Genomic DNA, 56332 nt, shown 5'->3' on the forward strand with positions numbered 1-56332 from the left:
TCGCTGTTTCAGCAATTCGTCGGCATCAACGTCATTTTCTACTACTCGACCACGCTCTGGCGCGCGGTCGGCTTTTCCGAGTCGGACGCCATGTTGACCAGCGTCATCACGAGTATCACGAACATTGTCGTGACGCTGGTCGCGATCTCCTTGATCGACAAGATCGGGCGCAAGCCGCTGCTGGTGATCGGCGCGACCGGCATGATCGTTACGCTCGGCACGCTGGCCTGGTGTTTCAGCACCGCCACCGGCTCCGGGGAGAGCCTCACGCTCGCGCCGACCACCGGCAAGATAGCGCTGGTCGCCGCCAACCTCTATGTGGTCTCGTTCGGGGTGAGCTGGGGGCCGGTGGTGTGGGTTCTGCTGGGCGAGATGTTCAACAACCGGATCCGCGCGACCGCCCTGGCGGTCGCCGCGGCCGCGCAATGGGTCGCCAACTGGCTCGTCTCCACCACGTTCCCCGTGCTCGCCGACCTCGGCCTCAGCTTCGCGTACGGCCTGTACACGATCTTCGCCGCCCTCGCGCTGATCTTCGTGCTCCGCGCGGTGCGCGAGACGAAGGGGCGCGAGCTGGAAGACATGTAAAGCCATCGAAAAGGGTGAACGGGAGCTTTCGCCAGATAGCGCCATTTCCCCGCCGGGCCACCCCGCCCCGACCTACGGTGACGAGGGAAGGAGGCGGTCATGGTCAACGAAGAAGAACCGCCGGACGATCTCCACACCGTGACGCGGGCGCACCTGGTCGGAATGCCCGCGGAGGCGACCGGTGGCCGGCTCGACTACGCCGGCATCGCCGAGCCCGACGACCTGGACGGGCTGGTGGCCGACGAGCCGGTCGTGGTGGACGCGCCCGTGCGGCAGGTGCGGGAGACGGTGTCCCAGGCGGAGAAGCGACGCAACCAGCCGCGACACTAGAACGATCCGCAGGGTTGGCGACACTTCGGAACGGCCAGGACATGAAGAAGGGGCGGACCGCTGACGCGGCCCGCCCCTTCCCCGTAGAGCGGTGGACTTAGAAGTCCATCTCCCCGCCGCCCGGCGCACCCGCCGGGGCCGGGTTCTTCTCCGGCTTGTCCGCCACCACAGCTTCGGTGGTCAGGAACAGGGCCGCGATCGACGCAGCGTTCTGCAGCGCCGAACGGGTCACCTTGGCCGGGTCGATGATGCCGGCCTTGAGCAGGTCGACGTACTCACCGTTGGCGGCGTTGAGGCCGTGGCCCGCCTCCAGGTTGCGCACCTTCTCCACCACGACGCCACCCTCGAGGCCGGCGTTGACGGCGATCTGACGCAGCGGGGCGTCCAGCGCGAACCGGACGATCTGCACACCGGTCGCCTCGTCGCCGACGAGGTCCAGCTTGTCGAAGGCGGTCTTGCCGGCCTGCACCAGCGCGACGCCACCACCGGGGACGATGCCCTCTTCGACGGCAGCCTTCGCGTTGCGGACGGCGTCCTCGATGCGGTGCTTGCGCTCCTTCAGCTCGACCTCGGTGGCCGCGCCGACCTTGATGACCGCAACACCGCCGGCCAGCTTGGCCAGGCGCTCCTGCAGCTTCTCGCGGTCGTAGTCGGAGTCGCTCTTCTCGATCTCGGCACGGATCTGGTTGACCCGACCCTGGATCTGCTCGGCGTCACCGGAACCATCGACGATCGTGGTCTCGTCCTTGGTGATGACGATCTTGCGAGCGCGGCCCAGCATGTCGAGGCCGGCCGCGTCGAGCTTCAGGCCGAGCTCCTCGCTGATGACCTGGCCACCGGTGAGGATGGCGATGTCGTTCAGCATGGCCTTGCGGCGGTCACCGAAGCCCGGCGCCTTGACGGCGACGGACTTGAAGGTGCCGCGCACCTTGTTGACGACCAGGGTGGCCAGGGCCTCGCCCTCGACGTCCTCGGCGATGATCACCAGCGGCTTGCCCGACTGCATGACCTTCTCGAGGATCGGCAGCAGGTCCTTCACCGAGGAGATCTTGCTGTTCGCGATCAGGATGTAGGGCTCGTCGAAGACGGCCTCCATCCGCTCGGGGTCGGTCATGAAGTAGGCGGAGACGTAGCCCTTGTCGAAGCGCATACCCTCGGTGAGCTCGAGCTCCAGGCCGAAGGTGTTGCTCTCCTCGACGGTGATGACGCCTTCCTTGCCGACCTTGTCCATCGCCTCGGCGATGATCTCACCGACGGTGCTGTCACCGGCGGAGATCGACGCGGTCGAGGCGATCTGCTCCTTGGTCTCGACGTCCTTGGCGAGCTTGGCCAGCTCCTCCGCCACGGCGCCGACGGCGGCCTCGATGCCCCGCTTCAGGGCCATCGGGTTCGCGCCGGCCGCGACGTTGCGCAGGCCCTCGCGGACCAGCGCCTGGGCGAGGACGGTCGCCGTCGTCGTGCCGTCACCGGCAACGTCGTCGGTCTTCTTGGCGACCTCCTTGACCAGCTCAGCCCCGATCTTCTCGTACGGGTCCTCGAGCTCGATCTCCTTGGCGATGCTCACACCATCGTTGGTGATGGTGGGAGCGCCCCACTTCTTCTCAAGCACGACGTTGCGGCCACGGGGGCCGAGCGTCACCTTTACGGCGTCGGCGAGCTGGTTCATGCCCCGCTCGAGGCCGCGGCGCGCCTCTTCGTCGAACGCGATCATCTTGGCCATACGGCGTTGTCCTCCTGGACGCTCGCGACACTCGGGGCCCTGTCGGACCCGCGATGCCGCCTGCTTTACGCACCTTCGGACGTCACTACCTGGCGACAGTGACGTCCGCCGGCCGGGCCGGATAGCCCGCGACGACCGGCCATAACCGCTCGCTCTTCGGAGAGTCCGCGCCCATGGCCCCACCGCCCCGACCATTGGCACTCACGGTCTGCGAGTGCCAACCACTTGTTTAGCACTCTCCCCTGCCGAGTGCAAGCGGCTTGGGGCACCCGCACCGTTCCGGCTCACCCCAGTTCGGCCGCCAACTGCCCGGCGGTCACCGGAGCTTCCTGGGCCCGCTGCTCCGCATAGGTGACCACGAGACCGACCAGATAGACACCGTAAAGCGGCAGATTGAGCAGCGCCGCGACGAGAGTCATCGCCACGATGCCGACCGACAGCCCGACCGACCCGGTCTGGTCGACGTCCACGGCGACCATCCCGAGACTCCCCAGCACGCCGACGACGACGACATTTCCGGCGGCGGCGACCAGGGCGACGACGGCGACCCGGCCGAGCACCATGCCGAAGCGGTTGTGGAACATCCGGAACGACCGGCCGATGGGATTGGCGCGCTCGAAGAGGACGATCGGCCCGACCAGGCTCAGCACGAAGATGAAGTAGATGCCGGGCAGGACGCAGGCGCAGAAACCGGCGGCCACGATCACGCCGGCGAGCAGCGACCAGCCCCACAATGCCGGCGCGCGGCGCAGGCCGTAACGGAGCGCCGCACCCAGCCGCACCGGCTCGCCGAGCGCCTGCCGGGTTACCGCCCACGTGCCCGCGGCCCAGCCCATACTCTGGATCAGGCTGATCAGGACGGCGGCGACGATCACGACCCCCACGAAGGCGACGAAGTCGCGGAACAGGGGCTCGAACTGCGCGGCGTCCGGCTCCCCGGCGCCGTACACCGGTGTCACGTTCTGCCGCAGCGGGAGCGTGGCGAGACCGAGCACGACCGCCGGCACCGCCTGGGTGACCAACATGATCAACAGAACCATCCACCAGCTTCGTCGGACCATGCCGCCCACCCGGGCGAGCCATCCGCTGATGCCGACGCCGGGAGGCGTGACGAGCGGGTCGTTGGGGTCGAGATAGCCCGGGCCCGACGGCCAGTAGCCCCAACCGGGCGGGTAGGCGCCGGCGGGAATCGGATAGCCGGGCGGGTAGGCGCCCGGGGGAATCGGATAGCCGGGCTGCGACCCCTCGACGGAAAATGCCCACGGCGGAAGGTTCGACGGAAGGTTCGGCGGCTGCCGATCCGGGCCCGGCTCAGGGCCGACGCCGGGCTGGGGCTGATCCGGCGGAGGCTGGTCGACCATGACTCTCCTCGCATAGCTGGCTCGCGACAAATCACGATCTTGCAGCTAGTCATACGGAAGAGGCATCGGTCGGTCGGCTACCCGACGCGGAAACGAACCAGGCGCCGGTACACACCTCGCGAGGGCGGAGACATGCCCTTGATCAATGGAGCATCGGCGGCATCAGCGGCCGGGGCACGCTCAGGCGATCAGGCGTACCTTTTCGGCCTGCGGGCCCTTCTGTCCCTGCGCGACGTCGAACTCGACGCGCTGACCGTCGTCGAGCGCCTTGTAACCGTCCATCTCGATGGCCGAGAAGTGGACGAAGACGTCCTCACCCCCGTCAACCGCGATGAACCCGTAGCCCTTTTCGCTGTTGAACCACTTGACGGTGCCCTGTGCCACGGTGCACTTCCTCACTTCGATGGTGCTGGGTCTCGACGACCCCCGGCTGGCGCATTCGCTGGCCGGAGCCGCCGATCCGTGGTCCGTGCCGGTCCCGGAAACCAGCGGCCGAAATCGCACGCTACACGAGGCATCCCAGCGGTGCACTACCCCAAAAAGGACACTGCGGATCGGCTGTCCTGATTCTCGCCGCCTGCCCAGACGCACTGTCGTTGATCGGTCATGGTCACTGCGCGCGCCGCACGGAGCCCGTCCGGCACCATGGCCGAAGCCGGCCGGCCAGATCGACAGTTCTCTGGATCGTGCCGGCACGCTGCCGGTTCGGCCGCGGCCCAACCCGCTCACCCTCCACCTGCGACGCCGTCCCGCGTGCCACCATGATCTGCGTGACCCCGCCAGGAGCGACCGTACGGCGGATCCGTGCGGAGGACGCCGCCCGGATGCGCGCCCTGCGTCTGGAGATGCTCGCCGACTCGCCGCTCGCTTTCATCGAGACGATCGCCGATGCCGCCGCCCGGACACACACCGAGTTCGCCGCGCGGGTCGCGCGGCTCGCCGTCGGGCCGGAAGCCGCGCAGTTCATCGCCGAGGCCGACGGCCGGTTCGTGGCGCACGCGGGAGGGCTGGTCGCCCCCGACGACCCCACCATCACCGTGATCTTCGCTGTCTACATCACGCCGCCCTGGCGCGGCCGAGGGCTGCTCGGCGCGCTGGTCGACGGGGTCGCGGCGTGGTCCCGGTCGGTCGGACGACCCGAACTGCTGCTCGAAGTGGTGGTCGGCAACGACCGGGCGGTGCGGGCGTACGAGCGGATCGGTTTCGTCGACACCGGCGTGCGGGTCCCGCACCCCACCGTGCCGACCCTCACCGAGCTCCAGATGCGCCGCATGGCGTGAGGGCCCCTCCTGTGCCGGAAGGGCCCTCCCGCGGCGTCAGTGGTGGCGGCGGGACTGCACGATGCGGAACCGGTTCGCGACGTACGCGCCGTCGGTCAGCGCGGCGTTGGCCGCCGGGTTCGCCCCGCTGGCGTGGAAGTCGGAGAACGCCGCCGACTGGTTGACGAAGACCCCGCCGGTGAGGTTGCACGACAGGTGCACGCCGACGTCGACCGCGGCCGCCTCGGCGGCGTCGAGCACCTTCTCCTCCGTCGAGTAGACGGCGGCGGTCAGCGCCCCCCGCTCCCCGACCGTGTCACGGAAGATCTGGAGGCTGTGCGCGGTCGAGTCGGTGGCGATGACGAACGAGATGGGTCCGAACCACTCCCGGCCGTACGTCTCCGCGCGGTCCGCGCCGAGCTTGATGATCGTCGGGGTACGGACGACCGCCCCGGGATGGGCCGGGTGTGTCACCTCGCGCGAGGGCAGCACGACATCGCCCACCCCGGCCGCCTCGTCGAGCCGGGTGAGGACGCCGTCGTTGACGATCGCCCCGGTCAGCTCGACGCCACGCGCCGGGTCCGCGGTGATCTTGCCGACCGCGCCGGCGATCCCGGCGGCCACCTCGTCGAAGCTCTTGTGCCCCTGGTCGGTGCTGATCCCCTCGGCGGGGACCAGGATGTTCTGCGGGGTGGTGCACATCTGCCCGCTGTAGAGGGTCAGCGAAAAGCCGAGGTTGCGGCAGAGCCCGGCGAAGTCGCCGGTCGAGTCGACGATGACCGTGTTGACACCGGCCTTCTCCGTGTAGACGGCGGCCTGCCGCGCGTTGGCCTCGAGCCAGTCGCCGTACTCGGTGGAGCCGGTGAAGTCGACGATCTTCACCTCGGGGCGGGTCGCCAGCGTCGACGCCAGCCCTTCGCCGGCGGCCTCCGGCGCGAGGACCAGCAGGTTGGGGTCGAAGCCGGCCTCGGCGAGCACCTCGCGGGCGTATTTGACGGTGACGGCGAGCGGCAGCACCGCGCGGGGGTGCGGCTTCACGATCACCGGGTTCCCCGTCGCGAGGGAGGCGAAGAGCCCCGGGTACGAGTTCCAGGTGGGGAACGTGTTGCAGCCGATCACCAGCGCGACCCCGCGGGGCACGACGTGGAACGTCTTCGTCATCCGCAGCGGATCGCCCTTGCCGGCGGGTTTCTCCCAGTCGGCCGTGCCCGGGTGGCGGGTCATCTCCGCGTACGCGTAGGCGAGCGCCTCCAGCGCCCGGTCGAGGGCGTGCGCGCCGCCGGCCTGGAACGCCATCACGAAGGCCTGTCCACTGGTGAACTGCACCGCGTTGGCCAGCTCGAAGATGTTGGCGTGCAGCCGGGCGAGGATCTCCAGGCAGACGCCGAGCCGCGTCTGCGGGCCGGCGTCGCGCCACGCCGGCAGGGCGGCAGCGGTCGCGGCGATCAGTTCGTCGGCTGCGGCGTGCGGGTAGCTGACGCCGAGGTCGACGCCGAACGGGCTCGCCTCGGTGGCGACCCGGTCACCTGCGCCGGGCTGGTCGAGGGGGAAGTCGCCACCGAGATAGGAGCGGAAGGCCGCCTCGCCCTCGGCGGCGGCGGTTTCGCCGTAGATGCGGGGACTGGGCGACTCGGGGTAGGCAGACCAGTAACCGCGCTCGGCGATGGCGGTCAGCGCCCGCGCGAGCGTGTCGGCGTGCTTGGCGTACAGGGGATGCGGGGTCTCCGTCATGTCAGCCATCATGCATGTCCGGCGGTGACGAACGCGAGGAGCGTGCCGCGCGATGTTGGACGCGCGGGCCGGGCCGCGTGCGATGCTGGGGCATGGCATCAGGGCAGCTCGTACGCACGGCGCTCACCTGGGCGAACGGGACGACGCTGGCGGGGCTGGCGTTGGCTGCGGCGGCGCGTACCAGCCTGCGGCGCGGTCCCGGCGGGGTGCTGGTGGCCGGCGGCTACGCGTTGCGGGCGCCGCAGCAGCCGCTCTTCACGATCGGGTCGGTGATCTTCACCCGCACGACCGCGGGCTGGCTCCTCGAACATCCGGCGCTCGTCGAGCACGAGAGTCGCCACGTCAACCACTACGCGGTGCTCGGCCCGCTCTACTGGCCGGCGTACTGGGCCGCCAGCGCCTACTCCGCAGCCCTGACCGGCGACTTCAGCAGCCGTAACGTGCTGGAACGGCACGCCGGTCTGGAGAGCGGCGGTTACGGCGAGCGACCGTTGCTCCCCTGGGCGGCGCGGCTGCGGACGGTGTGCGAACGGGTCAGATCGTCTGCTGCCAGTTGATCCAGCGGTCGACCGGTCGGAAACCCAACGCCTCGTTAATCGCGATCATGTGCTCGTTGGCGGCGGCGTTCCAGGTGTCGACGACGCGCAACGCCGGCTCGTGCGCCATCGCGTGCCGCAGGTTTTCAATCTTGGCGATCAGGCCGAGCCGATGACCCCGGTGCCCCGGGTCCACGATGGTGATCTGCTGGAACGCGTGCCAGTCGGTGGAGGCCCCGAGGTCCAGCATGGTCCACGCGACGAGCCGGCCGGAGGCCTCGTGCCGGAGCCCGGAGTGGTAGGTCCGTCGGCCGCGGGCGGCGATCGCCTCTTCGGTCGACCGGAGCCGCGCCGCGTCCACCTTTTCGGGTTCCCAGGCAAGGTCGCCGGTGGGCGCGTCTTCGATCAGACGTCCGTCGAGGTAGGCGATGTCGTCGACGTACTCCTCGGGAGCGGAACCCTGCCACCGCACCAGCCGGTAGCCGCCGGCGCGCGACCAACTCCCCGCGAGCATCGCGTCCAGCGCGGCCTCGTCCAGGCGTGACACGTCGAGCCGTCGTCGGACGTCCACCAGGACGCAACTCGCTCCCACCGCGGTCGCGAAGGCCGCGCCCGGGTCGCTCTCCGGTGCCCGGCCGGGCGCCTCGACCGCCATGCCGACCAGACGCTTACGGCCCAGCTCACGAAGTCGTGTGACGGCGTACGCGTGCAGCGCGCGACCGACGCCCCGCCGCCGGTGCGCCGGATGCACCTGGAGATCGACCGAGGCGTTGTCGAGGTTGTCGTGCTGGGGCAGCTCGAGCATCAGCAACCCGACCGGTTTCCCGGCGGCGTGGGCCAACGCCCATTCGAAGCGCACGCTCGGCCGCTGATGCCGCAACCGCCCGAAGAACTGCTGGCGACAGACCGGCGGGAAGTCCGGTAGGTCGGCCGCGGTCGTCTCCACCGCGACGGTGTAGGCCTGCTCGGTGGCGACGGGATCCGCGGGATCCATGGGGGCGACGGCGATGTCCATGCGTCGAGCCTGCCGCCGGGCCGTGCCGCGCGCGACCTATTTACGAGCCCGGAAACGTTGGTCGGGAGGACGCTCGCACAGCGCCTTCGGCGCCGGGTCGTTGGAAACCCGAGAGATTGTTACCAAGCTCTGGTCGGGCCCTTACGGCGATACGTCCTCCCGCACCGAGCATCCTGCGACGCCCCGATGCCGCCGTCAAGTCCTCGTCCGCGAGTTTTCTCAACCTACGGCAAAAGGACGACTACAGCCTGCATGGACAGCATCCGTTGAACAGGCGAGCACCACTCACCACTTCAGATGATGGGACGGATTACCCGAGCAGGCCGGCCTCGCGGACCGAACGGAGCGACGGCTTCACCCGGTGCGTCGGGCCGACCTGCTGCGCGACCGCATCGATCGTCTTCAGCCCCTCACCCGTGTTGAAGACGACCGTCTCCGCGTCCGGGTCGAGCTTGCCGCTCTCCACCAGCTTGCGCAGCACGGCGACGGTCACCCCGCCGGCGGTCTCGGCGAAGACGCCCGTGGTGCGGGCCAGCAGGCGGATCCCCTCGCGGATCTCGTCGTCCGAGGCGTAGTCCATCCAGCCACCGGTGCGACGCACGGCCTCCAGCGCGTACAGCCCGGCGGCCGGGTCACCGATGTTGAGTGACTTCGCGATCCCCGTGGGCTTGACCGGCGTGATCGTGTCGGTCTCCCCGTGCAGCGCGACCGCGATGGGGTTGCAGCCGGCCGACTGGGCGCCGAAGACCCGCCACCCGTTGGCGGGGGCCTCGACCAGGCCGATCTCCACCAGCTCGCTGAACGCCTTGTCGACCTTGGTCAGCAGTTCGCCGCTGGCCATCGGGATGACCACCTGCTCCGGGATCCGCCAACCGAGCTGCTCGGCCACCTCGTAGCCGAGCGTCTTGGAGCCCTCGGCGTAGAAGGGGCGGACGTTGACGTTGACGAACGCGGTGTCCTCGAACTCGTCGGTTTCGACCAGCTCACTGCAGAGCCGGTTGACGTCGTCGTACGAGCCGTCGATCGCGACCAGTTCGCCACCGTAGACGGCGGTGGTGACCACCTTGCCCGGCTCCAGGTCGGCGGGGATGAACACGATCGACGGGACACCCGCGCGGGCGGCGTGCGCGGCCACCGAGTTGGCGAGGTTGCCGGTCGACGCGCAGGCGAAGCGGGTGAAACCCAGGTCGCGGGCGGCGGTGAGCGCCACCGAGACGACGCGGTCCTTGAACGAGTGCGTGGGGTTGGCGCTGTCGTCCTTGACCCAGAGCGGCGCCCTGATGCCGAGCGCGGCGGCGAGGTTGGGGGCGGAGACGAGCGGCGTCAGGCCGGGGTCGAGGGTGACCCGCGTCGCCGGGTCCTGACCCGCGGGGAGCAGCGCGGCATAGCGCCACAGGTTCTGCGGCCCCGCCTCGATCTCGGCGCGGGTGACCCGGGCCAGGGCGGCGGCGTCGTAGGCGACCTCGAGCGGACCGAAGCACTCGTAGCAGGCGTGTTGGGCGGCGAGCGGATATTCGGCGCCGCAGCCGCGACAGACCAGGGCCCGGGCAGGGCTCGCGGAGACGGGGGCGCCGGTGGCGGGTTCGTCGATGATCGACGTCATCAGAGGCCTTCCTCTCATCTTTCCCTGCGCCGCACTGTGCGACGGGGGGACGGATTTGGCACCTGCCTCGCGTGGCCTCTGCGTCGAGACATGCAAGGTGGTTGCCGGGGCGTCAACGGGCCGTTTCCCTCAGCCCCTCTGGATGAGGTATTCAGTTGTGCCGCACAGTCTACGACCGTGCGGTTGCCGTTCCGCGAGCGATTCTCAAGGTGTGACCAACCCCTCTGACCGGCCACGACACGGCAGCCCGCCCCCTCCGGCCGAGATCCGCGTGATCAGGGACTGCGCACCCCGGCGCCGACGACACGCGGTAGCTGCACCCTGATCACGCGGGTCCCGGGGTCAGGAGACGACGTCCTTGCGGGTGAAGCGCCAGAAGGCGAGCGACCAGAAGACGGTCGCGTAGCAGATCGCGGAGATGCAGCCGCGCACGATGTCGTCGGTCTGCACGGGCGTGGAGAGCAGCCCCAGCCACGCGGTGCTGTAGTGGGTGGGGAGGAAGTGCCGCAGCACGCCGAGCGCGGTGATCTGGTCGAGGATGCTGGAGAGAATCCAGAGCAGGACCGCGCCGCCGACCGCGCCGAGCGCGGCATCGGTCGAGACCGACAGCAGGAACGCCAGCCCGGCCACGATCATCAGCATCACCGCGAGATAACCGAGGATGCCGAGGAGCCGCAACAGCCCCTCCCCGGGCGGGATCTCCGCGGCGACGGTGCTGCGCAGCGGCGCCCAGCCGTAGCGCAGCGTGCCGATGAGCAAAGCGGTGCCGGCGAGCAGGAGCAGGGCCAGAGCCGAGTACGCGAGCGCGACGACCAGCTTGACCGCGAGCAGCCGGGCGCGGGGCACCGGGATCGCCAGCAGATAGCGCAGACTCCCCCAGCTCGCCTCGCTCGCCACCGTGTCACCGCAGAAGAGCGCGACGATCACCACGAGCAGGAACGAAGCCGACACGAAGATCGAGAACAGGGTGAAGTTGAGCCCGCCGGCGGTGGCCAGCTCGATGAGGCTGGAGAACTCCCCGCCGCGCTCCCGGTCGTCGCCGTTCCCCTCGAACTGGAACGCGATCAGAACGATCACCGGCAGCAGGATCATGAAGCCGAGGGCGAGTTGCGTACGGCGTCGCGAGGCCTGCCGCCGCACCTCGGTCCAGATCGAGAGCGTGGCCTGTGGCCGGTAGCCACGGGCCGCCCCGGCGCTGTCGGGTGCCGTACCCGCTCCGGCGCTGCGCACTGTGGACATCAGCGGTCCCCGCTTCCCCGAGAGTTGTCGCCCACCAGGGCGAGGAACGCGTCTTCCAGACGACGGCGCGGCATCACCCGGTCGACGCCGACGCCGGCTCGCACCAGTTCGGCGACCACCTCGCTGCGCGGCGTGCCGTTGATGTCGACGACCAGTCCGGTGCCCCCCTCGGTCGCCACCGAACGCACCCCGGCGATGCGGCCCAGCACCTGCTGCGCCGCCTCGACGTCCGAGACGTCCAGATGGACGCTCGGCGACTCACCGACCAGTTCGGCGACCGGGCCGGACGCCACGATGACGCCCTTGTTGACCACGACCGCGTGGGTGCAGGTCTGCTCGACCTCCGCCAGGAGGTGGCTGGAGACCAGCACGGCGCGTCCGCCGGTGGCGTAGCGCTTGAGCACCCGGCGCATCTCGGCGATCTGCGGCGGGTCGAGTCCGTCGGTCGGTTCGTCGAGCACGAGCAGCTCGGGGAGGCCGAGCATGGCCTGCGCGATCGCCAGCCGCTGCTTCATGCCGTGGCTGTACGTCTTGATCTTGCGATGTACGGAGTCACCGAGACCGGCGGTCTCCAGCGCCTCCTCGAAGTGGGCGTCCGCCAGCGGCCGCCCCGTCGCACGCCAGTAGGAGCGGAGGTTCTCCAGCCCCGTCAGGTGCGGCAGGAACCCGGGACCTTCGACGAGCGCTCCGATCCGGGAGAGCACCGGCGAGCCGGGAACCAGGCGGTGCCCGAAGACGTAGATCTCCCCGGCGCTCGGCTGGGTCAGCCCCATGAGCACCCGCAGGGTGGTGGTCTTACCCGCGCCGTTCGGCCCGAGCAGCCCGACCACCTGACCGCGCTCGACCGTGAAGTCCACCCTGGAGACCGCGACGAAACCGTCCGCGTACTCCTTGCGCAGCTCGCGAACGACCAGTGGCGTGTCCGCGTACTCCGCGGTGACCGAGGTGTCCATCCGGCGGTGCCGGCGGCGTGCGATCAGGACGACCGCGACGAGCCCGAGCGCGATGGCGACGAGCAGGCCGATCAGGACCCAGCGCCAGAGCACCCCCGGCGTGGCGATCGGGTCCCCGGGCACGGTCGGCAGGGCGACCGTCGACGTCGTCCCGTCACCGAGCCCGACCTGGTAGACGGTGGGCTGGATCGGCGTCGCGTACGCCTGGTCGGCGGTGGCCACCACGATGCGCAGCCGGTTGCCGGCCTCGATCCGGCGCACGATCGCCGGCAGCGTGACGGCCGCCGGCCGCGCCCCGGCCAGGTCGGCGGGGAGGCCGGTCAGCCGCACGGGGGCGATGAGCCCGCTGGAGAGGGTCGCCCCGCCCTTCGGGTCGACGTCGTAGAGCTTGACGAAGAGCACCGCCTCGCCGGTGGGCGACGCGGCGCGGATCGTGACGGTCGGCGCCCCGACCACGTCGACCGGATGGTCGAGCGGCCGCGACTCGAACCGGGCGTGCTGTCCCGACAGATCGCCGGCGATTCCGTCGAGGAAGGACGAGAGTCCCTGCGCCATCGGCAGCGACGAGATCGCGGCCGGGTTGCCGTCCGGCGGGTTGGCGATCGACTGCGGCGGACCGGCGACGGTGACGCTCCGGGTGGACCTGCCGCTTATTCCGGGATAGTCGGCGAAGCTGTAGCCGCTGGCCACGAGACCGCGGTCGAGCGCGTTGAAGCCGGAGATCCGCGACCAGGTGAAGCTCTGCCCGGGCGCCGCGCCCTCGCCCTTGACGTAGTGACCGAGCCACTGCCCGGTGAGGTACTTGAGCCGGTCCCGGTCGGAGTCCGGGCCGGAGCCGCCGTCGTGGCCGCCGGTGAACCAGGCGACCCGGACCGGGGTGCCGTTGGCGGCGATGCCGCGGGCGTTGGCGTCGGCCTCGGAGAGCGGGAAGAGGGTGTCGGCCGCGCCCTGGATCAGCAGCGTCGGCGCCTTGATCCGGTTGAGCACGCCGGCCGGGCTCGATTTGCGCAGCAGAGCGACGGCTTCCTCGGTGCCCGTGCCCGCCGCGCCGATCTGCAGGTACGCCTGGCAGACGTCGCGGGCGAACCGGCCGCACTGCGGGTCGGCGCCCCGGTTCCCCGGCGGGACGACGCTGCCGGGGGCGGCGGTCGGTCCGGGGCTCGCGGGCGCGCCCGGCGAGGGCGGCCGCACGCCGGGCAACGGACTCGCACTCGCGCCCGGCCCCACCGCCGTGCCGCCGGCGCCCGCCGCGGGGCTGGCCGCGCCACCACTGACCGCGCCGGGGTCGACGCCGGCGGCCGGACCCGGCGTGCCGAGGTTGCCGAGCCCGCCGGTACCGCCCGGTCCCGCCGACCCGCTGCCGAAGAAGAGCCCCGCCCACCCCTTCTTGAGGACCCCGTCGACCGGGGACTTGCCGGTCGCCTCGGGCAGGAACGACCGCGACAGGTCGTTCCAGGTGATCATCGGGACGATCGCGTCGACCCGCGGGTCCTGGGCGGCGAGCATCAGCGCGAGGCCGCCCCCGTACGAGCCACCGACGACGCCCACCCGCGGGTCACCGGCGGCGTCGGTACGGATCTCGGGGCGGGTGGCGAGCCAGTCGAGCAGACGCTGCGCGTCGCGTACCTCGTAGTCGGGGTTGTCCAGGTGGATCTGCCCGCCACTGCGGCCGAACCCGCGGGCGGTGAAGCTGAGCACCGCGTAGCCGATGCCGACCAGGTCCTCCGCGTCGGTCTTCACCGTGTTCTTCGTGCCCCCGAAGCCGTGCGCCAGCAGCACGGCGGGCACCTTGCTGTCGGCGGACGCGCCGTCGGGAAGGTAGAAGGTGGTGTCCAGGTCGACCGGCTCGTCCCCGCCCGGACCGGACCGCACGGTGATCATGCGATTCTCGGCCGTGTACGCCGTGGACTTCGGCGACACCGCCCAGACGACCGCGCCGGCGAGCAGGGCGAGCAGCACCGAACCGGTGACGACCCGACGACGGGTCATCCTCGGCAGGGCACGGCGGAGCCGTGCCGGTAGCGGGGTAGGCATAGGGCACACCGTACGGCTTTGGGGTCTATCGGTGCCTGAGAACTCTCTCAGCGGGTCTCGCCTGCGTTGACGCGGTATCCGCCGGCGTCGCCGGGCTACTCTCGGCCCCGTGGCGGATCACGATCTCACCCTGACCGCGAGTCTGCGGCCGGCGGCGCTCGACGCTCGACGCGGCATCGTCCGGCTGCACCCGGAGGTGCTCGGGGCGCTCGGGCTCAACGCCGGCGACCCGGTCCGGCTCACCGGCCGACGGATCACGGCCGGCATCGCCGCCCGGGCGGAGACCACCGCGAGCCGCGCGCTGCTCTACGCCGACGACCTGACGCTGGGCAACCTCGGGGTGCGCGACGGCGGCCAGGTGACCGTGGCGCCCGTGCCGGTGGGCGCCGCGCGCCGGATCACCCTGACCGGCCCGGCGGAGATCGTCGCCGCGGTCACCCCCGAGATGCTCCGGCTCGCGCTGCTCGGCAAGGTGGTGACGGCCGGCGACGACGTCTCGCTGCTGCCGCAGGACGTGCTGCCGGACGCGGCCACCCGCACACTGGTCGAGGCCGCCCGGCGCAGCCTCGCCAACACCGTCGGGTACGCCTGGACGAGCACGCTGCTCACCGTCGCCGCCGCCGAGCCGGCCGAGTCGGTGCTGGTCACCATGGACACCGTCGTCGGATGGCAGGACGGACAGGTGACCCACGGCTCCACCCCCGCCGCCGTGGCGCCCGCCGCTGTCATGCCGGCCCCGGCCACGGCGGACGAGGGCGCGCCGGCCCTCGACGACCTGCCCGGACTGCGCGCCCAGGCCCACGAGCTCACCGAACTGCTCGACCTGGGCTTCCACCACCGCGAGGTGCTGGGCCGGCTCGGCACCACCGTCTCGCTCGGCGTACTCATCTCCGGCCCGGCCGGCTCGGGCAAGTCGGCGCTGGTCCGCGCGGTCGCGGCGACGCTCGGCGCCCGGCTCGTGTCGCTGTGGGCGCCGGAGCTGGCGGCTCTGACGAACGAGGCGGCGGCGGCCCGGCTCCGCGCCGCCGCCGCGTCGGTGCGCGGGGGCGGACCCGCCGTGCTGCTGATCTCCGACGTCGAGGCGCTGGCCCCACGCGACCAGCCCGGTCCCCTCGCCACCGTGTTCCGGCAGGTGCTCGCCGAGACGGTGACCGCCGGCGCGGCCGTGGTCTGCGCGACCGGCCGACCGGAATCCGTCGACCCGGGACTGCGCGCGCCCGACCTGCTCGCGCTGCAGTTGGCCGTCCCGCTGCCGGATGCCGCCCTCCGGCGTGAGCAGCTCGCCGTGCTGACCCGGGGAATGCCGCTCGCCGAGGACGTACGTCTCGACGAGGTCGCCGGGCGTACCCCCGGTTTTGTCGCCGCCGATCTGGGCGCACTGGCCCGCGAGGCCGGTGTGCGGGCCGCGCTGCGCCAGAAGTCCGAGGCGGCGCCGGTCGTCGCGATGGCGGACTTCACGGCCGCGCTCGAGGTGGTCCGGCCGACCTCGATGGCGTCGTCCACCCTGGAGATCGCGGAGGTGACGCTGGACGACGTGGGCGACATGGTCGAGGTCAAGGAGGTGTTGACCGAGTCGGTGCTCTGGCCGCTCACCTACCCGGACACCTTCGCCCGGCTCGGCGTGCAGCCCCCGCGCGGCGTGCTGCTCTACGGTCCGCCGGGCTGCGGCAAGACCTTCCTGGTGACCGCGCTCGCCGGCACCGGCCGCGCGAACGTGCTGTCGGTCAAGGGCGCCGAACTGCTGTCGAAATGGGTGGGCGAGAGCGAGCGCGCCGTACGCGAGCTGTTCCGTCGGGCCCGCGAGGCCGCGCCGACGCTCGTCTTCCTCGATGAGGTCGACGCGCTCGCGCCGGTGCGCGGCCAGGCGAGCGACGGAGGTACGACGGACCGCGTCGTCGCCGCCCTGCTCACCGAGCTGGACGGGGTGGAGTCGCTGCGCAACGTCGTGGTCATCGGGGCGACCAACCGGCCGGACCTGATCGACCCGGCGCTGCTTCGACCGGGTCGGCTGGAGCGGCTGGTCTACGTGCCACCGCCGGACGCCGCCGCCCGCGTCGAGATCCTGCGCGCCGCCGCCAGGGTGGTGCCGCTCGCCCCCGACGTCGAGCTCGCCTCGGTAGCGGAGACGCTCGACGGGTTCTCCGCCGCCGACTGCGCCGCGCTGATCCGCGAGGCGGCGCTCGCCGCGATGCGCGAGTCGCTGGAGGCGTCGACCGTGACGGCGGCCCATGTCGCGGCGGCCCGGGAGCGGGTCCGGCCGTCGCTCGACCCGACGCAGGTCGCCTGGCTGGCGGCGTACGCGGAACAGCACGCCAAGCGCTGACGAGCCGGGTCTTGTTTCCGCTAGGGTCCCGATAGCAGGACGGTAGTGGAAAGAAGGGCGGTGGCACGGTGGCAAGCTTTGTCAGCGTGGCCGAAGCAGCGGATCAACTCGGCGTCGATCCGTCGCTGGTCCGCCGTCTGCTTCGTTCGGGGGCGCTCGAGGGCGACCAGGTTGGCCTCGCCTGGCTGGTCGACCGCAATGACCTGGCCCGCCGCGTCGCCCATCGGCCGTTGCCACGCCGCCCGATGGCGGCTCGCCGCGCGTGGGGCCTACTGCTCATGCTCGCCGGCTTGCCCGCCCCGTGGCTCGACCCGGCGGCGCGCTCCAAGGTCCGGGCATTCGCCATTCACCTGGCCGGCGGGGAAGCGGACGTCTGGCGAGCCGCGCTGCGGGCACGCGCGCAGGTCGACCGATGCTGGATGCACCCGGCGGCACTACAACGCCTCGCGCAGGAGCCGCGGGTGGCGGCCGCCGGCGCCTCGGCGGCGATGAAAGCCGGTGCCGACCTGGTCGTGGTCGCCGCGGTGCCGGAGTTCTACGTCCCCGCAGACCTCTGGCCACAACTACGCCGCGAACTGCATGTGCGCGACCGCGGACCCGAGCCGAACGTCATCGTGCGTGTGCCCCATGACGTGTGGCCGTTCGCCGAGGGACAGTCCGATCTCGCACCGTCAGTGCTCGCCGCCGACCTGGTCGAGTCCGGTGAAGATCGCGCCGCCCGGGCCGGGGCGGAGATGCTGAATCGCCTTGCCGGCCAGATTGCGCGCCGCCGCTCCGGGCGCGTCAACGCGCAACACCTCGGGCAACGCACGAGCGAGGCCACAGCGTCCCCGCGACCCGTCACATGAGCGAGGTCGTGCTGCCGCCGCTGGCAGCGCCCGTTGACTCGCTATGGCACGCGGTCCTCGACCTGTCCGAGCGGCTCACAGTTCCTTGGACACTGGTCGGCGGCCAGATGGTCTGCTGCACGGGCTGGAACACGGCCAGGTGCCACCACAGATCAGTCGCTTCAGATCGACTTGTGCAGCGGACGTACGAGCTGTAGCAGCGTGATCGTGGTCTGTTGCTGCCCCTGGAGGGGCAGCAACAGACCACGATCGTCATCCCGGCCGAACGTCCCTGATCCGACAGTGACAGCCGCCGTGCCAGCCGGCACGCCAATCGCTGAGCGTTGGTTAGAGCCAGAAGGTGTCGTGGCGGAGGAAGAACTCGGCGCGCTCCTCCTCGCTCTTCCCGGCCAGGTCGATCAGCCCCTCGAAGTAACCCTCCCTCGGCGCGCCGGGGGCGAAGTGCAGCAGCATCGACGCCGGCTCCCCCGACTCGTTGCGGAACGCGTGGATCCCACCCTCGGGCACGTGCACGAAGTCTCCGGGGGCGGTGTCGATCCAGCGGGTGCCGTCGTAGATCCGCACCGAGCCCGCGAGAATGTAGAACGACTCGGAGATCGACTTGTGGAAGTGCAGGTCGGGGCCGCTCGGCGTGGGGCCCATCTCCCAGCGGTAGAGGCCGAACTGGCCGTTGGTCGACGCGCCTGTTGCCAGGTAATGGACCGTGTTGCCGGTCGGATACGTCAGCTCGGGCTTGTGGCCCGCCGGGCGGTAGCTGGCGCTGACCTCGCCCTTGTCACCGAGGTAACGCGGCTCCGGATAGCTCATGACCGCACTCCCGATCTTTGGTCTTCTGAACGCGCCGGGGCGGGCACGCTGCGGCTCCCGTCAGGAGCGCTTGACCGCCCGCACGAATGCCCGCCACGCGTCGCGCTCGAATATCAACGGCGATCCCGTCGGGTCCTTGCTGTCACGTACGCCGACGAGGCCCGGCAGGTTGTCGGCGACCTCCACGCAGTTGCCGCCGTTAGCGTTGCTGCGAGTGCTCTTGCGCCAGGTGACGCCGGTCAATTCCATCTCCCCGCCGCCTCCCGTATCAACTCCATGGACTGCTGGTGTGGCAGCGCTTCGCCGCGGACCGACTCCCAAGCCCGCTGGATCGTCGCGACATCCTCCACGCGATCGATCAGTTGCCCCTGAAGTTGGTCGTCCAGATAGGCGACATCATCCCCGTCCGGCGGCGTGGCGATCACGAAGGGACCGTTCAGCCCAACGTAGGCCCCGACGGCGCGCGGCACGATCTGGATTCGCACGCGCGGATGATCTGTGCAGACCTTGATGAGGTGGCAAAGCTGGTCCCGCATCACCTCGGCACCGCCGATCGGCTGGCGCAGCACGTGCTCGTCGATCACCGCGATGAAGTGAGGCGGGCGGTCTCGGAGCAGAACGTCCTGCCGCTCCAGCCGGACCGCCACCTGTTGCTCGACCTCGTCACCGATGAGCAGGGCGCCACCGCCGAGCAGGGTGCGGGCGTACGCCTCGATCTGCAACAGACCGGGCACCACTGACCACTCGTATGACCGCAGCGAGGTCGCCTCCTGCTCGATGGCCGCCCACTGGCGGAACCAGGGCTGAACCGGCCCATGGCCAAGCACCGCGTGGATCCGGACCAGCAACCCGCCGGTCTCCAACGCCTCGTCGCAGCGCTGCGCGAAGTCACGTCTGGGGCGGCGCTGGCCAAGCTCGATTTTCGCCACGAGAGACGACGAGTAGTTGATCACGTGGCTCAATGCGTCCTGCGACATGCCGGCGGCGGCGCGGGCCCGGCGTAACTCGTCGGCAAAGAGGTCGAGCGTCGTTTGCTGGCCCACGTACAGCTCCTTACACCAGGGCCGGGATCGTGGACACGAAACCGGGTCCACGCATCGACCCTTATGAGCGTAGTGCCGTCCTCACCAGACTGTGAACCAGCGGAACCGCTCGGAGTGCGCCCCCGAGCCCCGGGCGGGACCGCAGGGGCCGCCCACACGGTTGGTGCGGCAAGCCCCACCGGGCGGCCCCTCTCCACAATCTTCGAAAGGCGGCGGGTGATGTGGTGGAGCTGGCAGCAGAAGGCGCCGACCATCCCGTTCGCCCCGCGTCATCGGCGCGACTGGCGACGATGGGGACGCCGCTGCGTCTGCGGCCTGCGATGGCCGTGCCCCGACCGCCTCAGCGAGCCGACTCAGCGGTGGCCGACCAACGGCGGGCACTGGTGAGCGCGCCGCCGGTGGCCGTCGGCGACGTGATCCGGATTTCCGAGGCGGACTACTGCTACGGCCGGGGCGAGCTGCACCTGCGGGTGACGCACGTGCCGGCCGGAGCCGACCTGCCCGGCCTGGAATGGATCAACCTGCTCGGGGTGGAGCTCCGCTGGGACGGCACGGACGGGCGGCACCGACAGGCCCTCATCCGGGTCGCCGCGCTGCGCGTCCCGCGCCCGTAGCCCGGCGCCGGCACGAGCCGGCGATGTCAGGGAACCTGCTGCGTCCGCGGCTGCGGAGACAGCAGATTCGGCGACATTGCGGTCCGACGGACGACGCGGACGACGCCGGTCACCGGATCGGGGTCCGGAACTGTATCGCCAGGTCGGCGTCGAGCGCCCGGGCCAACTGCTTGAGCATGAGGAGGGTCGGCATGGTGCTGCCGGCCTCGAAGCGGGCCACCTCCGACGGCGTCATGCCCGCCGTCTGCGCGAGCTGCGCCTGACTCCAGGCCCGAGTCTCGCGCAGGTCGCGTACCGCCTGACCGAGTTCGGCCGCGAGCCGCGCCGCGTCGTAGGCGTCCGCAACGCCCGGCTCCGCCGTTCGGGTGTCACTCAGTCCCGCCCACTCGGCACGGTCACTCATACCGCCGATTCTTCTCCTGTGCCCCCGTCATTTCTCGCCGTCCGCGATTCCCGTCGCGTCGCCCGCGCTCGGCGATCAAGGAGTTTGCGGTCGATCAAGGACGTATTCACACGATTGGAGATCAGTACGTGTGAATACGTCCTTGATCGACGGGGAGGGGGCGGGAGGGGGCGGGAGGCCGGGGCGGGGCCGGGCGTCAGGCGTGGTGCAGGAGGCGTACGCCGTCATGGGACCGGACCGTGGGCGTCCGCTCGTCGGTGAGCGCGTCGAGGATGCGGGCGGCGAAGACCGCGTCCATTCCCGCCTCAACCTGGCCGACCGTCCACCATTCGACGGCCACCGACTCCTCGGTCGGCGTGGGCGCCCCACCGACGAGCCGGGCCCGGAAGACCAGCGCGAGCACGCCGAGCGTCATGTTCTGGTAGACCCCGGTCAGCCGTTCCGGCTCGATCTCGACCCCGGTCTCCTCGCGCACCTCGCGCCGCACCCCGTCGGCGACGAATTCGTCGGCGCCGAGGATCCCGCCCGGCAGTTGCCACGCGCCGGTGTCGCGTCGCTGGATCACCAGCACCCGACCTTCGCCCTCGACGTCGTCGACGACGACCGCGGCGACACTGACGGAATAGGTCGGCTGGGTCATCGCTGCTCCCTGATGGGTCCTGAAAACCCCGACCCGCACCGACTCTACGGCCCGGCACGGCACCCTCGCCCCTTCTCCGGCAAGCCCGAGACCGGCCACGATTACCGACGGTAGCGTGGGTGCAGGTTGGTCTGCGGCGAGCAGGGTGGGGACGGCACTGGAGGGCCGACGCCACCACCACGAGACGGGGGATCGACAGATGCTGCAAATGCTGCACGAGAAGGGCCTGCGGGCAGAGCACTGCTATGCGGCGGGGATCGCGAGCATCGGCGCTGCTTTCGTGAGCTGGATGCTCTCGCAGAGGATGGAGTCAAACGGGATCGCCCGTGCCGACCGCTGGGGCATCTTCATCGGCGAGTGGGCGCCCACGTTCATCGCGCTCGGCAACGGGCTCCGGACGTACGAGAAATGACGCTCTAGGCGAGCAGCAGGTATGTCGGTGCGGCGACGAGCATCCCGCCGAGCGCGCCCGTGATCACCTGCGCGGTCGTGTGATCGCGCAACTCGACGCGGGACCACGCGACGAGGACGGCCAACAGGAACGCGACGAACAGCGGCGCGCCGAAGACGATCACCAGTACGGTGGCGGAGCCGGTGGCTACGGCCGCGTGCGCGCTCAGCTTCCAGCCCTGGTTGACGATCCCGACCACCAGCACGACACCGAGCATCACGGCGACCATCGCGACGAGTGGGCGGGGCGCGCCGAGGAGCCGGAGCACCACCAGCCCACCGACGACGGAGACGACAGCCAGGGCCATCGGCCGGCGGCGCTGCTCACGTACCCCGATGTGGTGGTCGGTCAGCTGACCGCGACGCACGCCGAGCCAGATGATCGCGTAGGGGATCGCCGAGCAGAAGAGGATCGCCAAAGCTCCCCAACCAACACCCGTGATCCAGTCCCCGGTCGCGTGTACCGCGATGACGAGCGGCATCAACGCGGCGAGCACGGCGGGCGCGAGCACCTCGGTCACCAGCCGGGCGAGCTGGTTCGCCCGCGTGCGGCCCACCGGCTCCAGGGCTGCGCGCGTCGTCATGCCCGGCATCCTGCCATCGACGAGCATCGGCGGTACCACCGAGGAGCGCGGCTAGATGAGTAATTCCAAGGGATAGACACCGGTTGGTGATCAGTCGGCGTGGCCGGCGTGCACAGCCATTCCGCGCACCACTGCGTAGTCAGCCACTCCCGTCGGGCGGCGGGCCGTAGCTTCCGTTTGACTGCACGAATCGAATCTGCCCTGCGGGCTTGACCATGACCCTGCGTCAACCCTCCATGCTGGCTGTCATGCGCATCCCTCCAACAACCAATCAGGTCCAGGGGCCTGCGATCCATGTGCAGGGCCTGGAGAAGTCGTACAAGGAGCTGCGTGTGCTGCGCGGCGTGGACCTCGACGTGGCGCGGGGCAGCATCTTCGCCCTGCTCGGCTCGAACGGGGCGGGCAAGACCACCCTGGTGAAGATCCTGTGCACGCTGCTCAGGGCGGACACAGGGACTGCCCGAGTCAACGGCTTCGATGTCACGACACAGGCCGCCGACGTACGCGAGTCCATCAGTCTCACCGGGCAGTTCGCGGCGGTCGACGAGATCCTCAGCGGGCGGGAGAACCTCGTCCTGGTCGCCAGGCTGAGGCACCTCAAGGACCCGGGCGCGATCGCGGATGACCTACTGAGGCGCTTCTCGTTGACCGAGGCGGGCACCCGGAGGGTAGCGACGTACTCCGGTGGCATGCGCCGCCGCCTGGACATCGCGATGAGTCTCATCGGGAATCCGCCGGTCATCTTCCTCGACGAGCCGACGGCCGGGCTGGACCCGGAGGCGCGCATCGAGGTATGGCAGGCCGTCAAGGAGCTCGCCGAGGGCGGCACGACGGTACTGCTCACCACGCAGTATCTGGAGGAGGCCGAGCAGCTCGCCGACCGGATCGCGATCCTCCACCAGGGTCGGATCATCGTCAACGGCACCCTTACCGAACTCAAACAGCTGCTGCCGCCCGCCAAGGTCGAGTACGTCGAGAAGCAGCCCTCCCTCGAAGACGTCTTCTTCGCGGTCGTCGGGGACGCCGGCAAAGACGACAAGCACGGCGACGCCGACGAGGGCAGCCAGGACCGCAAGACCTGGTCGAACAAGAAGTAAGGAACAGCTATGGCCACGCACTTCTTCGGCGACACCGCCGTCCTCACCGGACGGACCGTGCGCCACGTCACGCGCAGCCTCGACACCATCATCACGACCGCGATCATGCCGATCGCCATGATGTTGATGTTCGTCTACGTGTTCGGCGGCGCGATCGACACCGGTCCGATCCAGTACATCGACTACATGCTGCCCGGCATCCTGCTCATCACTATCGCGTCGGGCATCTCCTACACCGCATTCCGGCTCTTCACCGACATGCAGGGCGGGATCTTCGAGCGGTTCCAGTCCATGCCGATCGCCCGGTCGGGCGTGCTGTGGGCGCACGTGCTGACCTCGCTGGTCGCAAATGTGATCTCGCTCGTGGTCGTCGTCGGCGTCGCCCTGCTCATGGGCTTCCGCTCGGGCGCTGGAGTGCTGGCCTGGCTCGCGGTCGCCGGCATCCTCATCCTGTTCACCCTGGCGCTGACCTGGATCGCTGTGATCCCCGGCCTGACCGCGAAGTCCGTGGACGGCGCGAGCGCGTTCTCCTACCCGCTCATCTTCCTGCCGTTCATCAGCTCGGCCTTCGTGCCCACCGGCACCATGCCCGGCCCGGTGCGCGCCTTCGCCGAACACCAGCCGGTGACCTCCATCGTCAACACGATCCGCGACCTGCTCACACAGCAACCGGTCGGCACCGACATCTGGACCGCCCTCGCCTGGTGCGTCGGCATCCTCATCGTTGCCTACATCTTCGCCACCATCTCCTACCGTCGCAGGATCTCCTGAGCCGGCGTCGACCGGATCTGGGCGAGTTGAGGGCAGGATCTACAGCATGCTGACGATCGGTCAACTGGCGGCGTATGCCGGCGTCACGGTGCGGGCGGTGCGGCACTATCACCAGGTCGGACTACTGCCCGAGCCGGAGCGGGATGCTTCGGGTTACCGGCGGTATGGCCCAAAGGCAGTCGTGTCCCTCATCAAGATCCGCACCCTCGCCAACGCTGGCGTGCCGCTCTCCCGGATCGGTCAGATGCTCGAAGCCGACGCACCGACCTTTGCCGAAGCGGTCCACAGGATCGACAGCCACCTGCGCGACGAGATCGAACGGCTGGAGACCAGCCGCAAGCAGATCGCGCAGCTCACTGCCGGCGACAGTCTGGCGCTCCCACCGGAGGTGATCTCCTATCTCGATCGGCTTCGGGAGATCGGGGCGTCAGAGCGGATGGTGGGGGGTGAACGGGACGGGTGGATCCTGGTTGCGGCTCGCTCGCCCGATCGCATCCGCGAGTTTATGCCCGGGAAACTCGCGCAGCTCGATGACCCGCAAGTCGTCCGGCTCTATCGGGTGCTGTCGGAGATCTTCGAAAGCGACGCAGGCGACGACGACCCGCGTCTGGAGGAAGCCGCCGACATCATGGCTTGCCTGGCCGAGCAGGCATACACCTCCGGCGAGATCAACCTCGGCGAGGAGGCTTACGACGATCTACCGCATGACCTTCTGGACGCACTTGCCGTCGAGTCCGACCCGCGGACGCAGCGGCTGCAGGATCTGATGCGCAAGCGTGGCTGGGCCGGTTGGAACCGGATGGAGCGGCTGGCGGAACCGCCCGACGGCTACAACTAGCGGCGGCGTCCCCGCGCGCGGGTGGAACGCAGCCGCCGCAACCGACCGACGAGCACCGGGTCGGCGACGAGGGCGGCGGGATTGTCGAGCAACCCGTTGAGGATCTGGTAGTAACGCGTCGCGGAGAGGTCGAAGGCGTCCCGGATCGCCTGTTCCTTGGCGCCGGCGTGCTTCCACCATTTGCGTTCGAACGCCAGAATCTGCTGCTCACGCTCGGTCAGCGCGGCCTCGACCGGCGCCGCCGGCTCTGGTGTCTCCCACGGCGGCGCGTCGTGCAGCGCACCGATCTCGTCGAGCGTCGAGCTGAGCTCCGGCTCGGGAATGTCGCTCGACGGCTCGTCGTCGAAGCCGTTGTCGGCGGCCGGAGCGTCGGCGGCGGGGGGCTTCATGGCGCTCCTCGGACATCGAATAGCACGAACGTACGAATGCGTTCCAGGGTATCCGCCATCCATGACATCCGCACCAGACAGCGGGGGCGGGACCCGAAGGCCCCGTCCCAGCTGCCCAAACTACCGTCAGGCGACGTCCCGGCGGCGCATCATCCACATCGCCGCGCCGAGGGTCAGCACCACGGCGACGGCAAGGAGGGTTCCGCCGTCCTGCCAGACGACCTCCATCGTCTGCGGCTTGCACTCTCCGCTGAAGGATGCCTGGCAGGACTCCCAGTCCTCCAGGATGACCTTTTTCTGCATCCACGCGAGCAGGTAGGTCGGGAGCAGCCACGCCTCCACGAACTTCACCCCCGCCATCCTGAGAACGATGCCGAGGCCGAACTGCCCGACGACCATGATGCCGAGCGCGCCACCCAACGCGAGCGCGGTGTGCCGGCCCAGGGAGGCGAGCGCGAAGCCGACGATCCCGGCGACGACCACCACGGCAATGCCCCGCAGCCCGGTCAGCGCGAATGACTCCCACACGCCCGCGGTGGTCTTCGCGGTGGTGCCCCGCAGGTTGCCGATGGCCCAGAACGCGGCGGCCCATAAGCCGCCCGAGACCACCGCGAGGGCGAGGAGCCCAGTGAGCAGCGCGCCGAGCTTGGTCAGCAGGACCTTCAAGCGCTGCGGGCGCCACAGCAGCAGGTTCATCATTCCGCCGCTGTTCCACTCGGCGCCGATGAACGACGCGCCGACCGCGAACGCGACGAGCGCGAGGATCGCCGCCCACGCGGTGATCATCGGTTCGAACTGCTCGCGGAAGTCGAAGGTCGACGGCAGGAACCACCTGGCCTCGAAGGCCTCGCGCGGTGGGGGCATCATCTCCGCGCAGTCCGGCGGGTAGCGCTTGTCGTCGGTCCTGCCGGCCGCCTTGTCCTTCTCGCACTGCTGCTTTTCCTGCGTCGCCCACTGGACGCTCTGCTGGTATTCCTGCTCGGCGCGGCGCTCGGCGGCGGCGACCTGCGCCGGGCCGATCTTGTGGTTGGTCACGAAGGTGCCGACCGCCACGGCGACGAGCACCAACAGCCCGACCAGCGCCATGTAGCGCACGAAGCGGCGCTTGAGCAGCCGCCGGAACTCGGCCTTGAACAGGCTCATACTCCCCACCCTCCCTGCGCGGGCGTCGCGTCGCCGACCGCGACGGACTGATCGACCTGACGGTGCTGCCCGGGGACCGGGGCGGTGCCGGTCAGTTCCAGGAAGACGCTCTCCAGGTCCACGGTGACCGGTGCCAGCTCACTGACGTAGAGGTCGCGTTCGGCGAGCGTGCGGGTGACCCAGGCCGGCTTGTCGACGGAGCTGACCAGGAGATGATCGTCGTGAGTGGTCACCTGGGCTCCGGCACGGGTCAGCGCCTCGGCCGCGATCGGCAGATCGGTGACGGCCTCCAGGCGGACCCGTACGCCACCGCCGGCGTGCTGGGCGAGGACCTCGGCGACGGGACCGGCCGCGACCCGACGCCCCAGGGAGATGATCGTGACCGAGTCGCAGATCAGCTGGATCTCACCGAGGATGTGGCTGGAGAGCACCACGGTCATCCCGGACTCGGCGAGGTTCCGCATCAGCGTGCGCATCTCGCGGATGCCGCCCGGGTCGAGGCCGTTGGCCGGCTCGTCGAGGATGAGCAGCTTGGGGTTCTTGAGCAGCGCCGACGCCACGGCGAGCCGCTGCTTCATGCCCAGCGAGTAGGTCTTGACCCGCTCCTTGGCCCGGTCGTGCAGGCCGACCAGCTCCAGCACCTCCATCACCCGCGTCTGCGGCACCCGGCCGGCGTCGGCGAGGAGCGAGAGGGTGTCCGTGGCGGTGAAGTTCGGGAAGAACTGCGGGCTCTCCACGATCGCCCCGACGTGCCCGGCGACGGTCGGCAGGGCGGCCGGCACTTCCTGGCCGAGGATCGCCATCCGGCCGCCGTTGGGCTTGATCAGACCGAGCAGCGTACGGAGGGTGGTCGTCTTGCCCGAACCGTTCGGCCCGAGGAAGCCGTGCACCTGACCCGCCTCGACGAGCATGTCGAAACCGTCGAGGGCCTGACGCACCCCACGTCGCCGACTCTTGTACGTCTTTCTGAGACCTTCTATCTCCAGTACTGCAGCCAAATCCGGCCTCCCCGTGCATGGGATGTGTCGATGAATGACACGCGACACCATACGCGGTATGCATTGCCTGTGGAGTCCGATGCCACGCACCCGCACAAGAACTTCATGATCTTGCCGCTCTGGCAGGGTTATGTCCGGAAAGTGAGATCAGGCGACGATCACGGTGAGGCCGGCCGCCCGGAACGACTCCACAATGGCGGGATCGGCGCCCGAGTCCGTCACCAGCGTCTCCACCCGCTCGATCGGGCAGATCCGGGCGAAGGCGTGCCCGCCGAGCTTGGACGAGTCCGCGATGATGACGACCCGCTTCGCCCGCGCCACCATGAGGGCGTTCATCGACGCCTCGCCCTCGTGGTGGGCCGCCGCGCCCAGGTGCGCGTCGATCGCGTCCACCCCGAGCAGCGCCACATCCAAGGTGACCTCGCGGAGCAGCGCGCCACCGAGCGGACCGACGAGCTCGAACGACTGTGGACGCACGACGCCGCCGGCGACCACGACCTTCATTCGGGAACGGACCAGCAGCTCGTTGGCGATGTTGAGCGCGTTGGTCACCACGGTCAACTGCGCGCCGTCGGCGCTGGTGTTGAGGTCGGCGCGGACCGCGAGCGCCCGCGCCACCTCGGTCGTGGTCGTGCCGCCGTTCAGCCCGACCACCATCCCGGGCGCGACGAGCGCGGCGGCGGCCGTGCCGATGCGCTGCTTCTCCGCCGAGTGCTTGGCGGTCTTGTACCGCAGCGGAAGGTCGTAGGAGACGCCGTTGGCGACCGCGCCGCCGCGGGTACGCGTGATCATCTGTTGCTGCGCGAGCTGGTCGAAGTCCCGGCGGATGGTCGCCTGCGAGACGTCGAGCCGGGCAGCCGCATCCTCCACACTGACCCGGCCACTGTCGGTCAGAAGCTCCAGGAGCGCGTTCCAGCGGGCGTACCGGTCCACCGCGGCCTCCATGCGCAGACGGTGAGTGATTTCGTGCACAGTAGTGCGCGAAACTCCGGCACGCAAAACTGACCCTTGCGCAATATGTCACGTGCTTGCCACGACCTCGTCGGTTCGCGCACAATAACGCTCGAAATAGCCCGTAATTGAGCTTGATTGCGCACCCTAGCCGCCCGGGGAGTGTCATGGCCTACGTCGACGCGGAAATCACCAGCCAACCGGAGTGCTGGCGTCGCGCGGCCGAACTCGCCACCACCTCGGCCCCGGCGCTGCCGCGCCCCGGCGAGCGCGTCGCGGTGGTCGGTTGCGGCACGTCGTGGTTCATGGCGATGGCCTACGCGGGGCTGCGCGAGCGCGCCGGCCAGGGCGAGACCGACGCGTTCCAGGCGTCCGAGTTTCCCGCCGGCCGTCGCTACGACCGGATCATCGCCATCACCCGGTCGGGCACCACCACCGAGGTACTCGACCTGCTCACCGCCGCGCACGACCAGTCGACCACCGTGATCGTCGGCGATCCCGGCTCGCCCGCCGTCGGACTCGCCACGGACAGCGTGCTGATGCCCTTCGCCGACGAGCGCTCCGTGGTGCAGACCCGCTTCGCCACCACCGCCCTCGCCCTGCTCCGCGCCGGCCTCGGCGAGGATCTCTCCGCCGCGGCCGCCGACGCCGAGGTGGCCGTGCGAGCTCCGCTGCCGGTCGCCCCGGACCGGATCGAGCAGGCCACCTTCCTGGGTCGCGGATGGACCGTCGGGCTCGCCCAGGAGGCCGCGCTCAAGTGCCGCGAGGCGGCCACCTTCTGGGCCGAGGCGTACCCGGCGATGGACTACCGGCACGGGCCCATCGCCATCGCCGGACCCGGACGTCTCGTGTGGGCCTTCGGCGAGATTCCGGAGGGACTCGCCGACGATGTCGAGGCGACCGGCGCGGCGCTCGTGCACAACCGCTCCAGCTGCGTCTACGCGACGCTCGACCGCTGGGCCGCCGGCCGTAAGCCGCTCGACCCGATGGCCGACCTGATCCTGGCCCAGCGCTTCGCCGTCGCCCTCGCCACCACCCGGGGTCTCGACCCCGACGCCCCCCGCCACCTCACCCGGTCGGTCGTCCTCGCGTGAGCGGACACGGCACAGTGGCGGCATGAGCGGATCAGTTGTCGTCGCCCTCGACGTCGGCGGCACCGGTATCAAGTGCGGCCTCGTGCACCCCGACGGCCGGACGTACCACGCGGAACGGCACCCGACGCGGGCCGAACGCGGTCCGGACGCGGTCACCGAGACCATCCTCGACCTCGCCGAAGGCCTGGCCGGACGGGCCCGCGCAGACGGCCTCACCCCGCTCGCCGTCGGCGTGGCGGTCCCCGGCGTCATCGACGAGGCCGCCGGGGTGGCGGTCTGGTCGGCGAACGTCGGCTTCCGCGACGTACCGCTGCGTGACCTTGCGACGGCGCGTCTCGGCCTGCCCGCGGCGCTCGGCCACGACGTGCGGGTGGCCGGCATCGCGGAGGCGCGGCTGGGCGCCGGGCGGCGCAGCCGGCACGTGCTCTTCGTCGCCATCGGCACCGGCATCGCGGCCGCGCACATCGTCGACGGGGTGGCCCTCGCCGGCGCGCACGGCGCGGCCGGGGAGCTCGGCCACATCGTCGTACGGCCCACCGGGCCACGCTGCGGTTGCGGTCAGTACGGATGCCTGGAGGCGGTGGCGTCGGCGGCCGCGGTCGGGCGGCGCTATGCGGAGCTGACCGGAACACCCGCGACCGCCGCGGAGGTGGCCACCGCGGCCGCCGCCGGCGATCCGCTCGGTGTCCAGGTCTGGCAGGAGACCGTGGAGGCGCTCGCCGACGGACTCCTCACCGGGCAGGCGCTCTTCGACCCCGAGGTGGTCGTGCTCGGCGGCGGCCTGGCCGAGGCGGGCAAGGCGCTGCTCGCGCCGCTGCGCCGCGCGCTGCACGACCGGGTCACCTTCCACCGCGAGCCGCAGCTGACCCGCGCGGCGCTCGGCGACGAGGCCGGCTGCCTCGGCGCCGCCCTGCTCGCCCTCGACACGCTGGAGGCACGGTGAAGGTCGGCGGCCGGGTGGTCACCCCGCGCGGGGTGCTCGACGAGGGGTACGTCGAGTTCGACGGCGAGACGATCACCGCGGTCGGCGAAGGAGCCGTGCCGGAGCGGGTTCCCGACGGGCACTGGATCGTCCCCGGCTTCGTCGACATCCACACCCACGGCGGCGGCGGGCACACGTTCACCACGGGGGACGCCGAGTCGGCGCGGGGCGCCGCCGCTTTCCACCTGGCCCATGGCACCACCACGCTGCTGGCGAGCCTGGTCAGCTCCCCGTTCGCGCTGATGCGACAGGCCACCGCCGCCTTCGCCCCGCTGGTGCGGGAGAGGATCTTCGCCGGCATCCACTTCGAGGGCCCCTACCTGTCGGCCGCGCGGTGCGGTGCGCAGAACCCGGAACACCTGCGCGACCCGTCGGTCGACGAGCTGACCACGCTGATCGAGCTCGGCGACGGCGCGGTGCGGATGGTCACCATCGCGCCGGAGCGGCCCGGGGCGCTCACCGCCATCGAGTTCCTCACCACCCACGGCGTGGTCGCCGCGGTCGGGCACACCGACGCCACGTACGACCAGACGCTCGCCGCGGTCACCGCCGGCGCGAGCGTCGGCACGCATGTCTTCAACGGCATGCGCCCGCCGCACCACCGCGAGCCCGGCCCGGTCTTCGCGCTGCTCGGCGCGGCCGGTGTGGTCTGCGAGCTGGTCGCCGACGGCGTGCACCTACATCGCGGCACGATCGCCTTCGCCGCCTCGGTCACCGGACCCGACCGGGCCGCGCTGATCACCGACGCGATGGCCGCGGCGGGCATGGGCGATGGCGAGTACGAGCTGGGCGGGCAGGCCGTGGTCGTCGCCGACGGGGTGGCCCGGCTGGCCCGCGACGGGTCGATCGCGGGCAGCACGCTGACGATGGACGCCGCGCTGCGGCAGGCGATCAGCGCGGGCGTATCCATGGTGGATGCCTGCCGGATGGCCTCGACGACGCCGGCCCGGGCCATCGGGCTCGGCGACTCCGTCGGCGCCCTCGTCGCCGGACGCCGCGCCGACCTGGTCCACCTCGACGACGAGCTACGCGTGATCCGGGTGATGCGCGGCGGCACCTGGCAGGACGTGTGATCCTCACCGTCACGCTCAACGCCGCGCTCGACGTCACCTACGGCGTCGACGTGTTGCGGCCGGGCACCACCCACCGGGTTAGCACCGTCGTCGAACGCGCGGGCGGAAAGGGCGTCAACGTCGCGCGTCTCCTGCACGCGCTCGGCGAGCCGGTCATGGCCACCGGACTGGCCGGCGGCGCGACCGGGGCCCGCATCCGGGACCTGCTCGCCGCGGCCGGCGTGCCGGAGGCGTTCACGTCGATCGACGGCGAGTCCCGTCGTACGGTCGTGGTCGCCTCCGACGACGGAGAGCCGACCGGTTTCTGGGAACCCGGACCCCGCGTCGCCGCACCGGAATGGAGCGCGTTCCTGGAGCGCTATCGCGGACTGCTCGCCGATGCCGACGTCGTCGCGCTCTGCGGCTCGCTGCCGCCCGGCGTGCCGGACGACGGCTACGCCACCCTGATCGGGCTCGCCCGGTCAGCCGGTGTGGCGACCATTCTCGACGCCGACGGTGGACCCGCCTACCTGGGGATCCGAGCCCGGCCGGATGTGGTGAAGCCGAACGCGCGCGAGCTGTCGACGCTGCACAGCATCATCCTCCGCCGCCGGGTCCAGATCGGCGGCGTGAGCGAAGCGCGCGAGGCGGCAGCCGCCGTCCGCCACCTCGGCGCGCAGACCGTCGTGGCCTCGCTCGGCGCCGCCGGCCTGCTGGCCGACACCGGCGATCTCGTCCTGCACGCCGCGCCTCCCGAAGTCGTCACGGGAAACCCGACCGGCGCGGGCGACGCGTGCGTGGCGGCGCTGGCGCGGGGCCTGCGCAGCGGCCGGCCGTGGCCGGAGCGACTACGCGACGCGGTGGCGCTCTCCGCCGCAGCGGTCGCCGCAGCGGTCGCCGGCGAGCTGTCGCCGATCGACTACGAGCGGCTGCACGCCTCCGTATCCGTCACCGAGTTGCCCTGACGCCGCTCACCGTTTCGCGGTGCGAGCGGTCGGCTTTCCGCGCGGGAGCAGCCGGCGGGCGCCGAACCATACAGCGCCGACGGCGAGCACGGCGAAGCCGGCCAGCACACTCGCCAGCGGCAGACTCACCGCCAGCAGTACACATCCGAGCAGGCCGAGCGCGGCCAACAGCCGCACCGGCAGCCGGCGGGCCGGGTCCGCCCCGAGGGTCAGCGCCGCCGCGTTCGTGATCGCGTAATAGACGAGGACCGTACAACTGGAGAAGCCGATGGCATCGCGTAGATCGCCGAAGCCGACCAGGACGACCACCACGGCGGCCACCACCAACTCGGCGCGGTGCGGCACCCGGCGCCGCGGATGCACCGCGGCGAGGACCCCGGGCAGGTCGCGCCGGCGCGCCATGGCGAGCACCGTCCGTCCCACGCCGGCGATGAGCGCCAGCAGAACGCCGGTGACCGCCACCGCCGCCCCGGCCCGCACCACCCACGACAACGCGGGCAGCCCGGCGGCGCCGACCACGTCGGCGAGCGGGGCGGCGGAGGAGGCGAGCCGGTCGGCGCCGAGCACGCCGAGGGTGACCACCGCCAGCACGGCATAGATCAGTACGACCAGCCCGAGCGCGAGCGGCACCGCGCGCGGGATGGTGCGCTCCGGATCCCGTACCTCCTCGCCCAGCGTGGCGATCCGCGCGTACCCGGCGAAGGCGAAGAAGAGCAGCCCGGCGGCGCTCAGGACGCCCTGCGGCGCGGTCCCGGCGAGGCCACCCAGTCGGGACAGTGCGAACGGACCGGCGGCGAGCCCCACGGCGGCGACCCCGGCGAGCACCACGAGCGTGATCGCGACGAGCCAGCGGGTCGCGCGCGCGGTGCGGTGGACGCCGAGCAGGTTGACGGCGGTGATCGCGACGACGGCCAAAATCGCTACCGGACGCGCGTGACCGGGCCGGAGATAGGCGCCGATGGCGAGAGCCATCGCCGCGCAACTCGCCGTCTTGCCGACCACGAACCCCCAGCCGGCGAGGAAACCGGCGAGGTCGCCGAGGCGCTCACGACCGTAGACGTAGGTCCCGCCCGACTCGGGATAGCGGGCCGCGAGCCGGGCGGAGCTGGTCGCGTTGCAGAAGGCGACGAAGCCGGCGACGGCGACCGCGAGGAGCAGGCCCGGCCCGCCGCCCGCGGCCGCCGCCGGGGCGAAGGCGACGAAGACGCCCGCGCCGAGCATCGATCCGAGACCGATGACGACGGCGTCGGATACGCCGAGCCGTCGGGCCAGTCTGGACATGCCGGCGCCTAGGTGAAGACGCCGGGACGATCGGCGCCGCGCGGTAGCGGCGGCAGCGGGACGTCGTCCCAGGGCACGCGGGCGAGCAACCGGTCGAGAAGGAGCCCCAGCAACAGCCCGGCGACCGAGTCGGTGAGCCAGTGGAAGTTGAGGTAGACCGTCGAGGCGAAGACGATCACCGGCGGCGTCACCCGCAGCCAGCGCCGGGTCGCCGGGGCGAGCCAGGGCGCGAGAAGCAGCGCGAGTACGCCGTACCAGACGAGGGTGTTAACCAGATGGCCCGACGGATAGGACTGCGAGTACTCGCCGAACGGCAGGTCATTGAAGATCTCGACCCGATCGGGGAGCTTCGAGTTGGGGGCCGCCCGCTCAGTCCAGATCTTGAGCGGCAGGATGGCGAACCCGGTGGCCAGAAAGGCAGCGATCACCGGCAGGATCGGCCGGATCGACTGCCGACGGACCGCCAGGGAAACCGCGATCAACGCGCAGATCGTGGTGAGCGAACCACCGCTGCCGAGCCAGTTGAGCCCTCGCCCGATCGCGTAGGCGACATCCGGGCGGTGCGCATCGGCCCACTCCCGCACGGCGTTGTCCACGTCATAGAAAAGTCCGTTGGCGAGCGCGACGGTCAGGGCGACGAACCCGGCGAGCAGCAGCCCGTCGAACCACCAACCGGACGGACGGATCGGTCGGGGCGTGAGCCGGGATTGCCGACGGGGGGCCGTGGTCTCCTGCACGCCCACACGCTACCGGCCCGCCCCGCCAGGACCGTTGATCGAGGGGTGGGCAGCGGATCTGGCGGGAATCGACGCTGCCCATCCCTTGATCGACGTGCTAGAGGAAGGTCCTGATCCGGTTGCGAATGAGATCCATCCGGACGCCCGAGTTGGGACAGCCGCCGAAGTGGTGCAGCGCGATGACCCCGGTTCGTCACCCGGGACATGACGGGCGAGCCGGATGAGCCGGCCTGCGTGTCGCACTGGTACGAGACGTCCGACTGTGCCACGTAGCCGTCGTAGGCGGGATTACCGACCGCGCAGGTGCCGTTCGCATCCCGGTCGCTGCGCATCGCGATGACCATCGGGTCGCCGCCGGGGTGCTGCGGGATGTAGAGCTCCTCGCCCTTCGCCGGCCGCGCCGCCGATCGGACCGCTGTCCATGCGGTGCACCTCCGCGCCGCTCGGGTCAGCCACCGTCGGGTAGTCGCCGGGGAGCAGGAGCAGCCGGTTGAAGTGCAGCTTCACGTAGCGCGACCCGGGGTAGCGGAAGGTCGCGGAGTGCTCTGCGCCGGAGTAGCCGAGTGCCCGGTCGACCTGCTCGAGCGTCCCGATCGGAAGGTGACCGGGCGGTCCCGTCCGGGACCGGGGCGCGGGGAGCGCTTCGGTACGTGAGGTCGACGGGGCCGCCGGTCGTACCGGGGGCTCGGCTGTGGTGCGCACGGACGCCGCCGCCTCGGGGGTGAGCGCCGGGGCCGGGTCGGGTCGGGCCGTCGGGTGCGTCGTCGCCCCGGCGACCCCGGCCAGTGCCACGGCCGCGCACGCGCCGACGACCACTGCCAGCGCTCGTCGCATACCTGTTTCCCCTGCATGTCGTCGATGCGGCATTTCAATGACTAAAACCACCAGATGCCACATTTAGGTCATCTCGTCACTGTGTAACGAGCCACGGTGAGGAGCGATTCGCCCATGCGGTCCGTCATGCTTGGTCTCGTGCGCATCACCTCGGCCCTCGTCGACCCGGCGCTGCTCGACCTGCCCTGGTCGACACCGCTGGAACAGTGGCCTGCCGATCACCTGGTGGCGCTCCCCCAGGGCATCTCCCGGCACGTCGTGCGGTTCGTCCGGCTCGGCGGCACCGTCTACGCGGTGAAGGAGACCGGCGAGCGGGTCGCCGAACGGGAGTACGACCTGCTGCGCGCACTGGAACGGATCGACTTCCCCTCCGTCCAGGCGGTCGCGATCGTCGCCGACCGTGCCGACGACGACGGCAAGCCCCTCGATCCGGTCCTGATCACCCGACACCTGCAGTTCTCGCTGCCCTACCGGGCGCTCTTCTCGCACACCCTGCGCCCGGAGACGATGACCCGACTGCTGGACGCGCTCGCCGCGCTGATCGTCCGGATGCACCTCACCGGCTTCTTCTGGGGCGACTGCTCCCTGTCAAACACCCTGTTCCGCCGCGACGCCGGCGCGTTCGCCGCCTACCTGGTCGACGCGGAGACCGGCGCCCTGCGCAGCCGGCTCTCCAACGGCCAACGCGGCGAGGACCTGGAGATCGCCCGGATCAACATCTTCGGTGAGGCGCTCGACCTGCAGGCCGCCGGGCTGCTGCACGAGTCGATCGACCCCGAGACGGTCTGCGAAGAGGTCGCGCAGCGGTACAAGCGGCTGTGGCACGAGATCACCTACGAGCAGCAGATCGAGCGGGACGCCCGGCACGACATCGAGGGGCGCATCCGCCGCCTCAACGAACTCGGCTTCGACGTCGCCGAGGTCGCCATGTCCGTCGTCGACCGCGGGGCCTACCTCGTACGGCCCAAGGTGGTCGACGCCGGCTACCACAGCCGCCGGCTACTCCGCCTGACCGGCCTCGACGCCGAGGAGAACCAGGCCCGGCGGCTCCTCAACGACCTGGACACGCACCGCGCCGAGAGCGACCTCACCGACGAGCAGCAGGCCGCGCACCGCTGGCTGACCGAGGTCTTCGAACCCGTCGTACGGGCGGTGCCCGCGCACCTGCGCCGCAAGCTGGAGCCGGCGGAGCTGTTCGCTCAGGTCATCGAGCACCGCTGGCGCCTGTCCGAGGCTGCCGGACGGGACGTCGGCCTCGCCCCCGCCGTGCAGTCCTTCCTCGCCGACATCCTCGTGCACCGCCCCGACGAACAGGCCGTCCTCGGCGTCGAAGTCCCGACCACCTGACACCCCCGCGCTCACCGTCCAGCCAGGTGCGACACCACCTAGTTTGTGGCACGGGCAGCGCGGACTCTTCGGTGGCATCCGGCTACACGACCAACGCAGGTTTCACTCCCGGCACCCGGTGCGGTGAGATCATCGCGAAGGACGGCGGGACACAGCCGTCCAGTCAGGAGAGCACATGGGTTGCTTCGCAGAAGCGTCGCGCTGGCTTCGGCTCGCACACCGCAAAGGGCTGATCGGTGTCGGCTTCGTTGTGCTGATCCTTGCCGCCGTGGCGGTGTTCGTGGTGCAGCGCAACCCCCTGTCCTGCACGCCGCCGGCCGACCAGCGCGCTCTGCTCACCGCATACGAGGCAGAGTCCGTACTGAAAATTGCGCCACCGAACTCGAAGTTCGTCGAGAAGGAGTCGCGGGCGAAAGACTGCCTTCCGTCAAGTGGCATCAGGGAAGACGCTCCCCCTCCCCATCCGGCGTTCGTCAGTCGCACATATGACGCTGCCCAATCCATGACGGTTCGCGGCATGTTCGACCACTACGGCCCGCCCGCGCAGGCGGCCGGGTGGGCTCTGATCGACACCTCGCAGTTAAGAAACGATGGAGGGAACTACATCAGGTTCTGCAAGAACGTCGCAGGCACGGTGACCCGCTTCACGGTCCAAACGTGGGGATCGAACCCGGTAAAGATCAGCGCCAGCGTGTTCGCCCCGTTCGACGCCGGGCCCGCCTGCCCCCCGCCAATCGCTGCGCCTACCGCAGGAACGTGACGGCAACAGTCGCGCTGGTTGCGCCCGGGTGGCCGGAACCTCGCGATCACCCGCAGCGCGGCTTCACGACCTCACGCGGACGCGCCACCCGGCACGCCCTTGTCCGGGCCGACCGGCCCGGCCGGTGGCATTGTCAGCACGCTCGCCTGTTTGACCAGCCAACTCAGCCCGGCACGGCGGGCCACCACGGTCACCCGGTCCCGCGCGCCGAGCCGCTCTCCCGCCGCCGGGCTCCACTGTGGCCGTGATCCGCCGTCGCGCGCCAGCGCGATCACCCGTACCCCCTGGGACTGACTCAGCGCGGTGAGCTGCTGGCCGTCGAGCGGCGATCCCGCGGCGACCGTGACCTCGGCGACCAGCAGCACGTGCCGGTCCACCGGAATCGTGGCGATCACGTCGCGGTCCATCATCGCGGCGGCGAAGGCCGGCGCGGCGAGGTAGGAGACGCTGCGCGAGATACCGATGTTGAAGGCCTTCTGGATGCGCTCGGCGAAGTCGCCGTCGAAGAGGCGCAGCACGACGCGCAGGTCGTGCTTCACCAGACGGCCGTTGAGCGCCGCCTGCAGGTTGGTCACGTCGTCGGTGGAGACCACCACGAGCGCCTGACAGGTGGCGACGGAGGCGGCGCGCAGCGTCTCCTCCTGCGCGCCGTCACCGACGATGAGCGGGATGCCGAGCCGGCGGGCCACGTCCGCGCCGCGCGCGTCCGGATCCTTGTCGATGGCCACGACCTCGACGCCGAGGTCGTGCAGCTGCCACATCACCCGCGTGCCCACGTTGCCGAGGCCGAGGACGACGACATGGTCGGTGCGGGGAGTTCGCAGCCGACCCGCGTTGATCGCCAGCCGGGCGTTGACGATCCCCTCCACGACGACCGCGGTGATCAGCGGCACCAGCGCCAGGCCGGCGACGGTCAGCACGACCTGCATGATCTGCACGCCGGGACGCTCGCCGAGGTCGACGTCGGACCCGGTGACGGCGGTGAGCAGGGTGAGGTAGAGCGCCTGCCACAGATTGAGGTGCGCGGCCCGGGAGAGCAGGATGCCGGAGATCGCCACGATGAGGAGCACGCCGATCGTCGCGATACCGATCTTCCGGCTGACGAACACCCGTAACGCGCGCAGCAGCGCGAAGGCGGGGCGTCGTCGCCGGCGCGCCCGGACCAGTCGTCGGGCGGCGATGACGGTCCCGGCGGGCTCACCGGTCGCTTCGGCCAGCACCACGTCGGCCTGGTCCTGATCGGCGGGGAGCACCCGCGGATGGGTGCGCTCGCGGGTGTCGGCGAGGCCGCAGATCACGTGCTCCGGGCGTACATCGGCACGGCGCGCGACGTGCAGCGTCCGCCCACCGTGCCGGAAGTGGGTCGGCGTCACCTCGCCGAGCGCGGCGGCGACGAAGGCGGGGGCGGCCATCGACGCGTCGGAGAGCACCTGGCAGTCGGCGAACAACCGCTTCACCCCGTTGCCGAGGCTGGTGTTGAACATCCGCATGACCACCCGCACGTCCGGCTCGACCTCCTGCGCGCAGAGCGCGGCATGGATGTTGCCGACGTCGTCCTGGTGCATCAGCGCCAGCCCGCGCGCCCCGGCGAGCCCGGCGAGCCGCAGCGTCGCCTCGTCGATTCGGGCGGCACGGATGACGCGGATACCCCGGACCGTACGGATGTCGGGCCCATCGGCCCGCCGCTGCGGCGGGACGATCACGGTGACCCGGCCTCCGGCGGCGATCAGCTCATTGACCAGGTAGAAGGCGAGCGCGTCCTGGCCGCAGACGACGTAGTGCGGGCGCACGTCGCCGTTGGGGCGCAGTCGCGACTCCATGGCACGCCGCGCGCGGTCGCGCCAGGGGTCCGCAACCATGCCCGGATCGTAGTCAGCCCGATCAGCCGGCCGCTGCCCGCGATCATGCATTCGGGGGAGCCCAGCAACCGTTTGGAGGATGGCTCGTTGGGTCTTTTGGCGAACTAGACACCCAATGTTCGGTGTATCCGTTCACACCTGATTGGACCTGCTATGACCAACTGGCTCCACCGCGCAGTCGGCACGATCGGTGTCGCGGGTGGCTTTCTGCTGCTCGCCGGCGGCGCCGCGCAGGCGCAGGACGCGCACCCCCTGCCGGTGAGCGACCCTCAGGAGCTGCGCGGGACGCTGGACGACTTCCTCACGCCGACCGGCGGCAGCGACCTCGGGCTCACCCAGCTCACCGCGGTCGAGCCGCTCGACGCGACCACCCGGGACCTCATCGACCCGGCGGCGCTGGGTGACCGTCTGCTTCCCGACCCGGCCGGCGTGGTGAACCCTGACTCCCGGGCACCCGTCGCCCCGCCCCTGGGTGGCCTGCCCGCGCTCCCCGACACGTCCGCCGTGACCGACCTGCTCGGTGGCGCACCCACCGGCGCGATCACCGATCTGCTCGGCGGCGCGCCCCTGGCGGCGCCGGTTCCGCTGGCGACCGGCGGTGCGGGTCCAGTTGACGCCGCCAGCCCGATCGACGGCGTCGCGGCACTCGCCTCCGGCACCGCGCTCGACCAGCTCGCGCCCGCGCCGGCCAACCTGGTGCCCGCGCTGATCGGCGACGCGATGACCGCGCAGCACCCGCAGCTGTTCAGCGCCACCGGCGGCCACCTCCCGACCCCCCACGACACGGTCCCGCGGCACGGCGTCGTCGCCGAGCGCCCCGTGGCCGACCAGGAGCTCGGAGCGACGCTGCCGGCGGCGTCGCTCCTGAATGACTTGGTCGACCAGTTCCGCGATGCCGGCTCGCCGGGCGGTTCGCCCCTGAGCCAGCTGGCCAGCTGAGCCTGACCGTGGGGTTCCAGGGCCCCTTCCTTCCGCGAAAAGCGGCAGGAAGGGGCCCTTGTCGTCGCGCCGGCACAGGCAGACTGGACGGACCTGTGGCGGGGAGGCACACATGGAACTGTCCCGACTTGTCGGCCGGCTCTTCGACGTACGCCCCGAACAGATCGACCCCGGCGGAGGCGGCGCCGACCGCGCAGCCGCCGGCAACGACACCCTGGTCGTCGGGGGTGGCATAGCCGGCATCTCCGCCGCCGTCGTGCTCGCCGAGCGCGGCGTACGGGTCACCGTGCTGGAGGCCGGCCCGACTCTCGGCGGTCGGCTCGCGGCCTGGCCCGACACGCTCCCCGACGGCACCGCGCAGCAGGTGGAGCACGGATTCCACGCGTTCTTCCGGCAGTACTACAACTGGCGGTCCATCCTGCGCCGCGTCCACCCGCAACTGCGCCTGCTGCGGCAGATCGACGACTACCCGGTGCTCTCGACGACCTGGCCGACAGAGGAGTTCGGTGGGCTTCCGGTGGCCCCACCGCTCAACCTGCTCGCGCTGGTCTCCCGCAGTGACAGCCTGCGCCTGCGCGACCTGCGGCACATGGACGGCAAGGCCGCGCTGCCGCTGCTGGCGTACGATCCGGTACGCACCCATCGGGAGCTCGACGACACCACCGCGGCCGCGCTGCTCGACTCGCTGCGCATGCCCGATCGGGCTCGGGCGATGCTCTTCGAGGTCTTCTCGCACTCGTTCTTCAACCACGAGCGGGAGATGTCGGCCGCCGAGATGGTGGCCAACTTCCACTTCTACTTCCTCGGCAACCCGGAGGGACTGCGCTTCGACGCCCCCGACCACGACTACGACACCGCCATCTGGCAACCCCTCGCTGCGCACCTGGGCAGCCACGGCGCACTGGTGCTCACCGGCGACCCGGCCGTCCGGGTGCAACCGGCTGCCGACAGCGGCTGGCAGGTCGTGACGGCGTCCGGATCCGCGCATACCGCCCGGCACCTGGTGCTGGCCGTCGATCCGCCGGCGCTGAAGCACCTCGTGGCGGACTCGCCGCAGCTCGCCACCGCCGGCCCGGTGCTCGCCGGACAGGTCGACGCGTTGGCGGTCGGCCCGCCGTACGCGGTGGCCCGTTACTGGCTCGGGGGTGACGTCGCGCGGTCACGGCCGGTGTTCAGCGGCGTCTCCAGGCAGTCCACGCTCGACTCGATCACCGTCTACCACCGGCTGGAGCGGGATGCGCGCGAGTGGGCGGAGCGGACGGGCGGCTCGGTGGTGGAGTTGCACGCGTACGCCTGCGACGCGCACGTGCCCGCGACGGAGCTGGCCGGGCGAATGCGCGCCGAACTGGCCGCGTTGTGGCCGGAGGTGTCCGACCTGCCGGTGGTGGCGCTGCGCGCGCGGGTCGAGGCACGCGCTCCGGCGTTCCGACCCGGAGGGTACGCCAACCGGCCCGGCGTCGTCACGGACGCCGACGGGGTCTACCTCGCCGGCGACGGCATCCGGACGGACTTCCCGAGCGCGCTCATGGAACGAGCCGCGGCCACCGGGATCCTCGCGGCGAACCACATCCTCCGGCGCGCCGGCGCGGCCACCGAACCGCTCCGATCAGTACGCCGCCGAGGCCTGCTGGCCCGCCGTCACCCGTGATCGCTGCTGAGCCGTCTCACCGCGCGCTCATACTCGGCGCGCTGCTGCCGTTGCGCGGCGGAGAGAATCGCCCGCCGTACCGCCTGTTTCGCCCGCCGGCGCACCCAGGGCAGCCATGACCACTGCGGTCCACGCATCGCTCTTCCTCCTCACATGCGCGGAGGTGCTGTGGCGTCCCCATCGGCGGCGGGAACGCGCGCATTAGCCATAGCGGAGCACCAGCCATGGATCGACGACGACGTTCACCAGTGGTTGCCCTGCCGGCTACGCCACCGCGCGCGCCGCACCATCAGCGGCTGCTCGTACTCCTGCGTGGGAGCGTCCCAGGCCGGACGCGGCCCGGATGTCACGGGCGGCGCGTGCTCCGGGTTGATCTCGAGCCGCCGGGAACGGCGTCGACACCAGTTCCACCAGAGCATGCCGTTCCTTCCCGAGAAGAGGCCGCGACCCGCGATCTCAGCGATCAGCGGGCCGTCGCGCCCGACCTGGCGGACCCGACGTCCGGCCGTCCCGGGCTGACGAGGCAGCAGACGTCACATCCAGTTCAGATCACCGTGACATTTGTGATCGACGATGGGCCCGACGGTATCGCACGCGGCGCAGAGCTCTGTTGCGTAGCCGCAACGCTGCCGTACCTTGTGGAGAGCGGGGGTCGGCCGAAAGGACGCCCATGCCACGCAGACCGAGCGGGGACACCGCGATCGGCCAGCGCATCAGAGACCGCCGCGAGCTTCTGCAGTGGAGTGTCCGGCACGCCGCGGACAGGGCCGGCGTAGCCCCCTCCACGTGGTCGCGCATCGAGCACGGCCACATCTCCGCCGACAACCGGTTCACCCTCGCCTCGATCGCCGAGGCACTCCGCTGCCCGGTCACCGATCTCACCGGGCTGCCGCAGTGCCCGATCGACCGGGAAAAGGCCGAAACCGGTGGCGCGGTCTACGAGACGGTGCGAGCCACCATCGAGGCCGACCTGGACTACCCGCCGATCGCTCCACCCGCTCCGTACGCCGCCCTGAGCCGTGAGCTCGACCTTGTCTGCGACCTGCGGGCGCGGTGCCAGTACACCGCGGCGGCGCACCGCCTGCCCGCGCTGATCCGCGGCCTGCACTCCGCCGCTTACGGCGCGGACCGCGAGCGGGCGCTGCGCGGACTGATCCTCGCCGCGTACACCGCGTCGTTCGTGATCCGCTACACCGGCCACCCCGGCAGCGCGTGCCTCATCGCCGACCGCACCCGGCAGGCCGCCGAGATGCTCGAACATCCGGTGATGTCGGGCCTGGCCGCGTTCTCGCGGGCGCACGCCGCCGCCGGGATGGCGCTGTACCCACGCACCCTGCAGATCGCGGAGCGGGCCGTGTGCGAGCTACGGCGACACGCGCGCGAGCCCGAGGCGCCGGAGTTGCTCGGACAACTACTGATGACGCAGGCGTACGCGCTCTACGGCATCGGTCGCACGGACGACGCGCTCGAGCCGGTCGCCGAGGCGCGGGCCATCGCGGAACGGACCGGCGAGTCGCCCGCGCTGCGCCTGATGTTCGGCCCGACCAATATCAACTTTTGGCGCATCTCGATGGAAGCCGACGGGGAAGACCCCTCACGGGCGGTCGACATCGCCCGGCGCACCCGACCCCACCTGGTCGAGTCGACCTCCCGGCAGGTCGCCTTCTACCTCGACACCGGGCGGGCGCTGGTGCGGTTGGGCCAGGACGCCGAAGCGCTGCGGATGCTGCTCACGGCGGAGCGGCTGGCGCCGCAGCGGATGCGGGCACCGCTCGTCACGGAGACCGTACGGGGGCTGCTGGAAAGGGCCCGGCGCGGCGGCACGGGGTGGACCGAGTTACGCGGGCTCTGCGAGCGGATCGGCGTGGGGTCGTGACCGTCTCGCCGGGCGTGTCGGGCGGAAAGTGGAGCCCCCGGTCGGAATCGAACCGACGACATCTCGCTTACAAGGCGAGTGCTCTGGCCAACTGAGCTACAGGGGCATCTGTTCGCCGTTCAGCATAGCCACTGAGTTGGCGGCAGCGCCGCAGCGTACGCCGGGACGCACCGGTGGCGCGACCCTCACCCGTTGTGATGTTGGCGTCCGCTGGACCGGTTGATGACCTCCCATGCCCGGATATCCCAAAGATCCTTCCCGCCAGCCACGCCTGACCTTGGCAGTGGGGCGAAACGAGTTTACGGTGACGTGACATGGGTGACAGCGGAGGCTTCCTCCGGCTGCCCACCCGCGTTCCGGGGCGGGAAGCGCCCCGGTTGCTCCTTCACTCGGATCGTCCGGCACGTTCCTGCCGGTGAAAGGAAGCGCTTCACCATGGCTACGGTCACGTACTCGAAGGCCACCCGCATCTATCCGGGCACCGAACGCCCGGCGGTCGACCACCTCGACCTGGAGATCGGCGACGGCGAGTTCCTCGTCCTGGTCGGCCCCTCCGGCTGCGGCAAGTCCACCAGCCTGCGCATGCTCGCCGGCCTGGAAGATGTCGACGACGGCACGATCTCGATCGACGACCGCGACGTCACCCACCTGCCGCCGAAGGCCCGCGACATCGCGATGGTCTTCCAGAACTACGCGCTCTACCCGCACATGACGGTCTACGAGAACATGGCCTTCGCGCTGAAGCTGCGCAAGACGTCCAAGGCCGACATCGACAAGCGGGTCAAGGAGGCGGCGGCGCTGCTGCAGTTGGAGGACTACCTCGGTCGTAAGCCGAAGGCGCTCTCCGGTGGCCAGCGTCAGCGGGTCGCGATGGGGCGCGCGATCGTCCGGAAGCCGCAGGTCTTCCTCATGGACGAGCCGCTCTCCAACCTGGACGCCAAGCTGCGCGTGCAGACCCGTACGCAGATCGCCGCGCTGCAGGCCAACCTCGGCATCACCACCGTCTACGTGACCCACGACCAGGTCGAGGCCATGACGATGGGCCACCGGGTCGCGGTCATGCTCGACGGCGTACTCCAGCAGGTGGACACCCCGCGGGCGCTCTACGACACCCCGGCCAACGTCTTCGTGGCCGGCTTCATGGGCTCTCCCGCGATGAACATCAAGACCGTGCCGCTGACCGAGCAGGGCGGGGTCTTCGCGGACATGACGATCCCGTTGACCCGCGAGCAGGTGGCGGCGGCGCAGGCCGAGGGGGGCGACGGAAAGGTCACCGTCGGCTTCCGCCCGGAGGACTGCGACATGGTCAGCCCCACCGAGGGTGGCATCCCGGTCGTGGTGGAGCTGGTCGAGGACCTGGGTTCGGACGCCAACGTCTACGGCCACGCGGCGCTGGACGGCGGGTCGGAGCGGTTCACCGTGCGCACGGACCGACGGAGCATGCCCAACATGGGTGACACCATCTTCGTCAAGCCACGTACGGGGCGGAACCACGTCTTCCACGCGACGACCGGCCAGCGCATCTGACCGCAGCGACAGACGACAGAGGGGCGGACCCGTTTCGGGTCCGCCCCTCTCCGCGTCACGATCAAGGGCTTTCTCGTCGATCAAGGTTGTATTCACACGATTAAAGATCAAAGCATGAGAATACGTCCTTGATCGACGGCGAATCGACAGGGAAATGGTCGAGCGCGGGCGGGTCAGAGTGGGAGTCGGCCGGCTCCTGCCAGGGTGGAGACGGCGAGCGGGACCAGCGCGGTGGGCAGGACCGGACCGTGGCGCAGGGTGGGCGTCCAGCCCACGTCCGGCCCCAGGTCGGGGTCGTTCGCCGCGTTGTACGCGTCGAGCAGGCTCACCGGACGCGGCCGGTTTCCGTCCAGCCCGACCCAGCTCCCCTTCTCGGTGACAGCCGTGCCACCCCAGTCGTAGATGAGGTCCTCCGGCTTGATGCCGGCGCCCAGCGTGAACGCGTTGTTCTCCGCGTAGATCGCCGACTGCACGCCGGCGCCCCAGGCGTACGAGAAGCTCTCCCCGGAGAGCTTGTAGTAGTTGTTGTAGATGTCCACCTGGCCGAATCGGACCCGGGGCAGGCGCTGGAAACTGCCGTTGAAGAGATTGTGGTGCAGGGTCACCTTCAGCCGGCCGACGTCGGGGCCGACGGTGTTCGACGATCCGATCAGCATCGTCTTGTCGCGGGCCCCGAATGTGTTGTACGAGACGGTGACGTGGCTGGCGGTGTGGGTGATGTCCGCCGACCCGTCGTGCACCTGGTAGGGCCGCCCGAAATAGACCGGCTGGCCGCTGTCGGGGTTGTCGCCGTCGGTGAAGGTGTTGTGGTCCAGCCAGACGTTCTCGCTGCGCCGTACCGAAATCTGGTCGTACTGCGAGTTCCAGTTCCCGGCCTCGCCGTCCGTCGGCGACCACTGGGGGAAGCAGTCGCGTGAGTCCACAAAGTTGATGTTGCGGACGATGACGTTGTTGGCGCCGTCGAGCATGAGGGTCAGCCCGGTCAGCGCGGCGCCCCGCAGCCCGATGACGGTGGTGTTCGGGCCGACGTTGATCTGCGTCTGCCGCGTCTGGTTCGCCACCGAGCGCACCCGCGCCTGTTCCAACGCCCCGGTCGGGTTGATCCGGCCCCACACGGCGGGGTCGTAGGCGGCGAGGTAGGCGTTGAGCGAATACCCGGGATCCGCCAGGTCCTCGCAGCTCAGCAGCGTGCCGTCGGGCCCCTCGAAGCCGTCGACGGCGCCCTTGACATAAATGATCTTCGGAGTGGCATTGGTCTTGTTGGTGGCGTTGTCCCCGCCGAGCGCCTCGACCAGTTGAGCGCGGCTCTCGACGACGTGCACCTGGTCGTTCCCGGCGGCCGAGCCGCCGGTCGTGCCCGGCCCGGCCGCGCCCCAGCCGTCGTCGGCGGGCAGCGCCTGCCGCCCCAGCGACCGGGCTCCCCAGGACAACCGTTCGCCGTCTCGCTCCGTCGCCAGTGCCGTTCCGGGCACCGCGACCAGCGAGATACCGACCAGAGCGGCGGTCAATCTCCTCAGTCGCATCGCAATCTCCGCTGTTGTTCGCGGGGTTTCGTAACGGGTACGAAACTTTGACGATTGAAGACGTTAGGTATCGTCGCTGAAATATGTCAATGAGTTGCGTTTGCAGGATTGTTGCAGTGAGTATCCGCATGGACGGACAGCCCGGCGACGTTCTGCCGAGAGAATGGCTATTGGGTCCGATTTCGTCGAACCGTTATTTGCAGCCAATCTGCGCCGACTAGCAGTTGATCCTCACCCGGTGCGGCGGCACCGCCCACTCGACCGGCAGTTCGGAGAGGAGCGCGAGTTCGTCCGTGGCCCGGCGCAGCACCTCGTTGATCCCCCGGATCGTCGTGACGCGGTCCGGCCCCGCACCGCTCACGGCGATGCGGTCGCCGTCGAGCAGCGCCGGCTCGGGTCCCTCATGGACCGCCTCCAGGACCGCGGTGAACCCGGCCGTCCGGGACAGCGGCGCGATCAGCGGCACGCCGGCGCGGTCCGCACGATGGTCGAGAAGGTTCTCCAGCAGCGCCGTCCGCCCCGACACTTCCCGCAACGCCGGATCACCGGGCAGCATCAACCGGTCGGTCGGATACTCCAGCACGGCACGGCCGGCCGTGCCCCGCACGATCACCTCCCCGGGGATGGACTCCTCACCCGCGAGCGTCACCGCCGCCACCACGACCACGCCGCCGTCGAAGGTCACCCGCATCGACGCCGTGTCGTCGACCTCGATCGGCCGCGTGCGATAGCGCTCCAACTCCATCAACGCCGGCTCCCCGGCGCCCGCCGCCGCGGCCACCGCCAGGCACTGCATCACCGCGTGCGCCAGCGGGTTGACGAGCGCCCCGTCCAGCACCGCGTGCCCGTTCAGGCTGCGGCGGCCGGCCCACGCGGACCGCCCGTAGTAGCCGTCGTCACGCCGCCACGAGGCGACCGTCGCGATGCTGGTGACCGTGCCGAGCCGGCCCTCGCTCACCGCGCCGGTCAACTCCGTCAGCGCCGCCGACCCCAACGCCTGAAAGCCAACCTGGCAGGCGCGCCCGGTCTCGGCGGCCGCCCGGGCGAGCACCCGATGCTCGGCGAGCGACAGCACCGGCGGCTTCTCCAGCAGCAGGTCCGCGCCGGCCCGCAGCACGTCGAGCGCGATCGGCAGGTGGGTGTGCGGCGGCGTGCAGACCACCACCACGTCCGGACGCGCCGCCCCGAGCATCTCGCGGTGGTCGGTGAAGACCTCCGCCCCATCGGGTACGGGCGCGTCGGGCGCCGACTCGACCGGGCGTACGTCGACGAGCGCGACCAGCCGCAGGCGTCCCGCTTCGTGCAGGGGCGCGATCCGTCGCCGGTGCCACAGGCCGTGCCCGGTGGCGCCGATCAACGCGATCCGGGGCGGTTGTGTGGTCATCGCAGGACTCCCCCGATGGTGGCTTCGACCCCGTGTTCGTCCAGCCCGGTCAGCCATTCCACGACCAGTGCCCGGACGACATCGTCGTCCGCCAACTCCGCCGGGAAGACGGCGTCGAGTCCCAACAGCGCGTCGACCACGCCTTCGGGGCCGGGCCGCGCGTCCGTCAGCGCCGCCCGGATCTGCCCGGCGAGCGGATCGTTCAGCGGCAACTCCGCGCCGTCGTCGCTCCGCCCCTGCACGAACCGGATCCAGGCGGCCACCACCAGCGTCGCCCAGCGCGGCTGCGCCCCGGCGGCCCGCCGGTCGAGAATCGTGTGCAGGACGCGCTGCGGCAGCTTCTGCGACCCGTCCATCGCCACCTGGATCGTGCGGTGGCCGATTGCCGGGTTGGCGAAGCGCTCCAGCACCGACTCGCCGTACTCCACAGTCGAGACTCCGTCCGGCGGCGTGAAGCTCGGTTCCACGTCCTCGGCGATCAGCCGGCGCAGCACCTCCCGCAGGTACGGGATCTCCAACGCCTCCGCGATCGTCTCCCGCCCGGCGAGCGCGCCGAGGTACGCGGTGGCCGAGTGCACCCCGTTCAGGGTGCGCAGCTTGAGCCGCTCCCACGCGCCGGCGTCGTCGGTCAGCACCGCGCCCGCCCGTTCCCACGCGGGGCGCCCGGCCGGGAAGTCGTCCTCGATGACCCACTGCAGGTACGGCTCACCGGCCACGGCGGCGAGGTCGGCGACGCCGAGCGCCCGCTCGGCGGTGGCGAGGGTGTCGGCGGTGCTGGCCGGCACGATGCGGTCGACCATGGTGCCGGGGAACGTCACGTTGCCGTGCACCCACTCCGCGGCGCCCGCCGGAACACCCGCGTACTCCAGGGACTGCGTCACCAGGCCACGCAGCCGTTTACCGTTCGAGGGCAGGTTGTCGCAGCTGACCAGCGCGAGCGGACCGGCCTGGGCGGCCGCGCGGGCGAGCAGCCCGCGCACCAGCAGCCCCGGCACGGTCAGTGGCGGCCGGTCGGTGGTCAGGTCGGCGGCGACCGCGTCGTCCGGGCGCAGCCGCCCGCTCGCGGGGTCGAGCTGGTACGCCTTCTCGGTGACGGTCAGGGTGACGACCCGGATCGCCGGGTCGGCGAGGAGCGCCACGATCGCGGCCGGATCGGCCGCCGCGTGCCGGACCCCGGCGAGGGCCCCGACCACCCGCGTCCGCGCACCGGCCCCGGAGAGGGTCGTCACGCTGAAGAGGCCGTCCTGCGCGGCGAGCTTCGCCACCAGGTCCGGGCTGCGCGGGGCGACGCCGATGATGCCCCAGTCGCCGCCGGCCCCGGCGATCGCCGCCTCGGTGTAAACAGCCTGGTGCGCGCGGTGGAAGGCGCCGAGTCCCAGGTGCATGATGCCGGCGGGGACGGTGCCGGGGCGCACCAGTGGCCTCGCCTCGGGCGGGAGCCGACGCAGCGCGCCGAGGCCGAGCAGCGCAGCGCCCGACCCCGGTCCCCGCTGGGCGAAGGTCACCGCCATACGGGCCCGTCCGGGAACGAGTATTCGGCGATCGACTGCGGCTTCATGGTGGCGCTGTACCCGGGTTGCTCGGGCAGCAGGTAGCGCCCGTCGCGGGTGCGGACCGGATCCGCGAAGTGCTCGTGCAGGTGGTCGACGTACTCGACCATGCGCCCCTCCAGCGACGTCCCCACCCGCAGGTAATCGAAGACCGCCAGGTGCTGCACGTACTCGCAGAGCCCTACGCCACCGGCGTGCGGGCAGATCGGCACGCCGAATTTCGCCGCCATCAGGATCACCGAGACGACCTCGTTGACGCCGGCGATGCGACACGAGTCGATCTGACAGACCTGGATCGCCTCGGCCTGCAGCAGTTGCTTGAAGATGACGCGGTTGGCGGCCACCTCGCCGGTGGCGACCCGGATGGGAGCCACCGCCCTGGCGATCCGGGCGTGACCGAGCACGTCGTCGGCGTGCGTCGGCTCCTCGATCCAGTACGGGTCGACCTCGGCGAGCCGCGCCATGTTGGCGATCGCCTCGTCGACGTCCCACACCTGGTTGGCGTCCATCATCAGCAGCGCGTCCGGTCCGATCTCGTCGCGGATGATCCGCGCCCGCCGCACGTCGTCCTCGATCTGGCCGCCGACCTTCATCTTCATCGCCCGCCACCCCTGGTCGTACGCCGCCCGGGTCAGCGCCCGGACCTTCTCGTCGGGGTAGCCGAGCCACCCGACGGAGGTCGTGTACGACGGGAAGCCCTCGCGTTCGAGCGCGGCGAGCCGGTCCTCGTATCCGATGAGCCCCTTGTCGAGGATCGCCGCCGCCTCGTCCGGGGTCATCGCGTCGGAGATGTGATGGAAGTCGATGCTGCGCACCAACTCCTCGGTCGGCATCTCGGCGAGCAGCCGCCACATCGGCTTTCGCTCGACCTTGGCCCGCAGGTCCCACACCGCGTTGACCAGCGCGCCGGTCGCCATGTGGATGACGCCCTTCTCCGGCCCGAGCCAGCGCAGCTGCACGTCCGCGGTGAGCGAGCGCCAGAACGCGACCGGCTCTGCGCAGATCTCCGCGAGCGTCCTGCCGATCACGTGGTGCGAGAGCGCCCGCACGGCCGCACAGGTGATCTCGTTGCCCCGGCCGTTGGTGAAGGTGAAGCCGGCGCCGAAGACACCGTCCGGGGCGTCGGTGCGCAACTCGACATAGGTGGCCGAGTAGTCGCCACGGTTGATCGCGTCGGACCCGTCGCCGGCGGCGGCGGTCGGGAACCGCACGTCGTGCACGTCGACGGCGGTGATGGTGACGCTCACAGCGTTTTCCTTTCGCTCGCGACTGCGGGGCTCCGCTTCGCTGCGCTCCTCGCGCTCACAGGGTCTCTCCGATCCGGAAGATCTTCTTGGGCAGGCGGTAGGCGAGGTCGACGACGGTCTCCGCCGCCTCGTCCAGGGGGAGCCGCTCCTCGGCGACCAGCCGGGCGAGGAAACCGGCGTCGATCCGGCGGGCGACGTCGTGCCGGACCGGAATGGAGCAGAAGGCGCGGGTGTCGTCGACGAACCCGGCGGTGTTGTAGAAGCCGGCGGTCTCGGTGACCGCCTCGCGGAAGCGGCGCAGCACCTCCGGCGAGTCGAGGAACCACCACGGCGCGCCGAGGTAGAGCGCCGCGTAGCCCCCGGCGAGCGGGGCGAGCTCACGGGTGAAGGTGTACTCGTCGAGCGTGTAGACGACCACCCGCAGGCGCGGGTCGTTGCCGTACGCGTCGAGCAGCGGCGTGAGCGCGTGCAGGTATTCGGTCGACTGTGGAATGTCTCCGCCGACGTCGCGCCCGTGCCGCGCGTGCAGCCACTTGTTGTGGTTGCGGACGGCTCCCGGATGCAGCTGCACCACCAGGCCGTCCTCGATGGACATCCGGGCGAACTCGATGAGCATGTGTGCCCGGAACGCCTCCGCGTCCTCGGGGCCGGCCTCGCCGCGCAGCCCCCGCTCGAAGAGCGTGGCCGCCTCGGCCTCGTCGAGTAGGAGCGTCAGCGCGGTGGGGTGGCCGTGGTCGGACGAGGTGGCTCCCGCGGCGATGAAGTCCTGCCGCCGCTGGCGCAGCGCGGCCAGGTAACCGCGGTAGGTCCCGGTGTCCTCGCCGGCGATCTCGCCGAGCCGCGCCACGTTCTCCGCCCAGTTGTCGAACTCCATGTCCACCACGTTGTCCGGACGGAAGGTGGTGATCACCCGCCCGCCCGGCCCGCCCCAGCCGTCGGCCGCGAGCTTGGCGTGCCGGCCCAGGTCGTCCAGGGGCGACTCGGTGGTGGCGAGCACCTCGATGTTGAAGCGCTCGAAGAGCGCACGCGGCCGGAACGCCGGCTCGGCGAGCTTCGCGGCGATCTCGTCGTAGATCTGGTCGGCGGTCTCCGCGCTCAGCGCCGTTTCCACGCCGAAGACCTCGGTGAACGTCCGCTCCAGCCAGAGCCGCGACGGCGTCCCACGGAAGAGATGCCAGTGGGCGGCGAACCGACGCCAGATGACGTGCCCGTCGGTCTCCACCGGCGAGCCGTCGACGCTCGGCACGCCGAGGTCGGCCGGGGGGATGCCCTGGCTGAGCAGCATCCGCGTCACGTAGTGATCGGGCACGATGATCAGCTGCGCGGGATCCGGAAAGGGCACGTCGTCGGCGAGGATCGCGGGGTCGACGTGGCCGTGCGGCGAGATCAGCGGTTGGTCCTTGGCGAGCGCGTACAGCTCCCGGGCGATCCCCCGCTGCGTGGGATCGGACGGGAACAGCAGGTCGGCTCGGGCGGTCGGGGACACGGAAGCGGCTCCTCGCGGTGCGGGGGTGCGTGGTCAGGAGATGGTCAGCAGGTCGGCGACGCTCACCGGCAGGCCGGTCTCGAAGGAGCGGTTGGCCGCGAGGCCCGTGAGCAGGGCCAGGGCGCCGTCGCGGGCGGTGGCGCCGCGACGCATCGGGTCCTCCGCGCCGCCGAAGAGCACGGCGGTCATCCGGGCGTCGGCGCCGCCGTGTCCGGCACGCGCGTAGCCGGCGACGGGCACCTGGCGGGGCTGCTGCCAGAACGGGCGCAGGGTGAGCTTCGCCCAGCCCTCCTCCACGGCGGCCTGCACGCCGTGCAGCGACGCGCCCTTGAGTTCACCGGCCGCGTACGGGCTGACGAAGTCGCTCTCCACCACCTCGAGCTCCAGCCGGCCCTTGCTCCCGTTGAACATCACCCGGTAGCCCTCCCAGGGGGCGTACGCGGTGAGGTGGTAGGTCATCGTGGCCCCGGTCGAGTAGCGGGCCAGCACGGACATGTCGTCCTCGATCGTGACGCCCGGGGCGAAGACGTTCTGGTCGCGGTGGTACCCGTCCTCGGCCTCGGCTTCGAGGTAGAGCGCGCGCAGCCGGGGATTGCCGGCCATCTGCAGGGCGAACGGGTCGCCGGCGGCGGCGGACGATCCGTGCGCGCGGTCGTAGTCGCGCGCGTACCCGTGCCGTCGCCCCTCCGCGCCGTAGAAGAAGAGCCGGCCGGCGGCGAAGACCTCGACCGGTACGGCGTCCAACCACCAGTTGACGAGGTCGAAGTGGTGGCTGGCCTTGTGCACCATCAACCCGCCGGAGTTGGCTTTGTCGCGGTGCCAGCGGCGGAAGTAGTCAGCGCCGTGCCGGACGTCGAGGAGCCACTCGAAGTGCACCGAGCCGACCTCGCCGATCTCACCGTCGGCGAGGACCTGCCGGACCTTCTCGTGCAGCGGGTTGTAGCGGTAGTTGAAGGCGACCGAGACCTGCCGGCCGGTCTCCGCGACCGCGTCGAGGATGCGTTGGCACCGCGGCGCGTCGACGGTCATCGGCTTCTCGGTCACCACGTCGCAACCGGCCCGCAGAGCGGTGACGATGTACTCGTCGTGCACCCGGTCCACTGTGGTCACCAGCACCACGTCGACGCGTTCCTTCTCCAGCATCGTCGCGAAGTCGCCGGCCGGGTAGGTGGCCACGGCCTCCATGCCGAGCTCCTCCAGCCAGGCGTTGTGCGCGTCCATCCGGGCCTGGTTGACGTCGGCGAACGCGACGAGCTCGGCCGTTTCACGGTGCTCCAGGACGAGCGCCCGGACGAACATCTCCGCGCGTGCCCCCGCGCCGACGAGCGCGTAGCGAAGCCGCCGCTGGGGATCTCGTGACATCCCGCTCACCTCCGTCACTGCAGCCGCCGTGCGACTGCAAACGTTTGCAGCAGAAATAACCATGGACCCCCGTACGCCGTCAATGACTGGCAACGAACCCGTGTCCTATATGGGCATTCGTCTGGATATCTGCACGTCAGAGGCGTGCCGCCGAAACACATCTGTAATCGAGGCCCGTTGACACGTGAGCAACCGTTTGCATTAATTGGCGAACCTCAGTGACGGGAGCCACAACCGCCACATCGAAGACACCGGCCAGCGGCAAGGAGAGGACACGCGTGCCAGCCACCATCCGAGACGTCGCACGCGCCTCCGGAGTGCACATCTCCACCGTCTCCCGGACGTTCTCCGCGCCCCACCTCGTCAACCCGGAGACCCGCAGCCGCGTCCTGGCCTGCGCCGAGCATCTCGGCTACCGCCCCAACCGGGCGGCCCGGGCCCTCATCACGGGACGCACGCACAACATCGGGCTGATGGTCGCCGACATCGCCAACCCCTTCTTCCCGCCACTGATCAAGGCGGCGGAAAGCCAGGCGCGGCACCGCGACTACCACATCTTCGTGACCGACACCAACGAAGACCCGGCGGTCGAGGAGGAGCTGGTCCACGCCCTCGCCAAACAGGTCGACGGCCTCCTGCTGTGCAGCCCGCGCATGAGCAACAGCCTCATCGAGCAGCTCAGCCGGGAGGTTCCGCTCGTCGTGATCAACCGCCAGGTCACCGGCCTCCCCGCGGTGGTCATGGACGTCGGGCAGGGCGCCCGACTCGCCATCGAGCACCTGACCGGCCTGGGACACCGCGACATCGCGCTGATCGGCGGGCCGCGCGGTTCATGGACCAACCGGGAGATCCGGCGTGCCGCCGTGCACGCCGCCCGCACCGCCGACGCGGAACTGACCGTGCTCGGCCCCAACCCGCCCACCGAGGTCGGCGGTCTCGCCCTCGCGGAACAGATCCGCCGCTCCGGCGTCACCGCCGTCCTCGCCTACAACGACCTGATGGCGATCGGCCTCATCGAGGGGCTCGACTCGCTCGGGGTCCGGGTGCCACAGGACGTCAGCGTCGTCGGCATCGACGACATCGTGCTGAGCCGGCTCACCCGACCCAAGCTGACGACGGTGGCCACACCCACTGCGGCCGCCGGCAGGGCGGCCGTCGACATGCTGCTCCAGCATGGCGACGACCGTCGCACCACCGCACAGGTAACGCTCCAGACCGAGTTGGTCATCCGCGACTCGACGGGCCCGGGCCCGCATAGCCCTGCGGGCCCGGGCAACGCGGCTGCGGCCGCCCCCGACGGTGTCGCCTCCTACGCCAAGGAGTGAGTGGAATGCACCCCGCTTCATCCCCGACGGCGGACACGCCCACCACGCGTGGTCACCGTACCCCTTTCCTCCGCCATCGCCTGCTGCGCGGCCTGGCCGCCGTGGCGGTCGCCCTTCCACTGGTCTTCGGCGCCGCCGCCTGCGCCGAGGACGAGAAGTCAACGGACCCCGACGCCCCCGTCGAGCTGTCGATCTTCTGGTGGGGAGGGGAGGCCCGGGCGAACCTGACCGAACAGGCGCTCGCCCTCTACACGCAGAAGCACCCGAACGTCACGTTCAAGAAGACGTGGCAGGCCAACCAGGGTTACTTCGACAAGCTCGCCACGCTCACCGCCGGCGGCGACCCGCCGGACATCTTCCAGATCGACGACAACTACCTGACCGAGTACGCGTCCCGCAAGACCACGCTCGACCTGACGCCGTACAAGGACGACAAGTTGCTCGACGTCTCCAAGTTCCCGGAGAGTCTCTGGCAGTACGGCGTCGTCGACGGCAAGCTCGCCGGCGTCGCGTTCGGCGAGAACACCCAGGGCATGGTCTACAACAAGACGCTGCTGCAGAAGAACGGCCTCCCCGAGCCCACCACGGGCATGAGCTGGGACGAGCTCATCACCTGGGCGGAGAACGTCGCCAAGAAGACGAAGGTCCCCGGCACCATGGACCCGAGCGCGGACTACAAGGCGTTCTGGGTATGGCTGCGCCAGCAGGGCAAGGACCTCTACCAGGGCAAGGAGCTCGGCTTCACCGCCGAGGACGTGACCAAGTGGTTCGAGCTGTGGAAGGGCGCCCGCGACCGCGGCGCGACCCCCACCCCGGACGTGATCCACGAGGGCAACTCCACCGACATCACCAAACAGCTGGTCGTCACCGGCAAGGCGGCGACGTCGTTCGTCTGGGCCAATCAGATGCCGGAGCTGAAGAAGAACACCAAGGACGAACTCGGCGTCGTCGCCTACCCCGGTGACCCGAGCGCCCAGTGGGCCCGCGCCTCGATGTACTTCTCCGTCTTCCGCAACAGCAAACACAAGGACATCGCGGTCGACGTCATCAACTTCCTCGCCAACGACCCGGACGCCGGCAAGATTCTCGGCACCGACCGGGGGCTGCCGTCCAACCTGGACGTACGCAAGGCGGTCGCCGAAGCGGTCACCGATCCGGCGATGAAGGCGTCGATCGCCATGGAGGACGAGCTGACCGCGAAGTTCGGCAAGTCGCCGCAGGTGCCGCTGAAGGGGCACAGCAAGGTGCGCTCCGAGCTGACCAAGGCCGCGGAGAACGCGCAGTACGGG

Annotated in this window: 52 protein-coding genes, 1 tRNA gene and 1 riboswitch (2 of these 54 cut by a window edge); of the genes, 23 read left to right on the forward strand and 30 right to left on the reverse strand. The window is 70.7% G+C overall.

What is annotated here, in order from left to right; all coding sequences use genetic code 11:
* Positions 1–585 carry the end of a sugar porter family MFS transporter gene (locus AB0J06_RS01995; protein ID WP_357423589.1) on the forward strand. 867 nt of this gene lie to the left of the window's left edge, so only the last 585 of its 1452 coding nucleotides appear in the window; its start codon lies beyond the left edge, outside the window; its stop codon occupies positions 583–585.
* A gap of 99 nt (positions 586–684) precedes the next feature.
* Entirely contained in the window at positions 685–915 is a 231-nt protein-coding gene (locus AB0J06_RS02000; protein WP_357423591.1) for a hypothetical protein, read from the forward strand.
* Positions 916–1012: 97 nt separating this feature from the next.
* On the opposite strand, the gene groL is transcribed toward AB0J06_RS02000, so the two are convergent.
* From groL to AB0J06_RS02015, 3 genes are all read right to left on the reverse strand, one after another.
* Positions 1013–2635, reverse strand: coding sequence for a chaperonin GroEL (gene groL, locus AB0J06_RS02005; protein ID WP_357423593.1), 1623 nt, complete (start codon positions 2633–2635; stop codon positions 1013–1015).
* 284 nt (positions 2636–2919) lie between these two features.
* Positions 2920–3996: a hypothetical protein gene (locus AB0J06_RS02010; protein ID WP_357423595.1), complete on the reverse strand. Its 1077-nt coding sequence runs from the start codon at positions 3994–3996 to the stop codon at positions 2920–2922.
* A 180-nt stretch (positions 3997–4176) separates the two neighbouring features.
* Positions 4177–4380, reverse strand: coding sequence for a cold-shock protein (locus AB0J06_RS02015; RefSeq protein ID WP_357423597.1), 204 nt, complete (start codon positions 4378–4380; stop codon positions 4177–4179).
* Between the two features lie 440 nt (positions 4381–4820).
* Here AB0J06_RS02015 and AB0J06_RS02020 point away from each other — a divergent pair, with 440 nt between their 5' ends.
* On the forward strand, positions 4821–5276 hold the full coding sequence (locus AB0J06_RS02020) for a GNAT family N-acetyltransferase (protein ID WP_357423945.1): 456 nt from the start codon (positions 4821–4823) through the stop codon (positions 5274–5276).
* A 36-nt stretch (positions 5277–5312) separates the two neighbouring features.
* Here the strand turns inward: AB0J06_RS02020 and paaN are convergent, their stop codons facing one another.
* Positions 5313–6986, reverse strand: coding sequence for a phenylacetic acid degradation protein PaaN (paaN, locus tag AB0J06_RS02025; protein WP_357423599.1), 1674 nt, complete (start codon positions 6984–6986; stop codon positions 5313–5315).
* Between the two features lie 92 nt (positions 6987–7078).
* Here paaN and AB0J06_RS02030 point away from each other — a divergent pair, with 92 nt between their 5' ends.
* Positions 7079–7543 carry a hypothetical protein gene (locus tag AB0J06_RS02030; RefSeq protein ID WP_357423601.1) on the forward strand — a complete coding sequence of 155 codons (465 nt, stop codon included), beginning with the start codon at positions 7079–7081 and terminating at the stop codon, positions 7541–7543.
* Here AB0J06_RS02030 and AB0J06_RS02035 read toward each other — a convergent pair.
* From AB0J06_RS02035 to AB0J06_RS02050, 4 genes are all read right to left on the reverse strand, one after another.
* Positions 7521–8537 carry a GNAT family N-acetyltransferase gene (locus tag AB0J06_RS02035; RefSeq protein WP_357423603.1) on the reverse strand — a complete coding sequence of 339 codons (1017 nt, stop codon included), beginning with the start codon at positions 8535–8537 and terminating at the stop codon, positions 7521–7523. The two genes, AB0J06_RS02030 and AB0J06_RS02035, sit on opposite strands and share 23 nt — an antisense overlap.
* A gap of 310 nt (positions 8538–8847) precedes the next feature.
* Positions 8848–10140, reverse strand: a complete 1293-nt coding sequence (gene thrC, locus AB0J06_RS02040) for a threonine synthase (RefSeq protein ID WP_357423605.1) — start codon at positions 10138–10140, stop codon at positions 8848–8850.
* 11 nt (positions 10141–10151) lie between these two features.
* Positions 10152–10289, reverse strand: a riboswitch (SAM riboswitch).
* Between the two features lie 193 nt (positions 10290–10482).
* The gene (locus AB0J06_RS02045; RefSeq protein WP_357423607.1) at positions 10483–11379 is read right to left on the reverse strand and encodes an ABC transporter permease subunit; all 897 of its coding nucleotides are present in this window, start codon (positions 11377–11379) and stop codon (positions 10483–10485) included.
* Positions 11379–14366: an alpha/beta fold hydrolase gene (locus tag AB0J06_RS02050; RefSeq protein WP_357423609.1), complete on the reverse strand. Its 2988-nt coding sequence runs from the start codon at positions 14364–14366 to the stop codon at positions 11379–11381. The genes AB0J06_RS02045 and AB0J06_RS02050 overlap by 1 nt, the downstream gene beginning before the upstream one ends.
* Before the next feature lie 109 nt (positions 14367–14475).
* On the opposite strand from AB0J06_RS02050, the gene AB0J06_RS02055 reads away from it, so the two are divergent.
* Both AB0J06_RS02055 and AB0J06_RS02060 read left to right on the forward strand, forming a co-directional pair.
* Positions 14476–16689 carry an AAA family ATPase gene (locus AB0J06_RS02055; RefSeq protein WP_357423611.1) on the forward strand — a complete coding sequence of 738 codons (2214 nt, stop codon included), beginning with the start codon at positions 14476–14478 and terminating at the stop codon, positions 16687–16689.
* Between the two features lie 68 nt (positions 16690–16757).
* The gene (locus AB0J06_RS02060) at positions 16758–17537 is read left to right on the forward strand and encodes a helix-turn-helix domain-containing protein (RefSeq protein WP_357423613.1); all 780 of its coding nucleotides are present in this window, start codon (positions 16758–16760) and stop codon (positions 17535–17537) included.
* A gap of 327 nt (positions 17538–17864) precedes the next feature.
* Here the strand turns inward: AB0J06_RS02060 and AB0J06_RS02065 are convergent, their stop codons facing one another.
* From AB0J06_RS02065 to AB0J06_RS02075, 3 genes are read right to left on the reverse strand one after another with little or no spacing between them, the layout of a single operon-like run.
* A complete protein-coding gene (locus AB0J06_RS02065) occupies positions 17865–18344 on the reverse strand; it encodes a cupin domain-containing protein (protein ID WP_357423615.1) in 480 nt (159 codons plus the stop codon).
* Between the two features lie 60 nt (positions 18345–18404).
* On the reverse strand, positions 18405–18593 hold the full coding sequence (locus tag AB0J06_RS02070) for a DUF397 domain-containing protein (RefSeq protein WP_357423617.1): 189 nt from the start codon (positions 18591–18593) through the stop codon (positions 18405–18407).
* Positions 18584–19387 (reverse strand): helix-turn-helix transcriptional regulator, encoded by an 804-nt coding sequence (locus AB0J06_RS02075; protein WP_357423619.1) that lies wholly within the window; start codon positions 19385–19387, stop codon positions 18584–18586. The genes AB0J06_RS02070 and AB0J06_RS02075 overlap by 10 nt, the downstream gene beginning before the upstream one ends.
* 359 nt (positions 19388–19746) lie before the next feature.
* Here AB0J06_RS02075 and AB0J06_RS02080 point away from each other — a divergent pair, with 359 nt between their 5' ends.
* Complete coding sequence (locus tag AB0J06_RS02080; protein ID WP_357423621.1) at positions 19747–20001, forward strand: hypothetical protein; 255 nt, start codon at positions 19747–19749, stop codon at positions 19999–20001.
* 109 nt (positions 20002–20110) lie between these two features.
* Here the strand turns inward: AB0J06_RS02080 and AB0J06_RS02085 are convergent, their stop codons facing one another.
* Both AB0J06_RS02085 and AB0J06_RS02090 read right to left on the reverse strand, forming a co-directional pair.
* Entirely contained in the window at positions 20111–20404 is a 294-nt protein-coding gene (locus tag AB0J06_RS02085; RefSeq protein WP_357423623.1) for a helix-turn-helix transcriptional regulator, read from the reverse strand.
* A 196-nt stretch (positions 20405–20600) separates the two neighbouring features.
* Positions 20601–21044: an NUDIX domain-containing protein gene (locus AB0J06_RS02090; RefSeq protein ID WP_357423625.1), complete on the reverse strand. Its 444-nt coding sequence runs from the start codon at positions 21042–21044 to the stop codon at positions 20601–20603.
* Between the two features lie 199 nt (positions 21045–21243).
* On the opposite strand from AB0J06_RS02090, the gene AB0J06_RS02095 reads away from it, so the two are divergent.
* Positions 21244–21456 carry a hypothetical protein gene (locus tag AB0J06_RS02095; RefSeq protein WP_357423627.1) on the forward strand — a complete coding sequence of 71 codons (213 nt, stop codon included), beginning with the start codon at positions 21244–21246 and terminating at the stop codon, positions 21454–21456.
* A 4-nt stretch (positions 21457–21460) separates the two neighbouring features.
* On the opposite strand, the gene AB0J06_RS02100 is transcribed toward AB0J06_RS02095, so the two are convergent.
* Complete coding sequence (locus AB0J06_RS02100) at positions 21461–22078, reverse strand: hypothetical protein (RefSeq protein WP_357423629.1); 618 nt, start codon at positions 22076–22078, stop codon at positions 21461–21463.
* Positions 22079–22326: 248 nt separating this feature from the next.
* Here AB0J06_RS02100 and AB0J06_RS02105 point away from each other — a divergent pair, with 248 nt between their 5' ends.
* The 3 genes from AB0J06_RS02105 to AB0J06_RS02115 are packed head-to-tail and all read left to right on the forward strand — an operon-like array spanning position 22327 to position 24784.
* Entirely contained in the window at positions 22327–23175 is an 849-nt protein-coding gene (locus tag AB0J06_RS02105; protein ID WP_357423631.1) for an ATP-binding cassette domain-containing protein, read from the forward strand.
* A 9-nt stretch (positions 23176–23184) separates the two neighbouring features.
* Positions 23185–23946, forward strand: coding sequence for an ABC transporter permease (locus AB0J06_RS02110; RefSeq protein WP_357423633.1), 762 nt, complete (start codon positions 23185–23187; stop codon positions 23944–23946).
* Between the two features lie 46 nt (positions 23947–23992).
* Complete coding sequence (locus AB0J06_RS02115; protein ID WP_357423635.1) at positions 23993–24784, forward strand: MerR family transcriptional regulator; 792 nt, start codon at positions 23993–23995, stop codon at positions 24782–24784.
* Here AB0J06_RS02115 and AB0J06_RS02120 read toward each other — a convergent pair.
* From AB0J06_RS02120 to AB0J06_RS02135, 4 genes are all read right to left on the reverse strand, one after another.
* Complete coding sequence (locus tag AB0J06_RS02120; protein ID WP_357423637.1) at positions 24781–25173, reverse strand: DUF3263 domain-containing protein; 393 nt, start codon at positions 25171–25173, stop codon at positions 24781–24783. The genes AB0J06_RS02115 and AB0J06_RS02120 overlap by 4 nt on opposite strands.
* A gap of 126 nt (positions 25174–25299) precedes the next feature.
* The gene (locus AB0J06_RS02125) at positions 25300–26316 is read right to left on the reverse strand and encodes an ABC transporter permease subunit (RefSeq protein ID WP_357423639.1); all 1017 of its coding nucleotides are present in this window, start codon (positions 26314–26316) and stop codon (positions 25300–25302) included.
* Complete coding sequence (locus tag AB0J06_RS02130) at positions 26313–27314, reverse strand: ATP-binding cassette domain-containing protein (protein ID WP_357423641.1); 1002 nt, start codon at positions 27312–27314, stop codon at positions 26313–26315. The genes AB0J06_RS02125 and AB0J06_RS02130 overlap by 4 nt, the downstream gene beginning before the upstream one ends.
* A gap of 147 nt (positions 27315–27461) precedes the next feature.
* Complete coding sequence (locus tag AB0J06_RS02135) at positions 27462–28247, reverse strand: DeoR/GlpR family DNA-binding transcription regulator (RefSeq protein WP_357423947.1); 786 nt, start codon at positions 28245–28247, stop codon at positions 27462–27464.
* A gap of 185 nt (positions 28248–28432) precedes the next feature.
* On the opposite strand from AB0J06_RS02135, the gene AB0J06_RS02140 reads away from it, so the two are divergent.
* The 4 genes from AB0J06_RS02140 to AB0J06_RS02155 are packed head-to-tail and all read left to right on the forward strand — an operon-like array spanning position 28433 to position 32358.
* Positions 28433–29359, forward strand: coding sequence for a sugar isomerase (locus AB0J06_RS02140; protein WP_357423643.1), 927 nt, complete (start codon positions 28433–28435; stop codon positions 29357–29359).
* Positions 29360–29381: 22 nt separating this feature from the next.
* Complete coding sequence (locus tag AB0J06_RS02145; protein ID WP_357423645.1) at positions 29382–30302, forward strand: ROK family protein; 921 nt, start codon at positions 29382–29384, stop codon at positions 30300–30302.
* Positions 30299–31414, forward strand: a complete 1116-nt coding sequence (gene nagA, locus AB0J06_RS02150) for an N-acetylglucosamine-6-phosphate deacetylase (protein ID WP_357423647.1) — start codon at positions 30299–30301, stop codon at positions 31412–31414. Before AB0J06_RS02145 ends, nagA begins: the two co-directional genes overlap by 4 nt.
* Positions 31411–32358: a 1-phosphofructokinase family hexose kinase gene (locus AB0J06_RS02155; RefSeq protein ID WP_357423649.1), complete on the forward strand. Its 948-nt coding sequence runs from the start codon at positions 31411–31413 to the stop codon at positions 32356–32358. The genes nagA and AB0J06_RS02155 overlap by 4 nt, the downstream gene beginning before the upstream one ends.
* A gap of 6 nt (positions 32359–32364) precedes the next feature.
* Here AB0J06_RS02155 and AB0J06_RS02160 read toward each other — a convergent pair whose 3' ends face one another.
* The 3 genes from AB0J06_RS02160 to AB0J06_RS02170 all read right to left on the reverse strand — a co-directional run bounded on the left by AB0J06_RS02160 (position 32365) and on the right by AB0J06_RS02170 (position 35210).
* Positions 32365–33639 (reverse strand): APC family permease, encoded by a 1275-nt coding sequence (locus AB0J06_RS02160; protein ID WP_357423651.1) that lies wholly within the window; start codon positions 33637–33639, stop codon positions 32365–32367.
* A gap of 8 nt (positions 33640–33647) precedes the next feature.
* The gene (locus tag AB0J06_RS02165; protein ID WP_357423654.1) at positions 33648–34376 is read right to left on the reverse strand and encodes a phosphatase PAP2 family protein; all 729 of its coding nucleotides are present in this window, start codon (positions 34374–34376) and stop codon (positions 33648–33650) included.
* A gap of 288 nt (positions 34377–34664) precedes the next feature.
* Positions 34665–35210, reverse strand: coding sequence for a hypothetical protein (locus AB0J06_RS02170; protein WP_357423656.1), 546 nt, complete (start codon positions 35208–35210; stop codon positions 34665–34667).
* 126 nt (positions 35211–35336) lie between these two features.
* On the opposite strand from AB0J06_RS02170, the gene AB0J06_RS02175 reads away from it, so the two are divergent.
* Together AB0J06_RS02175 and AB0J06_RS02180 are read left to right on the forward strand one after the other, a co-directional pair.
* Complete coding sequence (locus tag AB0J06_RS02175; protein WP_357423949.1) at positions 35337–36557, forward strand: DUF4032 domain-containing protein; 1221 nt, start codon at positions 35337–35339, stop codon at positions 36555–36557.
* A 175-nt stretch (positions 36558–36732) separates the two neighbouring features.
* Positions 36733–37317 carry a hypothetical protein gene (locus AB0J06_RS02180; RefSeq protein ID WP_357423658.1) on the forward strand — a complete coding sequence of 195 codons (585 nt, stop codon included), beginning with the start codon at positions 36733–36735 and terminating at the stop codon, positions 37315–37317.
* Positions 37318–37388: 71 nt separating this feature from the next.
* Here AB0J06_RS02180 and AB0J06_RS02185 read toward each other — a convergent pair whose 3' ends face one another.
* Positions 37389–39176, reverse strand: coding sequence for an NAD-binding protein (locus AB0J06_RS02185; protein ID WP_357423660.1), 1788 nt, complete (start codon positions 39174–39176; stop codon positions 37389–37391).
* A gap of 153 nt (positions 39177–39329) precedes the next feature.
* Between AB0J06_RS02185 and AB0J06_RS02190 the strand changes: the two genes are divergently transcribed.
* Complete coding sequence (locus AB0J06_RS02190) at positions 39330–40115, forward strand: hypothetical protein (RefSeq protein ID WP_357423662.1); 786 nt, start codon at positions 39330–39332, stop codon at positions 40113–40115.
* A gap of 112 nt (positions 40116–40227) precedes the next feature.
* Positions 40228–41763 (forward strand): FAD-dependent oxidoreductase, encoded by a 1536-nt coding sequence (locus AB0J06_RS02195; RefSeq protein ID WP_357423664.1) that lies wholly within the window; start codon positions 40228–40230, stop codon positions 41761–41763.
* Positions 41764–42005: 242 nt separating this feature from the next.
* Here AB0J06_RS02195 and AB0J06_RS02200 read toward each other — a convergent pair whose 3' ends face one another.
* Positions 42006–42182 (reverse strand): hypothetical protein, encoded by a 177-nt coding sequence (locus tag AB0J06_RS02200; RefSeq protein WP_357423666.1) that lies wholly within the window; start codon positions 42180–42182, stop codon positions 42006–42008.
* A gap of 251 nt (positions 42183–42433) precedes the next feature.
* On the opposite strand from AB0J06_RS02200, the gene AB0J06_RS02205 reads away from it, so the two are divergent.
* Complete coding sequence (locus tag AB0J06_RS02205) at positions 42434–43639, forward strand: helix-turn-helix transcriptional regulator (RefSeq protein ID WP_357423668.1); 1206 nt, start codon at positions 42434–42436, stop codon at positions 43637–43639.
* 29 nt (positions 43640–43668) lie between these two features.
* Here AB0J06_RS02205 and AB0J06_RS02210 read toward each other — a convergent pair.
* Positions 43669–43745: transfer RNA gene (locus AB0J06_RS02210), tRNA-Thr, on the reverse strand.
* Between the two features lie 329 nt (positions 43746–44074).
* Between AB0J06_RS02210 and ugpC the strand changes: the two genes are divergently transcribed.
* On the forward strand, positions 44075–45166 hold the full coding sequence (gene ugpC / locus AB0J06_RS02215) for a sn-glycerol-3-phosphate ABC transporter ATP-binding protein UgpC (protein WP_357423670.1): 1092 nt from the start codon (positions 44075–44077) through the stop codon (positions 45164–45166).
* A gap of 173 nt (positions 45167–45339) precedes the next feature.
* On the opposite strand, the gene AB0J06_RS02220 is transcribed toward ugpC, so the two are convergent.
* From AB0J06_RS02220 to AB0J06_RS02245, 6 genes are all read right to left on the reverse strand, one after another.
* Positions 45340–46683, reverse strand: a complete 1344-nt coding sequence (locus tag AB0J06_RS02220; RefSeq protein ID WP_357423951.1) for a polysaccharide lyase family 1 protein — start codon at positions 46681–46683, stop codon at positions 45340–45342.
* Between the two features lie 223 nt (positions 46684–46906).
* A complete protein-coding gene (locus tag AB0J06_RS02225; RefSeq protein ID WP_357423672.1) occupies positions 46907–48073 on the reverse strand; it encodes a Gfo/Idh/MocA family oxidoreductase in 1167 nt (388 codons plus the stop codon).
* Entirely contained in the window at positions 48070–49578 is a 1509-nt protein-coding gene (locus tag AB0J06_RS02230) for a mannitol dehydrogenase family protein (RefSeq protein WP_357423674.1), read from the reverse strand. The genes AB0J06_RS02225 and AB0J06_RS02230 overlap by 4 nt, the downstream gene beginning before the upstream one ends.
* A complete protein-coding gene (locus AB0J06_RS02235) occupies positions 49575–50870 on the reverse strand; it encodes an enolase C-terminal domain-like protein (protein WP_357423676.1) in 1296 nt (431 codons plus the stop codon). Before AB0J06_RS02235 ends, AB0J06_RS02230 begins: the two co-directional genes overlap by 4 nt.
* Before the next feature lie 55 nt (positions 50871–50925).
* Positions 50926–52356 carry a glucuronate isomerase gene (uxaC, locus tag AB0J06_RS02240; RefSeq protein ID WP_357423678.1) on the reverse strand — a complete coding sequence of 477 codons (1431 nt, stop codon included), beginning with the start codon at positions 52354–52356 and terminating at the stop codon, positions 50926–50928.
* Between the two features lie 33 nt (positions 52357–52389).
* On the reverse strand, positions 52390–53718 hold the full coding sequence (locus AB0J06_RS02245; protein ID WP_357423680.1) for a Gfo/Idh/MocA family oxidoreductase: 1329 nt from the start codon (positions 53716–53718) through the stop codon (positions 52390–52392).
* A gap of 278 nt (positions 53719–53996) precedes the next feature.
* On the opposite strand from AB0J06_RS02245, the gene AB0J06_RS02250 reads away from it, so the two are divergent.
* On the forward strand, positions 53997–55043 hold the full coding sequence (locus tag AB0J06_RS02250) for a LacI family DNA-binding transcriptional regulator (protein WP_357423682.1): 1047 nt from the start codon (positions 53997–53999) through the stop codon (positions 55041–55043).
* Positions 55044–55048: 5 nt separating this feature from the next.
* Positions 55049–56332, forward strand: the 5' portion of a protein-coding gene (locus tag AB0J06_RS02255) for an extracellular solute-binding protein (RefSeq protein WP_357423684.1). It continues 63 nt past the right edge of the window; only the first 1284 of its 1347 coding nucleotides appear in the window; it begins with the start codon at positions 55049–55051; the stop codon falls past the right edge of the window.

The sequence above is a fragment of the Micromonospora sp. NPDC049679 genome (assembly GCF_040659735.1).
In the GTDB taxonomy this organism is placed as follows: domain Bacteria; phylum Actinomycetota; class Actinomycetes; order Mycobacteriales; family Micromonosporaceae; genus Micromonospora_I.

Bases quoted from the DNA above. Each gene is read 5' to 3' on its own strand.
- AB0J06_RS02140 (WP_357423643.1), top strand. From the start codon at position 28,433: ATGGCCTACGTCGACGCGGAAATCACCAGCCAACCGGAGTGCTGGCGT.
- AB0J06_RS02035 (WP_357423603.1), bottom strand. From the start codon at position 8,537: ATGGACATCGCCGTCGCCCCCATGGATCCCGCGGATCCCGTCGCCACC.
- AB0J06_RS02070 (WP_357423617.1), bottom strand. From the start codon at position 18,593: ATGGAATTGACCGGCGTCACCTGGCGCAAGAGCACTCGCAGCAACGCT.
- paaN (WP_357423599.1), bottom strand. From the start codon at position 6,986: ATGACGGAGACCCCGCATCCCCTGTACGCCAAGCACGCCGACACGCTC.
- AB0J06_RS02170 (WP_357423656.1), bottom strand. From the start codon at position 35,210: ATGCGACGAGCGCTGGCAGTGGTCGTCGGCGCGTGCGCGGCCGTGGCA.
- AB0J06_RS02115 (WP_357423635.1), top strand. From the start codon at position 23,993: ATGCTGACGATCGGTCAACTGGCGGCGTATGCCGGCGTCACGGTGCGG.
- groL (WP_357423593.1), bottom strand. From the start codon at position 2,635: ATGGCCAAGATGATCGCGTTCGACGAAGAGGCGCGCCGCGGCCTCGAG.
- AB0J06_RS02180 (WP_357423658.1), top strand. From the start codon at position 36,733: ATGGGTTGCTTCGCAGAAGCGTCGCGCTGGCTTCGGCTCGCACACCGC.
- AB0J06_RS02050 (WP_357423609.1), bottom strand. From the start codon at position 14,366: ATGCCTACCCCGCTACCGGCACGGCTCCGCCGTGCCCTGCCGAGGATG.
- AB0J06_RS02085 (WP_357423623.1), bottom strand. From the start codon at position 20,404: ATGAGTGACCGTGCCGAGTGGGCGGGACTGAGTGACACCCGAACGGCG.
- AB0J06_RS02125 (WP_357423639.1), bottom strand. From the start codon at position 26,316: ATGAGCCTGTTCAAGGCCGAGTTCCGGCGGCTGCTCAAGCGCCGCTTC.
- AB0J06_RS02090 (WP_357423625.1), bottom strand. From the start codon at position 21,044: ATGACCCAGCCGACCTATTCCGTCAGTGTCGCCGCGGTCGTCGTCGAC.
- AB0J06_RS02045 (WP_357423607.1), bottom strand. From the start codon at position 11,379: ATGTCCACAGTGCGCAGCGCCGGAGCGGGTACGGCACCCGACAGCGCC.
- AB0J06_RS02120 (WP_357423637.1), bottom strand. From the start codon at position 25,173: ATGAAGCCCCCCGCCGCCGACGCTCCGGCCGCCGACAACGGCTTCGAC.
- ugpC (WP_357423670.1), top strand. From the start codon at position 44,075: ATGGCTACGGTCACGTACTCGAAGGCCACCCGCATCTATCCGGGCACC.
- AB0J06_RS02185 (WP_357423660.1), bottom strand. From the start codon at position 39,176: ATGGTTGCGGACCCCTGGCGCGACCGCGCGCGGCGTGCCATGGAGTCG.
- AB0J06_RS02095 (WP_357423627.1), top strand. From the start codon at position 21,244: ATGCTGCAAATGCTGCACGAGAAGGGCCTGCGGGCAGAGCACTGCTAT.
- AB0J06_RS02100 (WP_357423629.1), bottom strand. From the start codon at position 22,078: ATGACGACGCGCGCAGCCCTGGAGCCGGTGGGCCGCACGCGGGCGAAC.
- AB0J06_RS02065 (WP_357423615.1), bottom strand. From the start codon at position 18,344: ATGAGCTATCCGGAGCCGCGTTACCTCGGTGACAAGGGCGAGGTCAGC.
- AB0J06_RS02110 (WP_357423633.1), top strand. From the start codon at position 23,185: ATGGCCACGCACTTCTTCGGCGACACCGCCGTCCTCACCGGACGGACC.
- AB0J06_RS02160 (WP_357423651.1), bottom strand. From the start codon at position 33,639: ATGTCCAGACTGGCCCGACGGCTCGGCGTATCCGACGCCGTCGTCATC.
- AB0J06_RS02190 (WP_357423662.1), top strand. From the start codon at position 39,330: ATGACCAACTGGCTCCACCGCGCAGTCGGCACGATCGGTGTCGCGGGT.
- AB0J06_RS02205 (WP_357423668.1), top strand. From the start codon at position 42,434: ATGCCACGCAGACCGAGCGGGGACACCGCGATCGGCCAGCGCATCAGA.
- thrC (WP_357423605.1), bottom strand. From the start codon at position 10,140: ATGACGTCGATCATCGACGAACCCGCCACCGGCGCCCCCGTCTCCGCG.
- AB0J06_RS02000 (WP_357423591.1), top strand. From the start codon at position 685: ATGGTCAACGAAGAAGAACCGCCGGACGATCTCCACACCGTGACGCGG.
- AB0J06_RS02145 (WP_357423645.1), top strand. From the start codon at position 29,382: ATGAGCGGATCAGTTGTCGTCGCCCTCGACGTCGGCGGCACCGGTATC.
- AB0J06_RS02195 (WP_357423664.1), top strand. From the start codon at position 40,228: ATGGAACTGTCCCGACTTGTCGGCCGGCTCTTCGACGTACGCCCCGAA.
- AB0J06_RS02200 (WP_357423666.1), bottom strand. From the start codon at position 42,182: ATGCTCTGGTGGAACTGGTGTCGACGCCGTTCCCGGCGGCTCGAGATC.
- AB0J06_RS02030 (WP_357423601.1), top strand. From the start codon at position 7,079: ATGGCATCAGGGCAGCTCGTACGCACGGCGCTCACCTGGGCGAACGGG.
- AB0J06_RS02225 (WP_357423672.1), bottom strand. From the start codon at position 48,073: ATGACCACACAACCGCCCCGGATCGCGTTGATCGGCGCCACCGGGCAC.
- AB0J06_RS02010 (WP_357423595.1), bottom strand. From the start codon at position 3,996: ATGGTCGACCAGCCTCCGCCGGATCAGCCCCAGCCCGGCGTCGGCCCT.
- AB0J06_RS02245 (WP_357423680.1), bottom strand. From the start codon at position 53,718: ATGTCACGAGATCCCCAGCGGCGGCTTCGCTACGCGCTCGTCGGCGCG.
- AB0J06_RS02175 (WP_357423949.1), top strand. From the start codon at position 35,337: ATGCTTGGTCTCGTGCGCATCACCTCGGCCCTCGTCGACCCGGCGCTG.
- AB0J06_RS02020 (WP_357423945.1), top strand. From the start codon at position 4,821: ATGCGCGCCCTGCGTCTGGAGATGCTCGCCGACTCGCCGCTCGCTTTC.
- AB0J06_RS02105 (WP_357423631.1), top strand. From the start codon at position 22,327: ATGCGCATCCCTCCAACAACCAATCAGGTCCAGGGGCCTGCGATCCAT.